The sequence below is a fragment of the Psychrobacter sp. AOP7-B1-25 genome, assembly GCF_052376195.1.
Lineage (GTDB): Bacteria > Pseudomonadota > Gammaproteobacteria > Pseudomonadales > Moraxellaceae > Psychrobacter.
Genome location: NZ_JBQSVK010000013.1, coordinates 1 through 57,671, shown reverse-complemented (window position 1 = coordinate 57,671; position 57,671 = coordinate 1). Strand labels below are relative to the sequence as shown.

The window sequence follows — 57,671 nt, the reverse complement described above, 5'->3', positions numbered from 1 at the left end:
AGTTATTATCTGCCCTACTGGCGAGCGCTGGCATCAGTTTAAAGAACACGACTGATTTAACAAGCGCTACGCCTCTCACAACACCTCAGTTAAGTAAGCAAAGTCGCAGTGCCTTATGGCTAGTTGGCTGTCAGGGTTAAAAATCTACAACGACATATAAATAAAAGTGCCAAGGAAAATAAATGTTAAATGAGCAACACAGTACGACCATCACCCTACCCCGTGGTACGCTAGATCTGACTTATCAAACTAACTCAGCTATCAATACAAATGGCGCTGAAAAACGCGACAGTTATCAATTAGAAGATTTACTCGGATTTGCCCAACGTATTAATCCAAAACGTGCGTTTTTATTTGTATCAAAAGTGCTAGGTCGACATATTCCAGTAGTGCCTAATATCATGCGTAGTGCTTTCACCGACTTGGCAAACTTAGTACCTAGCGATTTACCTCAACCTATTCTAGTCATTGGTATGGCAGAGACTGCTGTGGGTCTATCTGCTGGTGTTCATCAAGCGCTACAAACGCGCTATCCTCAAGCGCTACTATTGAACTCTACTCGTCATGCACAGCACGGCGAAAGTAGTGATCCGAACGGTACCGACTCCTTGCTAACGACATTTTGTGAAGACCATAGTCATGCTAGCCAGCATTTGATTTACCAAAGCAAAGATAGCGTTACTCAATCGCAGCTACTGGCCAGTAAAACGCTGATCATGGTCGATGATGAAGCATCAACGGGTAATACCTGCGTTAATGTCGTCACTGCGCTGCGTAACGCAGGACTGACCCAGTTAGAGCAAGTGCACCTAACAACATTGGTCGATTGGTCATTAGATCAAGAAAAACCCAATTCACAGTCGAATGCTAAGCCTGCACGTATGGCGGATCGTCTCGCTGGTATTGAGTTTCATCGCCATCATTTGCTGTCTGGCGCATGGCAATGGACAGATGCACCCAATCCTGAACCTATTACCATGCCATCGGTTGATACCACTGCTGCTGGCAGTCAAGCGCTTGGTCATACTGGTAATTGGGGCAGACTTCCAACACTAGATAGTACAGAGGGGTTTAGCAACTATCTTTCAAGCTTCCAAACTGCTTTTACGCACTTCAAGGGTCGAGAAAACTTCGATGTTACTCAGCTACCAAAAAAAATCTTAGTATTGGGTAGCAATGAATTTGTTTGGTTGCCTTTTTTGTTGGCTGAATGGATTGAGACAGAGTCTAAACAGCTCAACTCTGACATAAATCCTATCGTTAACTTTAGCGCATTAACCCGCTCTCCAATTGCCCTTGGTGGCGCAATAAGCACGATGCTTAGATTTAGCGATAATTACGGACTTGGTATGACCAATTTTGTTTACAACGTTGAGCCTATCAATTGGGATTTGATTGTATTGTGCGTGGAGACATCAACTGATAGTGTGGATGCTATGTGGCAAGGTTTGGATAACGTGCTGGTGGTGAGTCCTAGTCATTAAACTGCTCTATCACCTTCAAACCTATTATTTATGGACAATGTCATGACTACCCCATTTTTCACAGCCAACCCAGATATTATCAAGCCTTATGCCTTAATGGATTTGGACGATACGCTATTCCAAACCCAGCGAAAAATTGACGCATGGGACTTGCCCACTACTGAACCTGAAAGCTTGGTATGTGCGACGGTCAATAAGCAAGACGAGCCGCTAAGCTTTATGAGTCAGCGCCAAGTAACCTTTTTTAACTGGCTACTTGCTAGCACTGAATTAATTGTAGTGACTGCACGGGATCGTAGTGAGATCAAACGTGTCAAGTTGCCTTTTGATAGCTGGCAAGTATTGACCCATGGGGCGATTATTTTAGCGTCTGACGGAAGTCTTCTGAGCAGTTGGCAGCAGTATATGTATAATAAGCTTGCGCCATTGCAGGATAAATTGAATCAACTCAGCCAATTGTTTGCCAGTCATAGTAAAAACGATCAAAGTCATCTGGTATTCACACCGCATATCGATAGCTTTGACAATGGTATTGTTGATGAAGAGTTAACGATTTATCTGGCTATTAAACATGCGCAAAAAGACCATCAAGCGCTTATAGATTTGGCTGAGAAACTACCAAATTTGATACGTGATTTTGATCAAGATTTCTATGTGCATGTGAATGCTAATAACCTAGCGATATTGCCCCATGCGGTACATAAACGCTATGCAGTGGAATTTCTATTAGAGCATCATTTAGACCATCAGCGTCCGAGTTTTGGTTTTGGTGATAGCTTAGCTGATCTGCCTTTCTTACAGTTATTGGACTGGTACGGCATGCCTAACCATGGCCAATTACATGATCAGTACTAGCCTAAATCGTCAGGCTAAACCAGCAGTTTCAACCGCAGCCACGCAAATCCACTGTTATTATCACGAGTGCTATTATTTATACTATGACTTTACCTAATATGCAGACAAAAAGAGCCGATTTAAAAAACTATGGCTCAGGCAGCTATTTTGCAAGCGACGTGACTGTCCTACTCGATATGGTGGATAAGAACGCAGTTGCCGATGTGCCAGTCAGTCAAAAAGAAGCGCTTATCCAAAGCGGGCAACGCCATTACTCTGACATGCTGACTTTAGAGCAAGCACCTACTACAATACATGAGCAGCTATACATACAAGCATTAGAGCAAGGCTCAACAAGAACCGCGACCGATATCGCTCATTTATCTCATACGCTACATCATGTTTTTCAGAAAAACGTGAGTGATGAGCATCCACTGGTTTTGGTCAGTTTGGTACGAGCTGGTCTACCAATCGGCGTATTATTACAACGTGCACTGTCAGATACAGATAGTAGCTATCACCTGCCAAGTACACATTATGGCATCAGTATCATTCGAGACCGTGGTCTTGATCCTGTGGCCCTGCAAATGCTATTGGAAGCCTATCCAAACAGTCCAATTGTATTCGTTGACGGCTGGACAGGTAAAGGCGCTATTTATCAAGAGTTAGCTCGTAGTCTAGAAACGTTTAGCGATTCTACTCATGTTAATTTTGCCAACATCTTCCATCAAGGCGCTGACGTCATTCCGTTACTTACTCTTGCTGATCCTGCTGGCGTTGCTTGGTTGGCAGCAAGTGAAGAAGACTGGCTAATCCCGTCGGGTTTATTAAATAGCACCGTATCGGGGTTGATTTCGCGGAGCTTATATACAGAGCCGTCATCAGGCCTGCATCGTAGTGTTTTCTATGATGACTTAATTGAGGTAGACCACAGCTTGGCATTCATCGACCATATTGATACAGCAAGACGCTCATTAGCTACAAATCCAATATGTTTATCGACCTATCAGAAACCACGCTACCAGACTGCTGCGTTAATAGAAACACTGGCAGTAGACTATGATATCAGCAATCGCAACCGTATTAAGCCGACTATTGCCGAGGCAACACGTGCCATATTGCGCCGTGATCCCGAACGTATATTACTCGCCACGGCTGAGCATCCTGATACCGTACTGCTACGCCATTTATGTGCACAACGAAACATTACTATCAGTGTATTAGGTGATAAAATACTGCCTTATCAAGCCATCACTCTTATCAAACAACGCTCCAAAGATAATTAGTATGCTTAGCAATATTAAATACTTTCTTTTTTATTCTCTTACTACCCTCTACTTATGATGCCAACTATGTCAGATATTCAAAACCGCAAGTCGGACTTTTACAGTGATACCCAATCTTACGCACATCTGATTACTGAGCGTCATGCGATGATCAAACCGTGTACGCACCACCCATACCAGCTAGGGGCAAGCCTATACATGCCTGCAACTCGGCAAGATATCTGGCAAGTAATCAAGCGTGACAAGTTACCAACGATTAATAGTATTATTATTTGTTTAGAGGATGCAGTCAGTCAGCAGGACGTCGAGTTGGCGCTTGAGCGTTTGCGAACCCTGCTCGAGACATGGGCAGAGCATGTGAATAGCATCAATGCGCCATCTAAATCAGCAAAGGTTCATGCTCAGCACCCTACCCGTCCACTAGTCTTTATACGTCCACGTAGCCCAATGATGCTACAGCAATTGGCTGATTATACTCATATCGATCTAATCGATGGTTTTGTTATGCCAAAAGTTGATATGTATAGCCTCTCTAACTGGCGTATGGCTTGTCAGAACCTAAAAGTAGATCAGTTACTTATGCCGACGCTTGAAACTGCAGCACTGTTTAATCCGCATCATAATCAGGAGCTTGCCATCGCTTTTAAAGAAGCATTTAGCCAGCCAGTTTTTGCATTGCGTATCGGTGGTAATGACTTATTTGCAGCATTGCGCTTACGTCGCCCGAAAAACAGCATTGTTTATGATTCACCTATCGGCACGTTAGCATATCAAATGCTGGGCTGTTTTGTGCCGCATGGTTTTTACCTTACCGCGCCAGTATTTGAATACTTGGATCAGCCGACACTGTTTATGCAGGAATTGAACCGAGATGTCAGCTTAGGTATGGTGGGCAAAACTGTCATTCACCCAAGCCAAATCGCCCTAGTACAACAGGCTTACTGTGTGCCATTGAGTACACTTGATGAAGCGCAAGCGATCCTTCACTCTGAGGCCAAGGCGGTGTTTAAATACAATAATACGATGTTAGAACCTGCAACACACCGCGCTTGGGCAACTGAAATTGTCAATCGTGCAGAAGCTTTTGGAACTATTAATGACGGGCATAGCCAGTACAGCTCACGAATGTAACTGTCATCATTGATTATAATCTCTGTCTATCGTCTAACAACTTGCACCATGCAAAAAGCCGCTATCAAATAACAGGTAGCGGCTTTTTTATATAGATATTTGCTTAGGAGTTTTTATAGATATGAGCTTTAAAGCGCTCGAGCGATACCTATATTAAGCACAACTTTCCAAAAACTGACGAAGTACTTGATTCACTTGATCAGGCTCTTCTACTGTCGATGTATGACCCGCACCTTTGATGATAGCGAGCTTGGACCCAGCAATAGCAAAATGCATGCGTTCAGATTTGGCATAAGGCGTGGCGGCATCTTCATCACCAACCACGATCAATGTTGGTGTTTCAATATCACCCAATTGCTCATAAGTACCTGTACGCTCAATAACGCCCATTGTTGCTTTGACCACGCCGCCCTTGCGATTACTTTGTAGCATTGTCAGCCACTGCTTACGGTCAGATTTTCGTAGTTTGTCTGCCAAAAACGTACTACCAAACATGATTGGCATCACTTTATTACTCACACGCTTCATACCTAGCCAACGAATGGCTTTGACCAGTTTACGGTACTGCGGTACGTTCTTTGGATCTTCGGGGTCAGCAGAGGTCTCTAACAGCGTTAATGACAATAACAACTCAGGATGTTTCAGCGCGATACGTTGCGCCACGAACCCACCCATAGATAGACCAACAAAGTGACATTTATCAATACCAAGTGCTGCAAGTAAGCCAAGCGTATCATCAGTCAGCGTCTCCATATCATAGCCAGACTTGGTAATCTGCGACTGACCTTGCCCGCGAAAGTCAAAAGCAATACAACGATAGTCTGCTTGAAAATGCTCTACTTGCTTGTCATACATCTGTGAGCTCCACAGTAGACCGTGAGCAAATACGATAACGGGCTTTTGTGTGTCGTTCGGTGCACTGTCCTCGTAATAGATATCAACATTATTTACAGTAATAGTTGGCATAACCACATCCTTGTTTGATCAATGAAAAGTTCGAGCATACCCTTGTGTCTTTTACGACTCTTTGACGCTCAGTCTGGCATATTAGCATAATCTATTGGCCCTTTAGGTCATAGCCTTTTTACGAGCCAGTCGTTTTGTCTCATTAGCTAGCATCAGCTTTTACGATAGAATAGTAAAGTTTACCAGCATGTAGATATGTCTTAAGCGCCCACAAAACAGGCTTTTATAATCTTAACAAACTGCTATAGTAATCAGCATTAAATCATTTTTATACCATTAACATTGATACAAAACATTAAAACCGTCATTTAAAATAAGGAAATATCGAATGTCACAGTCTCTCGTCGATTATCAAGTTGAAGGTCATATTGCTACTATTACTTTTAATGATCCAAAAAGCTTAAACGCTTTTGGCACACCCCTAAAAAACAACGTACTAACGGCGCTGGATAAAGCAGCTACAGATGATCAAGTACGGGTGATTGTTTTGCAAGGAGCTGGTGGTAACTTCTCAAGCGGTGGTGATATCAAAGAGATGTTGTCTGAAGGATTAGATAAAGATGTTATCTCAAATAAATTAAAAGGTATGGTAGAAGGCGCAGGCGAAGTCAGCTTAAAATTACGTCATATCCGTAAACCGATTATTGCCAAACTAGAAGGCGCTGTGGCTGGTGCGGGTATGAACTTAGCCCTTACTTGTGACTTTCGTATTGCCGCAGACAATGCAAAGTTCGTACAAGCGTTTGTTAATATCGGCCTAGTTCCAGATGCGGGTGGAATTTACTTATTAAACCAATTGGTCGGTGCAGCAAAAGCTACTGAACTTGTGATGCTGGGTGATAAACTCAAAGCAGAAGATATGGCGCGTTTAAATCTAGTGAACAGCGTGGTAAGTATTAACGAGCTAGAAGCCACTGTACAAGCATTGGCGCTACGATTGAGTCAGCTACCAGGTAAAGCCTTAGCATCTATGAAAGAGAGCTTCAATGTGCATGCTTTTGCTGGTTTAAGCAATGCGCTAGATATGGAAGTTGAACAACAGACGACGATGGCAAAAACTGATGACTTTATCGAAGGGGTTAGCGCCTTTATCGAAAAGCGTAAGCCTGTTTATCAAGGTAAATAACACGTCAGTAAGCTATTCAATCGGACAACTGAACTTGTTTCGATTAGACAGTTTATAGTGATACCATAAAAAAGGGCTGCCAATATGGTAGCCCTTTTTTAGTCAATATCTTTAATTAAGAAGCGGTCGCAGGTTTAGAATGATTAGGCAAAGTAAAGACCTTGTCAAAAATCAGAGTAAACGTAAAAGTATAAACTAAGAAAAACAGCAATAGCGCGACTTCCATCATAAAGGCTTTTACTAGACCAACATCGTACCAAATCATATACAGTGGTAAGCAGATCAATACTAGCCCGCCTTCAAACCCGAGAGCATGAGCACTGCGTATCCATAACGTACGACGTACAATACGCCTGCGACGTTCCCACGCTTCAAAAGCAGTATTATATATAAAGTTCCAAACGACGGCTGCCACCGACATCAACACAGCCACAGGTAGGGACTCTGATGCGTCGCTATGACTGAGTTTCATCAATATTAGAGTAGATAAGATAATCGCGATGATTTCAAAAGCTGTCACATAAACTAAGCGACGTTTAAGTGGTGATAAGGTCATCAACCAAGACTCCAAAGCACATAAGTGCGTATCAAAGTATCGGTCCGTCCCGAGTTAGAAAAGAGAGGTCAAGTGCATAGCCACGGTTTCTGCCTGCCCATACATTATACAGAAAATAGGTCAAAAAATCATTGAGCACATTTGTAAACAGACGTAAGCAGCTTTATTAATGTTTAGCACCTGTTTGAGTCCAGACTATTTTGCTGGCAGACCCCATTTATTGGTTTCAGGTTTGGTATCACTTACTAAAAATACCAATAATATAATAGAACCTATCAGTGGCACTATCCCTATCAAGAACCACCATCCTGAGCGGCTAGTATCATGTAAGCGGCGGATAGTCACGGCAAGACCAGGTAAAAACAAACCAAGCACGACCACTATATAAAACAAACCTGTTTCTGAGCTAAATACTATTGCGTCTAGCAGCATTGCCGTAATCATCACACCCACTTGTACTAGGAAAAAATACCAATACTCTTTACGGCGAGCGCGGCCAGAAAAATTTGTATAATTTCTCATACCCTTTTTAAACCAGTCAATGATGCCATAGTTCGCTTCAGCGCTATGGTTGTTAGCCATCGTAGATCTAGGCAATGGCGGCGGTGTCGCTTTGTCAAGCTTGATATTATTTTCCATAGGGCTTTTTATCTCTGTCGTGAAAGGTAGAAATCGTCAATTAGTATGATCAACAATTGGCTTTGATTATAGGTACTCAATAAAAGTTTGTAAATAAATACTATCGTCAATCCTCTATAAAAGAGTGACAGCGTCAACCTCGCTTGAAGTAACACATATACATCTGTACTCGGTTGCCTTGTCTCTCTTTTAAATCGAATCAACTATATTTATCTTAGGTTTTTTAACAAGAAACCCCGCATCATGACGATACGGGGTTCTTTTATTTTTAAGTATAAACTTTTACGTATTCAGCTTCTAATCTTGAAAGCTTATATACTCAAGATTAGGTCAACTGAGCAACGTTGATTTTGTCTGCTTCTTCAGTATAGTCTTCCATACGGTCGAAGTTCATGTATTGATAGACTTCATCACCCATGCTGTTTAGCATGCCAGCATACTGCTGATACTCATCGTTAGTCGGCAGTTTACCAAGTACCGCTGCGACTGCTGCAAGCTCTGCAGAAGCTAGGTATACGTTAGCGCCTTGACCTAGACGGTTCGGGAAGTTACGGGTTGAAGTCGATACCGCAGTAGATTTCGGTGCGATACGTGCTTGGTTACCCATACATAGTGAACAACCTGGCATTTCAGTACGAGCGCCAGCTTGAGCGTAAACGTTGTAGTAACCTTCTTCCATCAACTGGCGTGCATCCATCTTGGTAGGTGGTGCAATCCATAGACGAGTTTTCAGGCTACCTGCTGGTACGTCTTGTAACAATTTACCAGCGGCACGGAAATGACCGATGTTAGTCATACATGAACCAATGAATACTTCATCAATGGTATCGCCAGCGACGTCGGCTAGTGTCTTAGCATCATCTGGATCGTTCGGGCAGCATAGAATAGGCTCTTTAATCTCGCTCATATCGATAGTGATGTCGATAGCATATTCAGCATCGTCGTCAGCACGCATGAGGCTTGGGTTAGCCAACCACTCTTGCATTTGCTCAACGCGGCGGCTAATAGTACGTGCATCGCCATAGCCCTCTGAAATCATCCACTTAAGCAGCGTGATGTTCGAGTTTAGATACTCAGTTACTGAGTCTTCAGACAATGTGATAGTACAGCCAGCAGCACTGCGCTCAGCTGATGCATCAGATAGTTCGAACGCTTGCTCAGCGGTCAAGTCTTCTAGACCTTCGATCTCAAGAATACGGCCGTTGAACTCGTTGATTTTACCTTTCTTATCAACCGTCAAGTAACCTTCTTTGATCGCTTGATAAGGAATCGCATGTACTAGGTCACGTAGAGTGATACCAGCTTGACGCTCACCAACAAAACGAACACGGACAGATTCAGGCATATCAAGTGGCATTACACCAGTTGCAGCTGCGAAAGCAACTAGACCAGAACCCGCTGGGAACGAGATACCCATTGGGAAACGAGTATGTGAATCACCACCAGTACCCACTGTATCTGGAAGTAGCATACGGTTCAACCATGAGTGAATGATACCATCACCTGGACGCAAGCTTACGCCGCCACGGTTCATGATAAAGTCAGGTAGTGTGTGCTGAGTCTCAACGTCAACTGGCTTTGGATAAGCAGCGGTGTGACAGAACGACTGCATCACGAGATCCGCTTGGAAACCCAAACATGCCAAATCTTTTAGCTCATCACGCGTCATCGGACCAGTCGTATCCTGAGAGCCGACAGTTGTCATTTTAGGCTCACAATACATACCAGGACGTACGCCTTCTAGACCACAAGCTTTACCAACCATTTTCTGTGCTAGCGTGAAGCCCTTACCAGTATCGGCTGGTTCTTCTGGCTTAGCAAATACGTCTGAATGACCAAGACCCATGTATTCACGAGCACGATTGGTCAAACCACGACCAACGATCAATGGAATACGGCCACCAGCACGAACTTCATCAAGCAACGTTGGTGAGTTCAATTCAAACGTTGACAAGACTTCGTCAGAATCATGCTTAGTGATTTTGCCTTCGTATGGATAGATGTCAAACACATCACCCATGTTTAGGTTATCGACAGCAACTTTTTCGATTGGTAATGCGCCAGAATCTTCCATCGTGTTAAAGAAGATAGGTGCGATATTGTTACCAAGTACTAGACCGCCACCACGTTTGTTTGGCACGTTAGGGATGTCTTCACCCATCAACCACAATACTGAGTTGGTTGCAGACTTACGGCTAGAACCCGTACCAACGACATCACCAACATACGCCAACTGATGGCCTTTTTGCTTCAGCTCTTCAATTTGCTTCATTGGGCCAACAACGCCCTCTTCGTCAGCATTGATGCCGTCGCGAGAGTTTTTGTGCATGGCTAGTGAATGCAATGGGATATCAGGACGGCTCCATGCATCTTGCGCAGGTGACAAGTCATCCGTATTGGTCTCGCCAGTGACTTTAAACGTCGTGTAAGTGGTTTTTGCTGGTACTTCAGCGCGGTTCAAGAACCATTCTGCGTCAGCCCAAGACTGGATCACTTCTTTAGCAATAGCGTTGCCAGCTTCTGCTTTTTCAGTCACATCGTTGAACGCATCAAATACGAGCAAAGTCTTTTTCAATGCTTCAGCAGCGTCTTGAGCAACTTCGCTATCATCTAGTGCAGCAACTAGTGGCTGTACGTTGTAACCACCTTGCATCGTACCTAGAATTTCGACCGCTTTTTTCTTGCTGATAAGAGGCGATGATGTTTCACCTTTCAAGATCGCAGCCAAAAACGCTGCCTTAACGTATGCCGCTTGGTCAACACCAGCAGGAATACGGTTTTCTAGCAGGTTCATCAAGAACGCATCTTCGCCTGCAGGTGGGGTTTTTAGCAATTCAACCAACTCTACCACTTGTTTCTCGTTCAATGGTAGGGGTACAGTTCCTAGCTCAGCACGTTCTTCGACATGTTTACGATAAGCTTCTAACACAATAGTCGTCCTCGTCAGTTGGGTTTAGCACATTACGTGGGTAGTCAGCATGACAGCCTTCGTCTATATACTATAGGGAATAATTATCCGTGCAATCATATCTTAAAACGCTTTAAATGTTAATGGCTCAGCTCTGAAAAGGCGCATAGTAAGGCCATATCGAACATTTATTATAAAAATAGTGCCATCAATAATATGATTGTAGCGCTTATTATAACTGGTATTTGCCTGTTTACGCTTATCAATAAGCACTTGCTTTATGACTAAAAGTCACCATATGACTGTTATACGCTTTTGTAAAGACTAACTTCAACAACATCTGGCGTAAAAAACGTCGCAATATCGATTCATTAGCAGTCGAGTTGACACAATATTAAGGAGACGGTATGAGTGATAGCAATACGGACAATAGTACTAATTATGACAATGGTCTCAAGGTCCGTACCGAGGTCATGGGTGCGCAACATGTGAAACGCTCACTTGATGCTGCCACAGGGTTTACCCAGCCGCTACAAGACTGGATTATCAAACATGCTTGGGGCAGTACTTGGCAAGATAATTCGGTATTACCGCGCAAGTATCGCTCATTAATCACCATTGCCTTTTTAATCGCCCAAAAAAGCCCAAACGAATTGAAAGGTCATATACGCGGCGCCATTAATAATGGCGCTAGTGTCGCCGAGATTAGAGAGGTGCTGATGCACAGCTTGCCGTATTGCGGTGCACCCGCCACTCAAGAAGCATTTCGCGCCGCCATAGATGTACTGAATGAGATGGAAATTGATATAGATATTTAAAACTATGGTCGTCAAAGCAATCGTAGTAACCTTAACGAAATCGTAATCTTAACAATATTGTTTAAAAGTTGACGACCAAATTTCTGCTATAATATCTGCACTCATAAAACATTCTGACAATTCCATAAACCCTTATAATATAAAGGGTTAAGAGATAACTCTATTATGACAACTGCCGTACAAACACATGTACCTACTGCTAGGGCCAAACCAAAAAAAGCCATTCAAGGTGAAAAGCTGCGTGGCTATGACAAAGTTGCACGTATCCCAATTAAGGTCATCCCGACTGTTGAGGCAAAGAAAAAGCCTGATTGGATTCGGGTAAAAATGTCCTCACCTGCTGAAGTTGCTCGTATCAAAGCAACCTTACGTGAACAAAAGCTCTATACTGTCTGTGAGGAAGCCGCCTGCCCTAACCTGCCGCAGTGCTTCGCTGATGGTACAGCAACCTTTATGATCATGGGTGATATCTGTACTCGTCGCTGCCCATTCTGTGATGTCGGCCATGGTCGTCCAAATAAGCTAGACAAAGATGAGCCGCGCCATACCGCTGAGACTATCGAAGGCCTACAGCTTAAGTATGCAGTAATTACCTCCGTCGATCGTGATGATCTCAAAGATGGCGGTGCTGGACATTTTGTAGAAGTGCTAAATGAATCAAGAGCGCTTAGCCCAAACTGCTTGATTGAAATCCTAGTACCAGATTTCCGTGGACGTATGGATATTGCATTGGATTTACTGACAGAGACAGCGCCAGATGTATTCAACCATAATATTGAAACTGTACCACGTTTATATAAAGCGTTCCGTCCAGGCTCTGACTATCAGCATTCACTAGATCTGCTTAAGATTTATAAGGAACGCCGTCCTGATATCGCAACTAAGTGCGGCTTTATGGTTGGCTTGGGTGAAACCGAAGAAGAGGTTTATGCACTACTCGATGATCTAAAAGCACATGATGTAGACATGATTACGATTGGTCAGTATCTACAGCCTAGTAAAAACCACGCACCTGTCGATCGTTATGTCCATCCAGACGAGTTCCAACGCTATATGGACTACGGCAAAAAGATTGGCTTCTTTAGCATTTGGGCAGGTCCAATGGTACGCTCAAGCTACTTTGCAGATCGTCAATATTATGGCGAAGATTGCCCAGCACCTATCCGTAGTAAAAAAGCGCTAGAAGCTGAAGGCAAACTTGGCTGCTAATCGTAGAGGCTAATTTGGCAGTACAGTGATGTGAAAGTACTTGTGAATAACTGTCGCTAAAACATCTACTAAGATAATTGCTAACCATATAAAAAGGGTGAATAACAAATTTGTTATTCACCCTTTTTTAGCTTTAATAGTTCTATAAAAGGTTTAAACCCAATACTTTACACGGTTAAAGTTGGCGTCGGCTTTCCAGCTGTTTTTATATTAAATACAGCAATACCAAGAACAATCACCCCACCGATAATACCTGTGATCATCTCAGGATAGATCAATAGTAAAGCACCGATAGTCAAGATGACACGAGTTACCGTATTCATACCGCCTCTGAAGTACCCTTCAAGTGCTGAGCTTAACGCGAGCACCCCAGTTATCGACGTCACTACTACCGTAATGATTTCCACAATTGGCGGCAATGGGAAGTCTTTTGCTGTCACTGCCAAACCTGTTGGATCTATCATCAACATCGTTGGATTATAGATAAACATAAACGGCACGATAAAGCCAGCCAATGCAAGTTTGAGAGACAAGAATCCTGTCTTCATCGGATCACCACCAGATATACCTGCACCCGCAAAGGCAGCTAGACAGACAGGCGGTGTGATATTGGCAAAGATACCAAAATAGAAAACAAACATGTGTGCTGATAAGATTGGAATATCAAAACCTGCCAATGCTGGAGCAGCCATCGTTGCCGTAATAATATAGGCAGGAATAGAAGGCAACCCCATGCCCAATACCATTGACGCTAGCATCGTTAAAACAAGCGTGAAGAATAGTGATCCTGCGCCTAGCGTCACAATAGATGAGGTCATTACTGTACCAAAGCTGGTCAGGCTCACAACCCCAATAATAATACCAACAACCGCACAAGCAGCCATTACCGCTAGCGACTGACGCGCCCCATCTTCTAATGCGCCTAAAATATCAGACAATCCCATGCGAGTCTCAGCACGTAGCATACTGATTAGCACAGTAAAGCCAATGGTATAAGCCGCTGCGTAACCCACAGGCACGTTTCTGATTAATAAGAAAATCAAGAAAACAATCGGTAATAGCATGTGACCGCGTGCTTTTAACACTTCTTTTACTGCTGGTAAGCTGTCTTTGGCAATGCCTTTTAGATCGCGACGTCCAGCGCGGAAATGTACCTGAGCTATCACGCCTACATAATACAACACAGCTGGCAACAGTGCCGCTAAGGCAATCGTACTATACGGCAAGCCTGTTGTCTCAGCCATAATAAACGCACTAGCACCCATAATCGGTGGCAAGATCTGCCCACCAACCGAAGCACTAGCCTCCACCGCACCTGCAAAATCTTTGTGATAGCCGACTTTTTTCATCAGCGGAATGGTAAAGGCACCCGTGCTAACGACATTTGATAAAGCTGAGCCATTGATACTGCCCATAAAGCCACTAGAAATCACCGCTACTTTTGCAGGACCACCTTTTTTATGACCGGCAATTGCCAATGCCAAATCATTAAATAACTGACCCATTCCCGAACGTGCTAAAAACGCGCCGAAAAGGATGAACAAGAAAATAAAGGTGACCGATGCACCAATCGCAACAGAATACAAACCTTCCGTCTTTAGAAATAACTGGCCGAAGATATCACCCATATCATAAGGGCGAGTCAAAAGCCTGTCTGGCATAAAATCCATATGACTGACAAATGGATAGGCCAAAAATATGCCTGCTAAGATTGGTAAAATCCAACCTGTGATACGGCGACTGCCTTCTAATACGCAGACCACAGTGATCAGTGAAAATATCACATCCATCTGATTTGCCATTCCGCCGCGTGAGGTCACAATATCTTGATACTCATAAATGAGGTAACCCATACCAGACAAAGATAGAGCAAACCATATCCAGTCATACCATGCGACTCGCTTACGGCTGCTTTTCTTGCTAGCTGGAAAAATTAGGAATATCAATGCAAAACCAACAGCCACGTGTACAGAGCGCTGAAGTAAAGCTGGCATCGGATTAAAGGTGATATATAAGTGAAAGAGTGAGTAAAGGATACAAATACCAGCAATAAAATATTTTACTGGTCCTTGAGTGATATGGCGCGTGATTGACTCTCGGTCATATTTTTCCAATACCGCTCGGTTAACAGCATCAGCATCTTTATCAATGTCAGCATCTGGCGTAGTATTCACACTACCTTGATCCGTCACTTGGGAGTTCATGACAAAAGTCCTTTTTAAATCTATCAATTAAATCATACGTCTTGGGCATGATTACTACTTCAGAATAGTCTGGTACCCACTGGTGAATCAAGAAACGATGGCCACCATAATCTATTTCACCCTTGGTCAGTCTAGATATAACCCAATTAAGGCGAGGTAGCTTTTCGTTGATTTGATAACCCAGATAGCCAGGCTTTTGTATAGGAGCAAGCATTTCGGTGGAGGGTGTCCCCGCACCGAATGCTTCGAAATAAGTAGTAGTTAGTAACAGCTCAGCATTCTCTGGACTACTGCCGTCTATGCGTTGATACTGCTCTTCCCACCACTGTTTTTCTACTGAATGTATCCAACGTAGCTGAAACTCAGGCTCGACAAAGTAACAAATTTTATCGTCAGCACCATCTACGCCTGCGACTCGCACTTCAACGACAGACTGAAGCGTAAAGCCTGTCCATAGCGTAAAAAAAACCAGCGCGGCAATAAATGCCGCGCCAGTTGATAGCCATAGCGAATTATTTGGCTGCTTGTTCGTCATAGTACTTTTTAGCGCCAGGATGAATTGGAGCGACCATACCGTTATTAGCAGTTTCTAAACTGATATCATTGGCCGCTTGGTGAGCTGTCTTTAGACCGTCCAAGTTTTCAAACAATGCTTTGGTTAATTTATAACCATCATCTTCAGATAAATCAGAGCTAACCAATAGTGCATTCATGATTGCTGCAGTTGGAATCGCTACTTCGTTACCATAAGTATCGGCTGGAATCTCAAAAGTTTTGAAGTAAGGCTTGGTCGCAATAATTTCTTTTAACGTGTCTTGGTTGATAGTGACAATCTGTAAGTCCAAGCCCTGCTCTAGCTCCATCAAAGATGAATTTGGTAGACCACTACTAAAGAATGCCGCTTCAATTTTACCTGCTTTCATGCCATCAGCGGCTTCAGCAAAGCCCAGATAATCAACAGTAACATCATCATATGTGATACCAAACCCTTCAAGCAAAGTACGAGCATTTACTTCGGTACCAGAACCTTGATCACCTACAGCAATACGCTTGCCTCGTAGATCTTCAATGTTTTTGATGCCAGAGTCTTTTGAGGTCACGATTTGTACGACGTTAGGGTATAGAACAGCAATCTGTTGAATGTTAGTAATTGGCTGCTCAAAGTTGTTTTTGCCTTCGACAGCATCCGTAACCACGTCACTTAGTGCCAAGACCATGTCGACCTTGCCTTGGGTCAATAGATTGACGTTTTCAACTGATGCGCCAGTAGTTTGAGTTTTTGAGTTTACCCCAAAAGTTTTGACATAGACTTCAGATAATGAAGTGCCAATGATGTTGTAAGGACCAGATGCACCACCAGTAGCGATGGTAAGGAATTTTGTATCTAGCTTATCGGTTGCAGTAGCAGCGCTATCGGTTGCAGTACTTTCTGTGGCAGTACTCTCACTGCTTTCTGAACATGCTGCCAGACCTAGCGTGGCACTTAGCATAGCTGACAATAGCAATGGAGACTTTAAAGAGTTAAGCATGGAATTCATCCTTGAAATAATCGATTTTATACGTTTGGCAATATTCGTATTTATACATAAATACGTTACAGACGAGTAATAATATAGTAATTCTATCAATAAATAAACCTTGGCTTACTTTCTCTTTTTCTTTCAATATCTTATATTTAAAGCTGTCTGAGAAAATTCTCGTTATTCACTGATTCAACTAACGCTCGTTTGTTTTGCTATGCAGAACATTGTTCCAATAATTTAACATTATTACAAGGATTCGCGCTATTGTAAACCTTTATCGATATCTAACAAGTACCGCTATGGTGCAGTATTTTTGAGGATATTTTACCTAGGTCAACTCAATAAGCGCTTTCAATTTATAACCACAGGGACAAAAGTTCTGCTATATTTTATCTAACCTATTTTTGGTTCATAGGTATTACATGGCGCTAGTTTGTGCCTCTCTTTTATCAACCCATTTGGATAGTCCTTATGACAATACCTAACACGGAAGTACTGGCACCATTATCTGCTGATATTGCTATCATCGGTGGTAGTGGTCTCTATCAAATGTCGTCACTGACCAACAAACGCGGTGTGACGATACAGACGCCTTACGGCAGCCCATCTGATGATATTGTCTTAGGTGAGCTTGAGGGAGTGACCGTTGCTTTTTTGACGAGGCATGGTCAGGGCCATAGACTGACCCCGTCTGAAGTGCCTTATCGTGCCAATATCTATGCGCTAAAAACTCTAGGGGTGCGTTATATCGTTTCTGTATCAGCTGTTGGCTCGTTGCAAGCGCATCTTAAGCCATTAGATATGGTCGTGCCTGATCAAATGATTGATATGACCAAGCAGCGAGTGAGTACCTTTTTTGGTGAAGGTGCCGTCGCCCATGTGTCGATGGCAGACTCACTATGCCCTGCCCTAGCAGAACTCTTGACGCGCGCTTATGACCAAGCAGATATTGTAGAAGGCACCATCCATTCTAAAGCAACTTATATCTGTATCGAAGGCCCTCAGTTCTCAACTCGGGCAGAGTCAGAATGGTATCGTCAGATGCAGGCAGATATCATTGGTATGACAAATATGCCAGAAGCCAAATTGGCTCGTGAGGCCAGTATTGCTTATGCTACATTAGCTCTGGTGACAGACTTTGACTGTTGGCATCCGACTGAAGAAGCCGTCAGTGCTGACTATGCCATAAAGAACCTAATGAAAAATGCGGATAATGCACAAAAAGTGATACAGGAAGCAGTGGCTTTGATTGCCGCTGAACTGCCTGATTCAATTGCTCACAATGCCCTCGCACAGGCATTAGTCACACCTATAGATACGATGGACGAGCATACCAAGATCAGATTAGCCGCTTTGCTGACATAATCTGGATGCGTATTCTCTACTTTGAATAACTGCTGCTAATCGGTTTAATTTTAATAAGCTGTCTTTAATCGTATCAAAAAAAGACCATTATCTGAAATAATGGCCTTTTTTGTAGTTTATCATATATGTTTGAAATATATACTCAGTTCACAACTTTGATATTAGCAACAACCGCCCAAGCCAGCTGCCGATATCATAGGTTGATTAAACGGCATTAGCTCACCGCAACCTGCAAAAATCCCGTAGTGACGACTGTCATCACCGATAAACTCAAAATGCGGCGCAAAGCGCGATTCTTGTAGCATTCGGAACGTATTACCACATACTGGAAACACGCGCCCAACTTCGATAGCATGATGTTTATCGAGATCAAACCGATGCGGAGATTGCTCGATAGTTCCTTTATATATCACCGCTTGTCCATGATCTTCGCAAGCATCCTCAAGCGAGTCAATTTTAAATAAGCGGTAAGTCGCAGAGTAAAACTGAATATCACCAATTTTAGCCGCCAACACAGGATCTGTAATCTCAAGTGGGCGATCTTCAACTAGGCGAGGATCCAAGAATCCTGCATCTCGTGACAAACGGTTAAAATCCTTCCAATACAATGCGCCACTTAAACACTCTCCATATAAAACTGGATCTTCGATTAGGTGTTGCGGGATGCGGCGATCGGCATAAACGTCAGAAAAATAAAACTCACCGCCAGGCTTAAGCAGACGCTGCACACTAGCCATGACTGCCGCTTTATCTGGTGATAGATTAATAACGCAGTTTGAGACGATGATATCAAAGCTACCAGCCGCCAGATCTAATTCATCTAGCTTCTCGATATAACCATGCAAAAATGTCACATTATCATAACCGAACTTATCGACATGATAAGCTTGATGCTGTTTGGCAACGGCCAACTGCTCATCAGTCATATCAACACCAACTACATGCCCACTCTCACCAACCAGTTGTGCTAATGCATAGACATCTCGACCTGTACCACTGCCCAAGTCTAAAATTCGGCAGCCTTCCAGCAATGCTGGACATACTAGACCACAGCCATAGTAGCGACTCAATACCTCATCGTGGATATTTGCCAGTAGTGGTTTGAGCCATTCAGGCATATTGCTAATATCACAACAAGCTGAAGTCTTTAAATCATCGGTACTCTGTAACTCTTTACCATAGTAATCCTGTACGACGTCATGCATAACAATATCCTTATTGAATGTGCCATCCGGTTAAAAGACTTACCAAACGATCTTAGAATATACAACTACCTTAGTGAATTTATTAACCTAATTGTCAATTATCTATTATCAACTGCCACCGACTTTGATATGAGAATCTAGCCAGCCTGACGGTAAATGTTTTAGATCTTTCGGCTCATCAATATCATGCAAAGGATCAAATAACGCCAGTGTCCAACCTAATGCTGCTATACGCTGCTTAGTGACAGCGGCTACACTAGCAGTGCTCCAGATAATATCCGAAAACAGGCTTTCATCAACTTGCTTGAACCCCAACAACACATAACCACCATCAGTCGCTGGAACCATGACCGTATCATGTTGATCTAATTGCCTTACCACTGTTTGAATACACGATACCGTGAGGCTAGGACAGTCCGTACCAACTAACACAACCTTTTTAAAATGTTGCAGTGCGCGCTGACTGGCCACCAACATACGCAAACCCAAGTCACCATCAGTCTGAGCAGACCAGCGCAGCGAGTTGGGTAAATCAAATACTTGCCAGCATGAATCTGTTGGTGCTGGACTCACGCATAACTCAACGGAAAAACCAGTATCAATAGCCTGATCAATACTATGTAGCAGCAACTGCCTCGCCATACGTGCAGCACCTTCTACCCCTAACGCTGGCTGCAAACGGGTTTTTGCCTTATTGGGCGCTGGATACTTCGCAAAAATAATGATGCAAGTATCCTGATGTCCTGCAAATGAATCAGTTGTCACTATAACTGTCTCTCAATCGGTCGAATGCATCAGTATGAACGCTTTCTTATCTTACCTATCATATTAATAAAACAAATAACTTTACGACTTGTAGTAGCGTTGCTTTAAAACGTCAGGCGATACGCCGCGCCAATAATCAAAGCGCAGCTGCCACATCAAAAAAATCGTCCGCCACGTGCCATGCTGCTGCCAACGCCTCGCTGAAGTCTTAACTTTACTTTTTAGACAAGCTGGTCGAGCAATCTTTTTTAGCCGTTTACACAGCTCGATATCTTCCATTAATGACTGATTAGGATAGCCACCAATCTGCTCAAATACAGATTTTTTGATAAATATTGCTTGATCGCCAGTGGCTATCCTCATTAGGCGTGAGCGCTGGTTTATCATTAGTCCCACGATTTTCAACAATGGACTATGGCTATCTAAACGCACATCAAAGCGTCCCCAGTCGTACTGAGCCATTGCCTGTTGAACATTATCTATCGCGTCGGCTGGCAGCTCGGTATCAGCATGTAAAAATAGCAACACATCACCCGTGGCTAACATAGCGCCCACATTCATTTGCTGTGCGCGCCCAACTGTAGAATCGATAACATGCCAGTCAATGACTGATTGAGCAGCCTCTGTACGTTTGAGCAAGCGGTTGGCGACCGTAACTGAGTCATCTACCGAACCTCCATCGACCAATATTACTTGCTGCGGTGCTGGATCAAGGCTGACAATGTGAGCCACAAGCTTAGGTAAGTTATCCGCTTCATTTAATAAAGGAACGATGATGGAGAGATTCAATAGATATACCGTCACGTTAATCAACTAATTAAGGATTAGAAACTGATTTATTTTTTGTTCAAATTCCAGTTGTAATCGGTATAGCTTATTTTTATCTTGCCTTGTTTGAGATCTGCTGTCTGAGCTTTACTCAACCCTAATGACGAGCTATAACGACCCAAAAACCCTGCTAAATTTTTTGTGCCACGCCAGTTGGTTGCAAAATCTTCTTTATACCATTTAAAAATTGGCGACACTCTTAGCGTATTGCCTTTAAGACTGTTGCGGCTACTGTCTGCTAAAAACTTAGACGTTGCCTGCTCTAATTGACTGTCTAAGCGCTTGCCGGTAAAGGCATCATCTTGCAGGGCTGGACAACCAATACTGGCACAATTGACCGCAAAGTGAATACGCGGATCGTTGTAACGTTTAGAACCACGAATCAGATTGTGCTCGATATCATCAAGTGAGCGCGTCTTGCCGAGTACCGAAACAAAATCTTGCTTCCATGGCGACCCTAATAATCCGCCAATGTCTTTAATAGATTTGACGTTTGGATATTTCGTCAATACCAAATCAACCGTACCAGCGTTATAAACATTGATTAAAAATGCCAACTGCTCGTTTTTACTCCAACGATTGAACTCTGATTTAGATACCTTGCTTGTTGCCTCCAGATAGCTTGTCAGCTTACTTTTATCTGCCTTCATGCCAGCATAATTGACCACTGAAGCTTTGCCACCATTGGTCATGGTCACGTGCTTATTTAATAAGCTATCCCAGCTCTGATGATTAAAGTCAGCATGAGCGGCCACGCTTGCTAATAAAATAGTCGTGGCAATCACTGGTTGTGCGAACAACGTCTTCGCTGAAAAATTAAATACTGACATAAGGCTTACTCCGTTTACACTGATTGTTTTTGTCTAGGTTGTTTTTTGTCTACTTTAAAAGTACTTATATTAAAACTGCTAAAGCGTGTCTATTAGCGCAGGCTCTACCGCTTCTTCTAATGCACCACCACAGCTACTTCCCTGTCCTGCTGTACAGCCATAGCAATGATCCGCAATGGCAATGTCATCACCAGAAGGATTTTGCGTTAACAAATCACTTAGATGTCGCCGTGACTTGTTTGGTACAGGAATTTCTAACTGCTGATTGAAATCACAATCAAATAGCTCACCCAACCAATTAACACTAATGGTCGAGCGACACATAACCTCGGCCAAATTAGCAGCCATATAGTTGGCTTTGAGCAAATCCATATACGGATGGAATTGTTTCTTTGCCAATAGCACCGCGCCAAAACGCTGAATAGGCATATTGGTTAGGGCAAATAGATGATTAAACTCAATAGCAAAGTGCGCTTTTAGCTCATGCTTATAATCCGCTTCAAGCTGCTCTTGATTGGGTGGCAATGTCGCACCTTGTGGGTTGTAGACTAAGTTTAACGTTAAATCCGAATCAGGCTTGCCATAGCCCAACTGATTGAGCTTTTGTAATCCCAATATACTGTCGTCAAATGCGCCTTTACCGCGCTGCTTATCCACGTTTTCTAAGGAATAACAAGGCAAAGATGCCACCACTTCAACGTGGTTATCTGCTAAAAACTGTGCCATATCCTCATAACCTTCTTCCATGAGGATTGTCAGATTACAGCGGTCTATCACTTTGACACCTAAGGCTCGAGCAGCCTTAACCAAATACTTAAAATCCTCGTGCATCTCAGGTGCACCGCCCGTCAAATCAAGCGTATCGATGTTTTGTGCTTGCAATACCTCTGGTATCAACTCAACCAACTCACGTGACATCATCTCGGTACGATAAGGGCTGGCGGCTACATGACAATGTACGCAGGACATATTACATAAGTAGCCCATATTGACTTGCAATATCGTTAGTTGACGGCGTTTTATCGCTGGAAAATCAGTATGCTCAAGTAAATCGATAGTTGATTTCATAGTGGTCTAAAATCCTGTTAGCAGTACAACTAAAAAAGGATAGCAATATAAATTGAATTTTATGAATAAAGAAGGTAGCGCATTGCTTTTACTGTTTATTTTGAAAATTTACAGCTTAAAAATTATTTACCTACTTTACGGTTTATCTAATCAATCATACCTGATTATCAATAACTATTGACAACTAAACATATGGATTTTATCTTTTATTCCAAATAAGCATTAACCTTCTTTAGTCCTTATCAGCTTCGATAAAACGCTTATCAATATACTTCTTAAGATGCCATACCCAGCGACCTTGTAGGTTGACGTTACCCCAACTACCAATAGCGTATTTATCACCGCAAGATAGCAGGTATAGCGTGCGAGTCTTTGGCTGATAGCCTTTCATCACGCTATCTTTTAGATAGGCCAATAAGTTATCGGCTTCGATGGCGCCACCATGTACTGAGTGTACCCCTGAATGCGCCACGTATTTATCGACTCGTGTCGCCACATCCCCGACAGCAAACACATTAGAATGAGAGATGCTCTGCTGTTTATGGTTTACCGCGATAAACCCATGTCCCTTGATTTCCAAATCCGTAGAGTCAGTCCATGCCGACCCTATGACGCCAGTCGCAGCAATGACAGCATTGATAGGCAATGATTTATGAGTGGTCGACAGCTTGCCATCACAATAATCAGTTGCTCGTTCTCGAATTATCGTAATGCCATGGCGATATAACTGCTTGACCACCCGCTGACGAAAGCCCGAGTTAAACCCTGATAAAAGATTCTCACCGCATACTAATGTCACTTGATGATTACGATTGATTTTCTGTAGCGCGACTTGGGCAGCCATGACCAACTCTATTGCCGCCGCGCCCGCTCCGATAATAGCCAATTGATACTTTTCAGATTGCTGAGCATCCTTTAGAACTTGCTGCCATTGCGTGATAAATGTCGATAAGGGTCGTATAGCAATCACGTCAGTATTAGCATCGCTACCTACAGTACCAGCATCAACCTCTCTATCGACACTATTGTTACCATTGTTTCTGTGATCATTTTGATCATACAGCCAACGCATGTCCGTATCTGCGCCCGTATTTAGAGACAACACATCATAGGAAAAATCCGTTTGTTCATCGCCAGTCGTCACTACTTTATTAGAGGCTGCGTTTACTTGAACAAGCGACTGCTGAACGAAGCGCACACCTGCTCGCATACAAAGCGATTTGATATCGATACTGATATCATGCAACTGATAATGCCCTGCCATCCAACCAGGTAACATGCCAGAATAGATTGTTTGTGGTTGCTCACTAATCAAATGAATATCTGCATCTGTAGTATCGGTTTGCTTTAAGCGCTCTGCGCTAAGGCGGCGCAACATGCCAATATGAGCATGACCTGCCCCTGCTAATAGTAGTATTTTTTTCGATGAAAATTTTGTCATAGATGATTTTATCAAAGCGGTTGGTTAGTGTTTAATAGAACGATTATTAATATAAATGACTTTAAAAACTCATTTAAAAGTATCATATAAATAAGACAAATCTATTGCGGGTACACAGCAAGAGCGTAAATGACTTATATGGTTTATACGGATTCAGCAATAGTCACTGCGTTGTTCGTTATTGCGAGAACGATATTTTGTATCACTGAATTAAAATCATAAAATAATGTGAAATTATTTATCATCGCCCAGTACAATAGGACACTATAAGAGCCGCATGATAAATTGCGCTACTTGACCCATTATTTGAGAAACATTGTCAAAACCATTAATGAAAATTATAAGTAATCAAGGAACCTTACATGAGTACCAACACCGATACCAGTAACGATCATATTTTGTCTTCTGATAATATTCACTACTTGCATCATGATTTTTTTGAACCAAGTAACAAAGACGTCGACATTAGCGCGACTTTACTGATTGTGCATGGCATGGCAGAGCACAGCGGTCGCTATAGAGATTTTGCACAGTTTTTGGCAGACAATGGTATTGCTGTGGCAACTTACGATCATTTAGGTCATGGACAGACTATCAAGACCGAGGCCGATCTCGGTTTTTTTGGTGAAGAACATCCGGTACAGTCGTTATTAAAGGATGTGATTGTGATGGCAGATAGCCTAAAAGACCGTCATCCAGATGTGCCGCATTTTGTAATGGGTCACTCGATGGGGTCTTTTATCGTGCGCAATGTACTCAAACATCATGCGCATAATTTTACAGGCGCCATCCTAATGGGTTCAGCAAATGCTAACCCACTGGCCAAGGTTTTATTACCCATTAATAAACTACTGGCCAAAGTCGCACCAAGACAGCCGAATACAATTTTTGCTAAGGTAATGAACAAAGTCCTCAACAGCCAACTACCTGATCGCAACTCGTCCTCACAGTTTGCGTGGCTCAGTGAAAATACTGCAAACATTGAAGCCTATGAAGCCGATCCTCAGACTGGTTTTGACTTTACCAATAATGGTTTTATGACGTTGTTTACGCTCATGGATACTGGGTTGAATAAAAACTGGGCCATCACCATTGCCAAAAACTTCCCGATGCTGTTTATTAGCGGTGAAGATGATCCAATCGGTGAAATGGGTCGCGGTATACGCAGGGTTGTCACGCGTTTGGACAAGCTTAATTTCAGTCATGTCGATATCCAGCTATACCCTAATATGCGCCATGAAGTGTTGCACGAAAAAGATAAGCAGACTGTCTATCAAGATATTTTAGAATGGATAGAGACCAATACGACTGGCGATTAAATCATGATAAATTAGTTGTCTTAAGAAGACATCTAAAAACAACTCATTCAATATTGTCACAATAAGGTCTTCAACGTGTTTGCTAAAAGCGGCCAAATTGGCGACAATACAGCGAGCAAGTTTTTGGACCGAGCCATACCTTGAGTTTTACTTCAGGCTGGGTCATATAAGTCAGTAACCATAACATTAAGATTAATATCCCTTTCATTCATTTTAGGATTTTTTATGTCACTACAACAAACCATCGAACAAGCCTTTGAAAATCGTAACGAGTATAGCCCAAGCACTATGCCACAAGACGTTCGTGATGCGGTTGAACAAGTACTTGAGCAACTAGATAATGGCAGCCTACGCGTTGCAGAAAAGAGAGATGGCGAATGGGTTGTCAACCAATGGGCGAAAAAAGCGGTATTACTGTCTTTCCGTCTAAACGACAACTACGTTCAAGCTGCTGGCGAGCATGTGCAGTTCTATGACAAAGTGCCGACTAAGTTTGCTGATTGGACAGAGGCACAGTTCAAAGAAGCTGGCGTACGTGTTGTGCCACCAGCAATCGCTCGTAAAGGATCTTTCATCGCAGCTGGTGCGGTATTAATGCCATCGTATGTCAATATCGGTGCTTATGTTGACCAAGGCGCCATGGTAGATACGTGGGCGACTGTTGGTTCATGTGCTCAAATCGGTAAAAACGTCCATCTATCAGGCGGCGTTGGCATTGGTGGCGTATTAGAGCCATTGCAAGCAAACCCTACTATCATCGAAGACAACTGCTTCATCGGTGCACGCTCTGAAATCGTTGAAGGCGTAATCGTAGAAGAAGGCGCTGTCATCTCTATGGGTGTATACATCGGTCAATCGACGCGCATCTATGATCGTGAAACTGGTGAGATCCATCGTGGCCGTGTACCAGCAGGTTCTGTTGTCGTACCAGGTAGCTTACCGTCAGAAGATGGCACGCACAGCTTATACGCTGCAATTATCGTGAAAAAAGTTGATGCGCAAACTCGTGAAAAAACATCAGTAAATGAGCTATTACGCTTAGCCTAAATATTTAGCACGTACCGTTGTTTATTGAATAATATTGTTTTATATGAAGATGCTGGAGAATGACTCCAGCATCTTTTTTGCAGCTTAATATAACGTGTTACGTTATAATCCTCTTTTAGTTTTGCTTTATGCAAACACAAAACCATCCGTACAATCCCCTGCCTTTTTTATTACGATTGATAAATGCTTTATCGCCTTATCGACCTTTAACTGTATTTGAAATATTATGAGTGAATCATTATTACGCACCGCCGCTATCCCTGTCACTGACCCTGAAGCAGGATTGCGTCTGACTGAGATTTTTTATTCCTTACAAGGTGAAGCAATCACCTCAGGCTTGCCGACGATATTTGTGCGTCTAACGGGCTGTCCGCTGCGCTGCGTCTATTGTGATACTGAATATGCTTTTACTGGCGGCGAACGCCAATCATTAGAAACCATCATAGAAACCATCAAAGGCTATCCTTGCAAGCGCATCTGTCTAACTGGTGGTGAGCCGTTAGCACAGCCAAATGCTATTGAGCTGATGACACGTTTGCTGAGTGATGGCTACGAGATATCTCTTGAGACAGCAGGCGCACTCACAGTAGAACATGTGCCGCCAGCAGTCAGCAAGGTGATGGATCTCAAAACGCCAAGCTCAGGCGAAGTCGATAAAAACTTATGGTCAAATCTTAACTATCTCACCGAGCATGACCAAATCAAGTTCGTCATTATGAATCGTAAGGATTATGACTGGGCAAAAGCTAAATTGACCGAGCACAAGCTAAACGAATTGGTCGGTACGGTGTGGTTCTCTCCGATGTTCAACGTCGCAGACGATGTCGACGAACAGCTCAGCCCTGAAGTACCTGTACTAGCGCGAGAACTGGCGGAATGGATGTTGGCTGATGTCTTGCCAGTACGTTTTCAGCTGCAACTGCACAAAATCATTTGGGCAGACGCCAAAGGCAAGTAAAAATACGAAGTGTAAACACCTAGAGTGCCCTAGATTAGCTACCCTATTGGCAATCAGTTGGTCTGCTATCAGGCGTGGCTGCGACCAACCTGTTCTTATATGCACGAGAGCACGCAGTAACCTCAAGCAAGTGAGATCATCTTTACTTTAGTCGGTGGTATGATTCTGCTGGGTAATCCACTTCCCTTAGGTTTAGTCGGTATCGTGCTGATTATTATCGGACTAATACTGTTTGCAAAAGATGGCTAAAACAACAACACCTATCATTTTGATAATTACGATTTGGCAATATAACCATGGTTAATGCTTTGATTTTTCCTGATATTCTATTATATTTATTGGATATGGTTGGCGTTATTGCGTGCGCCATTGCAGGAACGTTGCTGGCGCAGCATAAAGGTTTTGATATCGCTGGTTGTATTTTGGTGGCGATGGTTAATGCTATCGGCGGTGGCACATTACGTGATATGGCTCTAGATCGTCACCCTCTATTTTGGATGACCGACCTTAATTACGTGATCGTTATCACGGTGACATCTCTTGTCTTACAAATCTTCTTCCATCTTTATCATAAGATTGACAATGCATTAAAACTTTTCGATGCCATTGGACTGGCAGCTTTTAGTGTGATTGGTTTTAAGGTGGCCCTAACCCTAGACATGTCACCTCTCATTGCTATTATGATGGGGGTCTGGACCGCCATTATTGGTGGCCTACTGCGTGATATCATCTGTAATGAGATACCTCTAGTGCTACAGCGTGAGATTTATATTACTGCCAGTATCGCAGGGTCCGTGACTTATTTGTGCTTACAGTATTTTGGGGTAAGTGCCAGTATCAACGAATTTATTATGTTATTTGTCATATTTGCGGTACGTATGCTAGCGCTTAGGTTCGACTGGCATCTGCCCTCTATACGACTTGTAGATTGATTAATTGAGCAAAGCTCTGCTTAGGTAGCTTTTGTTTGACTAACGATAATTGAAAATAGTGAGAACTGCCCATGTTGGCTATCGTATTGGATCCTACCGTACTGATCACTACTTTTGACCCAGGCTCTTTGATATATTTATTTGATATGATCGGTATTATCGCCTGTAGTATCTCAGGCACGATACTTGCCAAACACAAAAACTTCGATGTCTTCGGCTGTCTGCTCGTGTCTATTGTCACCGCTATCGGTGGCGGCACAGTACGCGATGTGATTCTAGATCGCCATCCATTATTTTGGATGGTAGATATGAGCTACCTGGCCCTTATTACGATCTCTTCACTAGCGATGCAGATATTTTTTCATCCAAACTCAAGACGCGTGGATAAATTTCTCAAACTCTCCGATACCATTGGTTTGTCAGCCTTTACGCTAATAGGTATCAAGATTGCTGATGACATGGGCGCCAATGTGCCTGTGGCTCTATTATTGGGTGTGATTACCATCGTGGTTGGTGGCATCATTCGCGATATGATTTGCAATGAGATTCCATTGGTACTACAGCAAGAGATTTACATCACTGCGGCGTTAACGGGTGGTGTTTTGTACTTTGCTCTAAGGCACTTAGGCGTTACAAATTGGGTAGCTGACATTTCTACGATGAGTACGATTTTTACCTTGCGTATGCTGGCTATTCGCTACGATTGGCAGTTTCCAACAATAGAATGGAAATACTGACACTAGCATAAATAGGTGTGAAGAATGCCAGCGCGCCCATATGTGAGCGCGTCTATTATTGGCGTTTTAGCATTGTTGACTTAGCCTTGCTCTACCACAGCCAAGTCTTTTACCATCAGCTGTAAGCTTTGCTTGCCATTCCACTCATTGATATCTAGCTGAAATAACAAATGGACTTGCTTAGCACGGTAATCCCAAGCTTCATTGTCAAAGTTAAAGCAAATTGCCTCTATCGGATATTGAACTTCTGGATAGCGCAGTGATAGCTTAAGATGTTTGTCTTTCAAAATCTTAAAGCTCAGAACTTCAAACACACCGTCAAATACAGGTGGCGCAAATCCATGACCCCAGATACTGGCATCAGCTAAATGCTCAGCAAACCATAAGCTAAAGTCGCTCGCTTGCAAAGGTCCATCGGTGAATTTTTGCTCTGCAAAGACTTCATCATCCATTTTGGCCATTACTTCGTTAAAGGCTGTGACAAATGCCTCAAAGTTACGGCGCTTGAGGGTCAGACCTGCTGCCATCGCGTGCCCACCGAAATGACTGATTAAGTCAGAGTGGCGCTCAGCAACTTGTTCAATCGCATCACGAATATGTATACCTGGGATAGACCGTGCTGAACCTTTAATGGCGCTGTCTTCATCCGTTTGTTCAGTATCTGCTGGCGCAAATACGATACTCGGTAGATAGTGACTCTCTTTCAATCGACCAGCGACAATGCCAATGACTCCTTGATGCCAGTCATCTTGATATAGAATAATACTACGCGCGCCTCTATTGCTCGCTTTAGCAGTAGAGACAGCTGGAGTGATTGACTCATCGTTACTGGTATTATCATTGCTATCACTACTCGTACTATCGTCTTTAGTAGCCAGTGCTTGTACGATACTATCAGCTTGCGCACGCATCTCGCCCTCTACATGACGACGCGTGCGGTTTAACTGTTCAAGCTCTTGTGCCAAACGTTGTGCCGTACTCCAGTCTTCTGTTAATAAGCACTCGATACCAATACGCATATTATCCATACGCCCAGCGGCATTGATACGTGGGCCCAACACAAAACCAAAATCCTGTGCATGAAGTTGCTTGGGATCACGGCCAGCTTGCTCAAGCAATGCCAATATCCCCATACAGCAGCGGCCTTGACGAATGGCTGATAACCCGTGATGAACCAAGATACGATTGTTTTTATCCAATACTCCAACATCTGCAATCGTTCCAAGTGCGACCAAATCCAGATATTGGCTAACCTGTACCGTAGACTTGTCAGCTTCGCGGCGTAGCTTTGCTAATCGTCCAAGCACATAAAATGCGACTCCAACTCCGACCAGTGCCTTACTAGCAAAGTTACAATCTAACTGATTGGGATTGACCACCGCTTCCGCAGGTGGCGTCTCTTTGGTCGTAAGATGATGATCAGTGATAATTACCGTGATACCATCAGCTTGGGCACGCGCTACCCCTTCATGACTTGAGATGCCATTATCAACTGTTACTATCATGTCTGGCTGGAAAGTCTCAATACCTAACTCGACAATCTCTGGCGTCAGACCATAACCGTATTTAAAGCGATCTGGCACTAGGAAATCAACGACTGCACCCATCTTCGTGAGCGCGCGCATCATTAGTGCTGTACTGGTTGCACCATCACAGTCAAAATCACCAACGATTAGAATACGCTGACGCTCATCAATCGCCAAGTCTAATAAACGCACGGCCTCAGTGACACCGTGCAGGGCCTCAGCAGGCAATAGACCAGCTAAACTGGTCGTCAGCTCATCAGGCATTGTGATACCTCGCCCTGCATACAGACGGGCAAGCGTGAATGATTCAGCGGCAAGTGGTTGCAGCGCGGCGGGCAACTCGTCGATGCGAGTGCTGGTATAGCGGGGGGTTAAATTTAGCATGAACGTATTCTACTGGCTTTGGTGGAGGGTCACAATGACAATTTATACTACCTTTGTATATCATTAAGCATTGTACAATCTGTTAAGTAATGCCCGTAAGTTGGCGATGATTGATACGGCCATTTCTATAGCTTGTACAAACCAACTTCACTTCATTACTTACAAAAAAGGTGCACAGTGTGAGTAATTTCATTCATTTTGCTACAAAGCAATGATTGTAAGCCACGCATAAATCCATAGAATAGTAAGCAACTGAAGAATTTGTTATTTACTGAACTTTTTATCATCTATATTTTAATTATTTATAAGGACGCTTTATGAAAACCACACCAGTTGCCGAAAAACTTCCAAACACTATCGACCCTAACCTAGATCTTGATAAAATTAAAAAAGAATGTCAGGGAATGGTAAAAAAACGCGCTAGAGTTTCTGCTGGTGTAGCTGTTGTTCCAGTACCATTTTTTGATGTTGCAGTCGATGCGGGCATGTTGACCCAATTAATTCCAGAGATTAGTGAGCGTTTTGGTCTCATTGAAGACCGTCAGTCAGCCATTAATCTAGAGTCACGCGAAGTGCATTGGAGCGCAGTAAAAGACCGTACCGTAGATTTCGCTGGTCTAATGGCGACACGCGGTATCGTCAAAAAAACCATTCAAGGTTTCGGTGGTCGTATCGCCGCTAAACAAGTGACCAAATTTATCCCACTTGGTGGTCAATTGGTCGCTGCGACTATGGGCTATACGATTTTTAAGAAAATCGCTAATGACCATATCAACGAATGCTATAAGTTGGCAAAAGATATTCAGCAAAAGGAACACGGTAAAAACGTATAAAAGAGATAGATAGCTTACTTATTCCCTATTAAACCAGTTAAGTAATTACTTAGCTGGTTTTTTTTGATTCTACGATTAGAAAATGGTATGAGCCATGAGTTAATAATGTCATTAATAGGTTTTACTGATAAGATGGATGTCCAAAACTATCAACTACTCTAAGGAGTTAACCCATGAAAAAACTTTTGGCTTCAACCGCTATGCTTGCCACTCTTGCTCTAGCTGGCTGTACATCAACGGGTACTGGTACGACTACAGGTGGCAGCACTAGTGCTAACACAGCCATAACAACTGCAAGTAGCATTGGTATGAATGTATTAACATCAGCGATTGATACGCAATGTCGTAGCGAAATTGAAAACCAAAACGCATGGCGTGTAGCAAGTGCTGCGATGACTGAAGCACAGCAAGAAACGGTTAAAACCAATGTTTGTGGGTGTGTGAGTGAGCAAGCGCCTCAGCAAGTCACTATCGTTGAATTGGGCAATGCCGCTATTGACTCAAGCTATCGCACCCAGTTAGTATCAGAAGTGGTCGCAAAATCTATCCAAAGTTGCTATGCAAGCTTTGTGCAATAGAAGGTAAATTGCGTTATTCATAAAAATAAAAAGTAATAAAAAGGGTGCGTTATACATAGCGCACCCTTTTTATTGCTAATGTTTTAATTCTACTGATTAGCCTAAAACTTGTTTGTCTCAGGTGGTTGAGACGTTATAGAAGCAGTGAGAGGCAATGATTGGCTGCGGCGGAAGTATTTTGAAGAGCTCTCGATAATTTTGTCTACTTCCTTAATTAAATCATTGATAACATCATCGTAAATACCGTGATATAGCTCTTTTTCAAATGCAGTAAATGGATGCTTACGCGAAGCTGAACCAACCTCAGTGACGCCGTCTTTACTATAAAAAATATCTACACGTCCATCACTGTTCAACACACAATTTAATAGTCCGCCTTCGATTTCCATCTCTACACGTTCTGGCATAAAAATGTAATCATCTACATCAATGAGTTTTTTTTCTACTTCTCGTTTAAAAAATGACTTGATATCAAACATAGGTACATCCCTAACTTTATAATTATAAGATACGTGAGCATGTCGAGCACTGTGGCTGCTACCCAATATTCATCTGTGTGATTAACGGGTCATGCTTTACTCAGTTATCCTATAAGATAGCGTCAGGTTATTTAAGGGGCGATATGTAAAACTGCGTTTGATGTTGGTAAAAATGTGTGGTTAGTCTTAGCTTCAATATATAACCAGCAAAATAGGTCTATAAAAATACACCTAAAAAAAGGGCACTGCCAGCTAGCAACTCCCCTTTCATATTATCGAACTACATTGACTGACTGAATTAGACCCAGTCTTTTTCACGAAATGACTTGAGTACTTCTACAAATACTGCCATCTCATCAGGTCTACCAAGCGTTAAACGATTAAAATCAGTAATAGGCGCAAACTCACGTCCAACCGCAATCCCATGTTCGCGCATTCTATCGATATAGGTTTGTACATCGCCTTTTATCTCATGAAATACAAAACTCGCCTGCGAGGGCAAGTAACGTAAACCAAGCTCATCTAATATCTGCTCAACCATCTGCCGCGATTGATTGGTCGTCCGCAAGCTCAATGCTAGAAACTCGTCATCATCCAAAGTCGCTAACGCAGCGACAGCGCCTGACAAATTGGTATTATCAATCGAGATAAAAGCCTCGAGTCTGGCTACCATTTTCGAGCTAGCAACTGCATAGCCGACACGCATGCCAGCAAGTGCACATAATTTTGAAAAAGTACGCACGATAATAAGATTCTCTGAACGCTGTTGTCTTACCCACTCAATACCACTTTCAAAACTTGGATCAGTCACATACTCTGAATAAGCCTCGTCTAGTAAAAAATAATGGTTGTCTGGCGCACTTTCTACCCATTCTTTGAGCTTTACTGTATCAGTAATAGTCGAAGTTGGATTATTTGGATTGCACAGATAAAACAAGCTAATCCCATCAAAGTCATCAGCGACTTTTTGCATGCTGTGTAAGTCAAAGTCATAATTTTCAGTAGTCAGTGGTATTTTTACCACAGGCACATCAATAGATATCGCATATAACTCAGCATAGGCAAAAGTTGGATGCGGCACGATAACTTGAAATTTTTTACCTTCTACCAATGCTTGATGTTGTAGCATTTGGACGACGGTACGGATATTTTCACTAGAGCCACTGCCTAGTGAGATTTGGCTCTCCGACACACCATTTATCTCAGCGACCTTAGTAATCAATGCCGCACGCTGGTCATCAGGATAACGAAAGCCAATGTCTAAAGAGTCGATAACGGCTTGTTTGGCCGCGTCTGACATGCCGAGTGAATTTTCGTTAGAGTTTAATTCTATTAAGTTGTTGGTAAGCACAGTAAATAATACGCCTAGATTATGTCCATTCCAAAAATTTAGTCTGTGCTGACAATGTGATCTATGAGAAAAACAAGCATCACTAGCGCCTTACTCGCGCTCAGATTTTTCGCTTGCAACTTAAATTTTCGGAATATTGTATGGATGGTGAGTTTTATGCGGATATGGTAAGTGGCAATGCGCTGTATTACAAGTATTCTATGATAAGCAAAAACCATTCACTAATCTGTATAAATGAAGCAAGTATCTAATTTATATTATAAAACATAAAGTTACTTTTTATATGGAAGCTTATATATTATTGAAGTTATAAATCGAAGTATAGATTAACAATAGCATAGCCAATGCAAATCGATATTGACGATAATAAAGTAGCTATAATCTATGATTTCCACATGAATTTTCTGAAATATATAAGTATGAAAGGAGTACATTAAATGATGGACGAAGAAGAGTATTACTTGCAAGAAATACGTATAGAATACGAAAGAAAGTCTTTTTTCTTACATCACAATTTAGGCGCTGAAGTTCACTGGTTATTTACTCAAGCACTTTCGGCATTGGATTCTGAACTTTATTTGCCAGCTTGCACGAGCTTTATAAATGGTATTGAAGCTTCTCTCAGAGTAACTATGTCTCAAATTACAAAGCCATGTATAGTGACTGAACTTGATAACATACCTACTTTAAGCAATAGTTTGTTGCTAGCAGCTCAAAATAATGGATTACCTATAGAAGCTCTAGCTTTTCCAAAAGAAAAAATGTTTTTGAACAATTTAAACTCTAAAAAACCAAATAAAACTGATGTAGAAATCGTTCGAATAAGAAATAATCTTTGTCACGGAAACTTTCTAGAGTATACAAACACTAACCTCGGTGAAGGTAATCACTTTTTTACCCCGGAATGTTGTCGTCCATTAGCACACCAGCTTCATGAGTTATCTCGTGAATGGACAGTGCATCTAGGTAAATTTAGAAAAGAACTAATTGAAAAATCGTATCGGATCTAATATATCTATTGAAGAAAAAAAGTGAGGCACTTCCTAAGTGCCTCACTTTTTCTGTATCTATCCTAACCTATCAGATTAAATGTGCTTTTAACTCAAGCACTTTATCACGTGTCTTTGCTGCCTCTTCAAACTTCAAATCGCGCGACATTTGCTGCATCTGTTTCTCTAGGCGTTTAATTTCTTTCGCAAGCAAATCAGGACTACGTAAGATATTGATGTCGACATCTGGCAAGTTACTCTTAACTGGGATAGCTTGATTGTCGTTGGCATCCACGCTCTCCCCCGTATCAATCTTATCCGTAATACTACGGCGAGCACCTTTCGGCGTGATGTTATGCTCAAGGTTAAAGGCAATCTGCTTGTCACGGCGACGATTGGTCTCATCTATCGCCTTTTGCATACTTGGCGTAATACGATCAGCGTAAAGAATAGCCTTACCATTCAAATGACGTGCGGCACGACCAATGGTCTGAATAAGCGAACGCTCAGAACGTAAGAAGCCTTCTTTGTCGGCATCAAATATCGCTACCAGTGATACTTCAGGCATATCCAAGCCTTCGCGCAGTAAGTTAATGCCGACCAATACATCATGCACGCCTGTACGGAGCTCATGAATAATCTGCATACGCTCAACAGTGTCGATGTCCGAATGTAGATACGCCACTTTTACATCATATTCTTTCAGATAGCTAGTCAAATCCTCTGACATGCGCTTAGTCAACGTCGTAATCAGTACACGCTCGTCTTTTTCACGGCGTTTGGTAATCTCTGATAGCACATCATCGACTTGCGTCAAGACAGGACGTATCTCAATCTCAGGGTCAATCAAACCAGTCGGACGGACGACCTGTTCAACCACTTGCTCGCTATTCTCAAGCTCGTATAGGGCTGGCGTAGCACTGACATAAATGGTTTTGGGTTTAATACGTTCCCACTCTTCAAACTTCATTGGGCGGTTATTCATCGCACTTGGTAATCTAAAACCATAATTGACCAAGTTTTCTTTGCGTGATCTATCGCCTTTATACATCGCGCCAATCTGGGAAACAGTCACGTGTGACTCGTCAAGGAACAGCAAGGCATCTTCTGGAATATAATCAAACAACGTCGGCGGCGCTTCTCCCGATGGACGACCAGAGAGATGCTGTGAATAGTTTTCGATTCCGTTACAGTAACCAAGCTGCTGAATCATCTCAAGATCATACTGGGTGCGCTCTTTAAGGCGCTGCGCTTCAATTAGCTTATTATTGTCGCGAAAGTACTCCAAACGCGGTTCTAGCTCTTCACGAATCGTATGACTGGCAGCTTCTAATTTATTGCGCGGCGTCACATAATGCGATTTCGGGTAAATAGTAATACGCGGCACACTGCGTACCGTCTTACCCGTTAATGGATCAAACCACGTAATTTTTTCAACTTCATTATCAAATAAATGCACGCGCACCGCTAACTGCTCAGACTCAGCAGGATAGATATCTAATAGCTCTCCACGCAAGCGATACGTACCACGGCCGAAGTCTAGCTCATTACGTGTGTATTGCATCTCAACCAAACGCTTGATAGTCGCCGTACGGTCTATATTGTCGCCCACAACGACATGCAGCAGCATCTTTAAGTAACTCTCTGGATCACCCAAACCATAGATACACGATACCGAAGCGACAATAATCGCATCACGACGCTCTAACAAAGCACGCGTGGCGGACAGACGCATCTGGTCAATATGATCGTTAATAGCGCTGTCTTTTTCGATAAAGGTGTCACTGGCAGCGACATAAGCTTCTGGCTGATAATAATCATAGTAGCTGACGAAGTATTCAACCGCATTATTAGGGAAGAACGATTTGAACTCACCATATAGCTGCGCGGCAAGTGTTTTGTTATGTGCCATGATAATAGTCGGACGCTGAGTTTCAGCGATGACTTTCGCCATAGTATAGGTCTTACCAGAACCAGTGACACCCAATAGTAACTGCTCGTCCATGTCCGAATTGACACCGTTGACCAGTTTTTTAATGGCTTGCGGCTGATCGCCTGCTGGCTCAAAGTCAGTAACCATCTCAAAGGCACGACTCGATATTTGCGTCCCTGACGCATTAACACCACTAATTTCAGCTTCGCCTTGGAGCTGAGTGGCCAATTGATTTAACTGACGCGATGAGCGTGGTTCAGGCATTCGCATAATGGCTTTCTTCTTATTAAGGTTTATAACAATATGGGGCCTGAGCAGCGGTTTTTAAAGGAGAATAAAGGGTCTCATCTTATGTTTACAACGCTGTCTTGCTACCCAAAATATGAGTGTATATATGTACTATTTATCAAAAGATAAAGCTTAATATTAGCGGATAAAACTTACGTCGTTGTAAAAAACGCACATAGTATTCGATAAATTTACAAAGATTTTCATGGTTAACAAACTCGTTACACGACCACCTAACAAAGCCTAACACTCAAGGGTTCCAACATTGATTTAAGCTGCTATTATCGTTCTTGAATTAACAAGTTGATGACTTTTCAATACAAGTGAATTAATAGTTATATAGCAATTCATATGATTAGTTTTACACTGACTGTCATCAAATAGAAGACCAATAAAAACACATTGAACTTTTATTCAATATAACAATTTTAAATAAATGATGGAGTAAATTATGAGAGAACGTTACGCAAGTGGTATTTCAGACGAAACTGCAAAAAAAATGATTGATTTGTTAAACGCTAACCTAGCAAACGTTATCGATTTAACGCTAGATGGCAAGCAGTGCCATTGGAACCTGCAAGGTAAAGGTTTCATTGGTGTGCATCAACTGTTAGACGAAACATCAGAGCGTATTCTTGAAGTATCGGATACTATTGCAGAACGCATCGTGATCTTGGGTGGTCAGCCTAACGGTTTGGCGAGTCGAGTAGTAAAAGAGTCTATCTTAAACGACTACCCAACTGACATCACTGAAGTAGATCAGCATGTTCGTGAGCTAACTAGCCGCTACAAGAAAGTCGCAGAAACTTTGCGTGAAGCAATTGCTACTGCTGGCGATGCAGGTGATGAAGACACCGCTGACTTATTTACAGAAGCAAGTCGTATTATCGACAAAGATGCATGGTTCATTGGGGCAAACTCACCAAAGAACTAATAACACTTGAACTGAATACTTATTAAAGTTATAAAAAAGCCGTCATAGTTGACGGCTTTTTCGTGCTTATAATTTTTGTGAATCACGAAATTTTAGACAGATAAAATTCCTTATTAACAAGTCTAAGCTACTCGTCAAGTTTAAGAGCTTTAATATCTGCAGCCATTTTTGGCATAATATCTCGTACCTTTTTCATAGTAGATTCCATAACAATAGGCATTACTTGTGCCATATAGTCTTTCATCATATCTGGCTGTTTATCAATAATATTTTGGCCCGTTTTACTACTATAAAAATCTATCTGCGCATCAACTTCTTCTTGATTAAAATGCTGCTTAGCAGTTTGGACATATAGGTCGACGATTTGTTGATTCATAGAGGCTCTATTACTACCATCTATCATTTCCTGACTATATTTACTAACTATAGCTTCTAAACTTTGATGCTGCTCCATACTCAAATTGTCAGTAGGCAGTGAAGACAATATAGATTGCGTCACTTGATCTGTGATCCCACTGTCACTAGACATGTCATTCATCATCTCAACGACTTTAGTCACCTCAATGAGCTTTAATAGAGAAGCATCCGTTGGTACTGCCGCTTGTACCGATATCGTTGGCACCGCCATTAAACTGACAGCACTAATACTTAACGATATAGCGAATACAGTGTTCTTCAGTGTAGCGCTCTTAAATAAAGTTCTCATATCATTATTGCCTTATGGTTTATTAGCTGTTTTTTAGTAGACTATAGTCGATTAAATTTAAAGGTAGTATAAGGTAACCGAGGGTAGATGTACATTGAATATTTTAAGCGAGGTTAACATTACCATACTTCTATAGTGGAGTGACTATATCAGGTAAAGTCAAAGTATCTGCGTTAGGTTCTGACAGTGTCAAGATAGCCTCTTGAAACACTGGATTACTTCTAAATAGGTTTTCAATTTCTTCAAACTTCTGAGCAATATGCTCTTCTTTTTGATTACCTGCTATGTCTACTGCCGCCACCATAAATATCTTTTTTGGACCGACCCACTCTAAGTGCAGGTAGGACACACTATCGATATCTGGATGATTGAGCAGCTCACTTAAAACGTATTCATGCATACGGTCAGTGACTCTATGTCCAACTAAAAAATCACGGTTACGACTGATCAAAAATATGGCGACGATGCCCAGTAGTAGACCGACAATGATAGACCCTAACGCATCCCAATATGGCTCACCTGTATACGCATGCATACCCATGGCAGCAGCGGCAATCACCAAACCGATAACCGCTGCTAAATCTTCAAAGAACACACCGCGCAATGTTGGGTTAGATGTATCTACAACATAGCCAAGTGCACTGATATCAAGTGCCTCGCCATGCTTTTTGCTTTGTCTGTACGCCTGAACCAATGAGATTCCTTCGAGCACAAACGCCACTGCCAATACAATAAAGCCAATCGTATAGTTAGTCTCAGACTCAGTAGCATTCCATTCCTTGATACCTGTATAAATAGAGACAATTGAGCCTGCCGTAAATACACCAAAGGCTGCAATCATCGACCAAACATAAGACTCTTTGCCGTAGCCTAACGGATGACTTTTATCAGCAGGTTTGATGGACTTTTTTTCTGCGACGATGAGCAATGTACCATTACCAGCATCCGCCCATGAGTGAGCTGCTTCTGCAATCATAGAAGCTGAGCCAGTCATAAAGGCAGCAACTGTTTTTGCAATTGCAATCACAAGATTGGCCCCAACCGCAATCAACACAGTAATGAGTGAGCCTGAATGCTCATCATTGGTTTCAGGGCTTTGATTGAGCGTATTTTTTAGTTCAAGGTCATTTGGGACTTTATGATTGTCTGCCCCACGCGAGCGAGGTGCTTGCGCTTTAGAAGAAGCTGGCAAATGGCGCTGGGGATTAGCAATAGATGGCTTTAAACTCATGCTAGACTCACTGAAGTAACGTATTGATGGTAGCGTTTTTGCCATAGATGAATGGCTTAAAACATACATTAGCTTAAGATAGCTGCTTTACAATATCAGTGTCTTTTTAGTGAGTCGTTGTATAAGTTATTAGTTCAGTAAGGCTGGATAGCGTTAAATAATTTCAGATAAGTTAGGCTACTTTTTTACTTCATCATGCTCTTCATGTTCATCAACCTGCTCATTAACTTCTTCGAAATCGCAACTTGGTCGATTTGAGCTTTGCATACGCAAATTCTTACGCTCCAACGCAGCATCAGCACGGCATTGCTGCAAGTTGTTTTTAATCTCAAGTGGTGGCACTGCGGTTGGCTTACCTTTATCATCGATAGCCACCATCGTAAAGTAACAGCTGTTGGTATGACGGACGGTACGACCACGTACATCTTCTGCTTCGACGCGGATACCTACTTCCATTGAAGTCTTGCCCACATAATTAACGCTAGCTGCAAAAGTGACCAACTCACCCACATATATCGGCTCACGGAACATCACCTGATCGACGGACAGTGTCACCACATAGTTACCACTGTAGCGACTGGCACAAGCATAAGCGACCTGATCAAGCATCTTGAGTAAATCCCCACCATGTACATTACCAATAAAATTCGCCATATCAGGCGTCATCAGTACTGACATGTATAGCTCATGGTTTAAAGGCGCTTTTTTGGCAGTTGAGCTGGTATTGTATTGCGGCATAATATTCCTTAATGGTTTGAGATTTATTATGTCTACCATTTATACAGCAGGTCGCCCTATAGCACAAATAGCCATCTGTCATCAGACAGTCTAGATCGTGTAAATTACGGCTATTTAAATAGCTTTAGATAAGCCAAAATAATAAGCTTTAACTTAGCCAGTGAAAGCGATATGCAAGCCATGCCACTATGGCGCTAACCGAACCAGTCAAAATACCACCCCATACAAAGTCAACCAATGCCGTATCTAGTGTAAAACCCTTATACAGCGCCAAATTGGTAAAATCGTATGTACCATAAGCCATCAATCCAATAAGCCCGCCGAGCAAGAAGATATGACCAACAGATGCGCCTGCTTTGATTTGCGGATACAGAACCAAAATACAAAGCGCCAATATATAAAACATATAAAACACGCCAGCGGCCATCATGTTTGGCTCATCCGCCAATAGATGCCCGATGCGTGACTCGTAAAAGGCCCCTTTCATCGTCGTCAGCCAGACAGCATCGACACCCAAAAAGATAACCACAGCAGCGAGATAAATAAAAACGTAACCCATGATATTACCTCTTATAAAATGAATAAAAACGGATAAAATTTATAGTGTTAGTCTTGGTTGAATAAAGTCTAAAAATGCCAGAATACGCGAAGATACGGCACTGTTTTTGTAATATACCGCCTGTATGGCTTCACGGTTGTTTGGTCTGACTATCGCCTCAGGCAATACCTCAACCAATCGTCCAGATTCTAAATCTTTACCAATCATAAAATGTGACAATAAAGCGATACCCTGATGATTTAAACATAGCTGACGCAAGGTCTCACCACTACTGCCAGTCATATGAAAATTTAGCTTAATTGGTGTCCTTAACGGCCAACTATTTAGCTTGGAGGCATCGTTAAAGCCAATCAACTTATGAGTGCTCAAATCATCAATATGAGCTACTTCATTATGCTGATGCAAATATTCAGGACTGGCTACCAGTCGTAGCTTACTTTTACCTAGTAGGCGTGCATGCAGATTTGAGTCTTTTAAATCACCAATTCTGATAGCCAGATCCGTCTTGTACTCAAGCAAATCAATAATATTGTCATGCGAGGTGAGGTCGAGAGTGATATGTGGATACTGCGCCACAAAATCACCAACCAAAGGCGTTAATTGATGAAAGACAAACGGGCTAGCAGCGTCAATTCGTAGATGCCCACTCGGCGCTTGTTTTAACAGCTTAATAGCCTCTTCACCGGTATATAACGTATTTAAACTCTCACGCGCATATCTTATAAAGACATGTCCTTCCTCAGTCAGCTCCAAGCGCCGTGTCGTTCTGTTTAGCAGCGTGCATTGCAGCGTATCTTCGAGTCTGGACACAGCACGAGATACTTTGGCAACTTGCTGATTCAGCAAATTGGCAGCGCCAGTAAAGCTGCCCGTATCTACTACCGTCAAAAATATCTCTATGTCTTCCGTTTTAGCATGTCCCATCATCATGATTACCTTTACAAAATTGACAAAGGTATTTTGTCATTTATGCTGTTTTTTGCAAACTATAAATCCGTCAAACTACGCGCATCATTTAGTTATTAGGATGTCGTTATGCCACTCGCTTTATGGGCGCTTACTCTAAGCGCATTTGCAATTGGGACAACCGAATTTGTCATCGTTGGATTGGTACCAACTATTGCCGCCGATCTGGGCGTAAGCTTACCTTCAGCAGGGTTGCTCGTTAGCCTATATGCTGTCGGTGTCGCTATCGGTGCCCCTATACTTACCGCACTCACTGGCCGCTGGAATCGCAAAATAGTACTGATGAGCCTAATGGGTCTGTTTGTCATCGGCAACTTGCTGGCTTGGCAAGCACCCAGTTATGAAACCTTAATACTTGCCCGTATCCTGACCGGTCTGGCGCATGGTGTGTTTTTCTCTATTGGTTCCATGATTGCTACTAGCCTTGTCAGTAAAGAAAAAGAAGCCAGCGCAATTGCCATTATGTTTACTGGGCTTACGGTAGCGCTCGTCACTGGCGTACCCCTTGGCACATGGATTGGACAGCATTTTGGCTGGCGCGATACGTTTTTGGTCGTCTCAGTACTGGGTTTAATCGCTTTAATTGGTAGCGCCATATTGGTACCAAAAAACCTAAAGAAATCTATCCCTGCAACGTTCAAAGAGCAATTACAAGTCATTGTAAAACCACAATTACTACTGGTTTATCTCATGACGATCCTTGGCTATGGCGGTACGTTTACGGCATTTACCTACCTAGCACCTATCTTAGAGCAGCAAACCAAATTTGCGCCATCAGCCATTGGTCTTATCATGCTCGTATATGGCGTGTCCGTTGCTATCGGTAATATCTGGGGCGGAAAACTTGCAGATAAACGTGGCCCTATTAGTGCGCTTAGCATTATATTTAGTGCCCTAAGTGTCATTCTTTTACTGTTCACCTTTACTATGCAGTCCAAGATTGCCGCAGTGCTAACTATTCTGGTATGGGGTGCTTTCGCCTTTGGTAATGTACCGGGCCTACAAATCTACGTGGTCAAGCAAGCTGAAAAATATACGCCGAACGCCGTCGATGTTGCTTCTGGATTGAATATTGCTGCATTCAATATCGGTATCGCACTGGGCTCAATCATCGGTGGTAGCGTGGTTGAAAATATGTCGTTGCAAGACACGGCTTGGATCGGCGCTGTCATCTCTTTAATGGCATTGACGGTAACACGCTATTCAGGTCTACGTGATAAGCGTACTCTGCAAGCATCGTCGAACCTTTCGATGTAAATCTTTTCAATATACAACCTTGCAACACATGGGTCTCAAACTATTTATACAGTATGAGACCATATGAATGCTATGAACAAACCATATTTACGTCACCATACTTATACCGATGCTATGGCTGACGTATCTGCATCGTTGAAGACAGTCTCATCGTTCAAAACCGTTTCGTGATTTAAGACGGCAGATGGTAAGTCAGAAAAATGCAGCGTATCGATGTTGTTAGGCTTCACCGCAGTGACTTGTACCACACCGATCGTGCGCTCCAAAAAGCCACCTTCGCAATAGCAAAAGTAAAACTCCCATAGGCGGATAAAGGCATCGTCATAGCCAAGCGCTTGAATCTCTGTACGCTGCGCCATAAATGCAGCACGCCAATCACGCAGCGTATACGCATAGTCAAAGCCATAATCATGCAATTGTTTGACGACCATGTCGGTCTGCTCAGTAAATTGGGTAGTTAGCTCTTGGTTTGAAAGCAGACAGCCACCTGGGAAGATATGCGTTTGGATAAAATCAACTGAATCGATATACTCTTGATAATTTTGATCATTAAAAGTGATGGCCTGCAATACCATAAGACCCGTCGGCTTGAGTAAACTATTACACTTGGCAAAGAAAGTTGGTAAATACTCATGCCCCACTGCTTCAATCATCTCGATACTGACTAGCTTGTCATATTGTCCTGTCAGCTCACGGTAGTCTTGTTTGAGCAGTGTAATCTTGTCTGATAGACCTGCCGCCTTGACTCGTCGCTGTGCTTCATCATACTGAGCATCAGAGATAGTCGTGGTGGTCACATGACAGCCGTAATGCTTGGCCGCAAAGATAGCAAAACCGCCCCACCCTGTACCAATTTCAATCACATTATCATCAGCGCTAAGCTGTAAACGTTGGCAAATAAGCGACAGTTTATGTTGTTGAGCATCGCTAAGCGTTACGTCAGGCATAGGATAGACTGCTGATGAATACATCATCGTATCGTCCAAAAACCGCTCATACATATCGTTGCCCAAATCATAATGCGCTAAGATATTAGATTTGGAGCCAGATTTGTCATTACTACGCAGTTGATGCTTCGCTTTTTCAAATGCTTTACTAATACCAGCAAAACGATTCTCTAATTTATTGAGCACTGCTAAGTTACGAGCTGCCAAGCGAATTAAACCTGTTAGATCATCCGTATCCCACTCACCATCGATATAGCTGTCCGCTAGTGCGATAGAGCCGCCAAGTAATAGCTGGCGATAGACAGCAGAATCATGAATATGTAATGTTACATGTAGCGAATGGCGACCAACCGCCGAGCTACTAGCGTCATTAGTAGCGACTCTACCAAAACTACTGGTCTTATGTTCCTGCTCATCGAATGTTTCAATCAGCGTGAGGCTACCAAACTGAACATGCTGTAACGCACGAAAAATGAGCTTTCTAGCTAAGTGATTCACACTATTGCTGACTGGCTGTAGTACAGCACTTTCATTAACTACTTTACTTACACGAGCAGTTAATTTCTCTAGTTTTGTGACTGGTGCTCGGTCGGTCGTGCTGGCATCGTGTGTTTATCCTTGTTTAAATGCTTTATTTTTTAATGGTTCATTTTTAGTATTACATTGATGAGATTTTTGGATTGTTGAAATTTAAAACTGCTAGAACTATAAGATATCTTTTTAACTATTGCCTCTCTTCTAGCTACTTTTCTGTTGGCTGTCAGCTAATTTCTCATCGTAGTTGATATACGGCACCTTTTTAATCGCATAGAGCTTGAAAGCATTCCAATAGATACGCGTTAAAGACGTCATATTCATCAATGGGTTTTTCCGCAAACTATGACGAACAGCATCTTCCGTCATTGACACGCCTGATATTTTTATACCAGTTTTTAGAACTTCACCGCGCTCATCTCTGATATTGATAGCAATACGAACTTGCAAGCCAGTATTAGGTTGCTCGTCCGTCTTTGTACGCTTTACCGTAACCTGCCAACGGTACAGCTGATCGATAGGGTTAAAAGGTGATACATGAAAGTTCTTATCATGACAGAGCTCAGTATCCTCTCCTTCTAACAAAAACCCGTAGTAATGGCGCTTGTCCCATGGCGTATTAGACACTTCAGCTAATAGATGAGTGGGCGTTTGCTGTGCATCAAACCCTAAGTAAAAATTAACGGGGCTAAAGTACATGCCCGCATTACGGCAGACGAGTAATCCCAACATATCGCCTTCAGGTACGCTACCTGCATATTTTTCAAATGCTTGGCTTAAACGTTTTTCTAGTGCTTGAACAGACTGTACATTACTATCAAGATTTTTATCATCGCTTAGGCTATTAGCACTCTGTATATCAGTATGCTGTAAATAATCATCAGGACAGAAACGTTGCAGCGCCTTTTTCTTTGCTGAAAATAGAGGCAGACTTCGCGCTAGTAGCTTTTTTGGTAATATTGTCCGTAGAGGTAGTTTTCCTAGAAACTTACTCTCATCAAATGCTGATGTGCTAATTTCAGGAAGCTCCTGTCCTGCTATCAGCGCACTGATATTGACCCCCCAGTAGCGATAAGGGTAAACAAATTTATTCACACTAGGTAGCAACCGACTGTGCCATGTCGTGCCCTCAAACAGTTGATGTGGCAATGCTTTTGTATCATAAGAGGACTCATGATTTGGCGTAGCATTGGTATTTTGAGCGGACGTGGTCATAAATAATCTCTTGTGTACGGCGTACTTTTTATATAGTGAATATTTCGAAATACTTAGAATATATAACGACATTAGACGTCATATTATTTGGCTTTACGGCGACCGAATAAACCACGTTTCTTATGTTGGCTCGTATCAGCAGTAGCATTCTGCAAACGATCAACATACTCAACCAACTCCTGATTGGTTGTCGCTATGGTGACTTCGCGCTTATTCAGCCTACGTAACTTGGTATCCGCTTTTACAGGTAAGTCTTTATAACGGAACGGCGTATGTGCGCTATCAGCGTCAGGTAAATGGGCTGGATCAACCTCGTCTTTTATATCAATATCAAAACCAAGCGCCTGACAGACGCGTAATCCACTGCGTACGCCATCTTCATGAAAGCCATTAAACCAATAAGCTCCGCAGAAATGCGTGTGTGAGCCGTTACCAGAGATATCCGACCATTTGGTCTGCGCATCAATCATCGCAAGATCAAATACTGGATGACTATAATCGATGCTCTTAACTATCTGTTTATCATCAACGCTTTTATTGTCTACAGCTGGATTTAGGGTAACCAAATAATTGTGCTTTTTGGTCAAGCGTTGCAGGATATTCATGTGATAAGTCAGCACTGGCTTTGTAGGTATCTGTGCGTTTCCAGCCGCTTGCTCATCCTTAGCATCGCCTGAGACCGATTCATCTATTAAGTAATTCCAGCTTGCCCATGCCAATGGCTTCTTGGGCAAGACACTGGTATCGGTATGTAATACCGCTGTGTTCTTAGTAAAGCGAAAGTGACCTAACACTTCAGATTCTTCAGTGCTAGCATCTTTTAAGATCTTTAATGCAGTATCGGCATGACAGGCAAAGATGACTTCGTCAAATACAAGGTTTTCGACTTGGCTGTCAGTGTTATTTTTATCCTGCACTGTTAAAGTTACTTGCCCGCCATTACGAACCACAGACTGTACTGGGCTATTGACTCGTATTTTACCGCCTGCTTTTATAAAGCGTGGAATCAGTTTATTGACGTACTGTTTTGAGCCGCCTTTTATCGTAAACCACTGCGGACGATTGACCACGTCGAGCAACCCATGGTTATCGAAGAACTGTGCAAAAAACACCAACGGAAACTCTTGTACTTCATCTAAACTGGTTGACCAAATGGCCGAAACCATTGGCAGTAGATAATTATCGGTAAATAGCTGACCATATTTCTTTTGTGCTAGATAACCGCCAAGCGTTTGTTCTGCATAGCTACTGACATCTTGTTCTTGAGCGCGCGCTCTATCATAGTCTTGGCGTAGCTGTTTGATATGCTTATTGAACTGTAAGATATCTTTGATGAACTGCCAAAATTTTGGATTAAGTACGTTTTTACGCTGTGATAATAAAGTGTTGAGCGTATGACCGTTGTATTCAAAATGACGGGCGGTATTTTTGACAGAAAAGCTCATATCCGTCGCTTGAAACGGCACTTGCAACTCATGAAGCAAACGAAAGAAGTTAGGGTATGTGCGCTCATTAAAAACAATAAACCCTGTATCTATCGCACTACTCTCTACGTTACTGCTCTTTGCTTTTTTACCGTCTTGTAGTGCTACATCAATCGTATTTACATGCCCGCCGATATAATCATTGGCTTCAAATACCGTTACATCATGTTGCGTACCTAGATAATGAGCGCATGTCAGCCCTGATACACCTGAGCCGATGATAGCGATACGTTTTTGAGCGGTCTGATGGTCAGAAGCTGTTGCAGCATTGGTAGCAATTTTTTGGTTACTTGCACGCTTGAAACGAGTAAACGGCATAAAAGCATTCCCTTCTGTATTTTTCTGTCATTATGTGACTAAGAGTTGTATTGATAGTAGATTATTTTTTATTAAGCTTTTCACTAACTTGCTGCCAGACCAGATCAGGCAACGTACCTAATGCTTTTAATGGCATGGTCAGTTTTTTAGGGAATTCGATCACCTCATGTCCATCCTCAATACCATCGCGTATGGCTTGACTTGCCTGCGCTGGCGTCTGGATAAATGGCATTGGAAAATCATTCTGTTTGGTCATAGGCGTTTCGACAAAACCAGGTACAACTAAGCTGACTGACACATCATGTGGAGCAAGACTAATCTGTAGGGTCTTCATTAAATAATGGATAGCCGCTTTTGAACTACCATAAGCTTCAGCTCGCGCAAAAGGCACATAAGCAGATGCTGAACCGATACCGACCAAGCGACCTTTCGAAGCGATTAGCTTTGGTAATACCCCTTCTATCGCATGAGACAATGTACCCATATTTACCGACATGACTTTCATAAAGGCACTACTATCAAAGTTCGGCATATCTAGGTACTCACACATACCAGCGCCACAAATCGCTAGATCAACATTGTCAATTTTTTCAAAAGCTTCGATGACCTTTTCTCGATTCATAAGATCCAAATCAATCGTGTCTGCGCCTAACGCCTTGAGCTCCGCCAACGCTTCGTCGTCACGGCCGACGGCATATACATGATGATCTTCTAGCAAGTAGTCTTTTGCTAACTGCTTACCAATGCCCGACGTTGCCCCAGTAATGAGAATATGTAATTTTTCAGCAGAACCTGTCATTGTAGATATCCTTTTTGAGTATTCTTATAATATATAATTGATAGTCTTTATCATTAGTTGTATTTTGTTAAGCTATCAGCCATTTTATTTAACAAATCTAAATAATTATAGTGGTCGGCTACAGGTTTATTGTTGTGTCTTCGCAATCGTCTGAGTTTAAATTTAACATAAGCGTATATTTTGTCATCTTCATAAAAATGCTTTATCACAAGCAACGACACAATATTATGTTACTAGCGTCATACGACAGCTCAATATCAGCATGCTACAATGCAAAAACTAGCAATTGCGTTGTTTGCCGAGGCATCGCCAATAATTGAGTGATTGCCGTCGTACGGTAAGGTGACGCCATCTTTTTTCAAACTATCTGACATCTTGCCCTGATAGTAAGAAAAACGTTAGATAATTAATATCAGATTTCCACCAACCCCACCCTCATATAAAAAAGGATCTCTCATGAGCGAGTTGCAACTGTCTGACCGCGTCAACAACATCCAACCATCACCTACACTAGCCATTACAAATAAAGCAAAAGAGCTAAAAGCAGTTGGTAAAGATATTATTGGTTTGGGCGCTGGTGAGCCTGATTTTGATACCCCTGAACACATCAAAAAAGCAGCAATCGATGCCATCAATGATGGATTCACTAAATATACGGCTGTCGATGGTACGCCAGAGCTAAAAACAGCCATCATCGAAAAGTTTAAGCGCGACAACGACATCAGCTATGAGCCAAACGAAATCCTAGTATCGGTCGGTGGTAAACAGTCATTCTTTAACCTTGCCCAAGCATTTATCAATCCTGGCGACGAAGTCATCATCCCAGCACCATATTGGGTCAGCTATCCTGATATGGTTATCATCGCAGAAGGCGTGCCAGTCATCGTCAAATGCCCAGCTGAGCAAAACTTCAAAATCACCCCTGAGCAGTTGGAAGAAGCCATCACTGACAAGACTAAATTGTTGGTATTGAATAGCCCATCCAACCCAACGGGTATGATTTATACATTAGATGAGCTAAAGGCCATCGCTGAAGTATTGAAAAAGCATCCGCAAGTCTATGTAGCTTCAGACGATATGTACGAGCACATCCGCTGGACAGGCGATAAGTTCTACAATATCTTAAACGCCGCACCTGAGCTAAAAGATCGTGCCATCATCTTGAACGGTGTATCTAAAGCGTATGCAATGACAGGCTGGCGTATTGGCTATGCGGGTGGCCCTACTAAGCTAATCGGCGCCATGAAAAAGGTACAGTCACAGTCTACTTCATGTCCAACGTCAATCAGTCAAGTGGCTGCCGAAGTCGCTATCAGTGGTGATCAAAGTGTCCTAGAGCCGATGGTAGCCGCCTTTGAGAAGCGCTGTGACCTAGTCGTAGATGGTTTAAATGCCATCAAAGGCATTACATGCTTGCGTCCCGATGGCGCATTCTATGTGTATCCAAATATCGTACCGCTCATCAAAGCGGCTGGCCTATCATCATGTACTGAATTCTCAGCATGGTTATTGGACAAAGTAGGCGTGGCAGTTGTACCTGGCGATGCATTCGGTCTTGGCGGCTATATGCGTATCTCGTACGCTACTGATGAAGCAACATTGAAAGATGCCCTATCGCGTATCGAAAAAGCAGTGGCTGATTTAGACGTTGCTGAATAAATCATAAAGAGAACTAGGCTTATCGCTGTTCATAAAAAAGACGCCCTATATACTCTATAGGGCGTCTTTTTTTACGAGAGTCTTAGGCATAACTAGGAAAAACACGCTATCTCATCATTAAAATGACAATTTTTACTAATTATGCAAAAAAAGGCTTGACGTATTTTTTAACTTTGCTAGAATACGCCCCACTTAGCAAGAACTCGTTAGAGACTTCTAAGGCTCGTTGTAAGCGATTAAACACTTACAGCCTATTCTCCAATAGCTCAGTTGGTAGAGCAACGGACTGTTAATCCGTGTGTCCCTGGTTCGAGCCCAGGTTGGAGAGCCACATTTTAGTAGTAAATTTTTTGAGTCAACTTTGATTCAATTATGGCATTTGCCAAAACCCTCATCAATTTGATGAGGGTTTTTTTATGCGTATCATTTAGGGTCTGTTGAACATTCAAATATTAGGACTGCTGATCGCTAAAATCGCATCAAACTAGGCGTAAACCGACGATAATGTCGAGGCCTTAGCTAGGTTTATAACAACGTTTGAGGTGATTTTAGTATCAGCCTTTCAGGGCAGGCCTATTTTTTGTCAATACATGGCGAAATTGTCTAACCTAGAACAACTAGGCGTCAAAAATTTCACTGCGTATTGTCTAAAAAATAGTCACTGCCAGTACCACATTTGAATGTTCAACAGACCCTAATATTGGTTATCTATTTTGCCATTTTGATAAACGCTAATGACTACTTTATCTCATACTTGATTATGACAATGATATTCAAAAGTAGATATCATTGTCACGATAGGATATTACTGTAGCAAGTTTTCTATTGACTAGCTTAGCTTGGCAACAGTGGTAACCAGAATACCAATGCTAACAATGTGACTAACAACACAGGCGGCGTGATTAGTAAACCAATCTTTATGTACTGTCCCCAGCTAATTTTGTAGTCCTTCTCTGCCAACACATGTAACCATAGTAAAGTTGCCAGACTACCAATCGGCGTAAACTTAGGGCCCAAATCATTGCCGATGACATTGGCATAAATCATTAGCTCTCGTGTTGCTGCAGGCACTTGTGCTTGGTCAATCGCAAGCGCGCCGACTAAGGTGGCTGGCATATTATTCATAACAGAAGCGACTATAGCAGACAAGAACCCAGTTCCAACGGTAGCAATGACTGCGCCTTGTTGTCCCAACCAGTTAAGTACTCGCGCCCCATAGGCAGTAAGCCCCGCATTGCCCAGACCATATACCACCAAATACATACCGATTGAGAATAGTACGATTTGCCAAGGCGCTTTGCGTACTACATCGCTCACCGAGACCACCGCACCACGCCCGCCTTGCCATAAACGGCCAGCGATTGCCATTAGTGCAACAGCAGCGATGCCCGTGACCAGTGAAATAGGTAGCCCCAACGGCTCAGTCGCAAAATAGGCGACCAGTAGCAAACCTAATAGTGGAAAAGCAGCTCGAAATACCAATGGATCGGTAATAGCAGACTTTGGTGCGCTTAGCTCGCTAGTCGAGTAGGTTTTTGGAATATGACGTGCGTAGACAACCCACAATACCAGTAGCGTCGCTAATACAGACACGATATTGACTGGTACCATCACCGCCGCATAACGACCAAAGCCAATATCGAAATAATTGGCACTGACAATGTTGACTAAGTTTGAGGTGACCAGTGGCAAGCTTGCCGTATCAGCGATAAAACCAGTCGCTATGATAAACGCCAGAGCTGATGGTGGCGAAAAATTCAGACGTAACAAGATAGCAATGACAATCGGGGTTAGTAATAGAGCAGCACCATCATTGGCAAAAAATGCAGAAATACAGGCGCCTAGTATGACAATCATCGGAAACAATAAGCGCCCTTGCCCATTGCCAAGGCGTGCCACGTGCAATGCTGCCCAGCCGAAAAACCCTGCTCGATCTAAGATAAGCGAGATGATAATCAGCGCCACAAAAGTAAAGGTCGCATCCCAGACAATATCCCAGACAATACCCACATCTGATAGCTGCACGACGCCAAGCGCTAACGCGACTAAGGCACCACCCATGGCGCTCCAACCGATACCCAATCCTTTAGGTTGCCAGATAACTAAGACTAAAGTGACCACAAAAATAGCGAATGCAAGCATTGTACAACCTTACTTAAGCTGGCTTTATTCAGCCGATTTCATATAGGAAATTAGATCGATTGGGAGGTTAGATCGATTTTTGATTGACGCGGCTCGATACTTCTTCAGCACTCTCAACGCGTTCTGAATAGCGATCAGTGAGATAATCTGAACGTCCACGTGTGAGCCAAGTAAACTTCACTAGCTCCTCACAGACATCCACAAGGCGCAGATATAATGGAGACATATCCATGCGATTGTCGTAGTTAAACTCTAAGAACGCTTTGGGTATCGAAGATTGATTAGGGATAGTAATCATCCGCATCCAGCGCCCGAGAATACGCATTTGATTGACCGTATTAAAGCTCTGACTACCGCCGCTAACTTGCATCAGTGCTAGGGTTTTACCTTGAGTTGGACGCACACCACCTAGAGAAAGCGGTATCCAGTCGATTTGCGCTTTCATGATACTGGTGATACTGCCGTGACGCTCTGGACTCACCCATAGCATGCCTTCTGACCACTGCGCCAGTTCTCGCAATTCTTGTACTTTGGGATGGTCTGAATCTACGTCATCAGGTAATGGTAAGCCTGAGGGATCAAACATTTTTACTTCACAACCATACCACCGTAGCAACCGGCTCGACTCTTCAGCAGCCAACCTAGAAAACGAGCGCGCACGGACAGAACCGTATAGCACTAGTATTCTTGGTGGATGACGTGAGTCATTTGACGCAACCAAAGACTCAATGTCGATAGGCTGAAGATTATCTATATCAATATTGGGTAGATCATCGAAGTCAGTTTTCGGCGAAGCCGTAGACTCGACTGCCAATGCTTGGTCAACCTTAGTGTTTGTCATGAGTAATAACCTCACCGTCTTCTTTTGTAAAGCTACTTACTGGATTGGCTAGCAATTCAAACACACGTTCTGACGGACGACATAGAGCAGCGCCTTTATCAGTCACCACGATAGGACGATTGATTAAAATAGGATGCGCAATCATGGCATCGATAATTTGATCGTCAGACAACTCAGGATTATCTAGACCAAGCTCATCATTAATAGCTTCTTTGCTTCTTAATAGCTCTCTAGGCGAAATCTGCATTTGTACCAATAGCTCAACTAAACGGTCGCGCGTTGGTGTATCTTTTAGGTATTCCACCACCTCTGGCTCTTCACCTGATGCTTTAATAATGGCAAGTGTGTTACGAGATGTACCGCATTTAGGATTATGAAAGATTAATGGCTTCATATTGTTGACACCTATTTCATGTATTTATTGAGTTGATAATTGGTTTGATCATTACTTTGCTCAGCAGACTCATTTACTTTACAGCCGCTCAGGCTATCCATGAGTGACGCACACAATTCTGGATGTCCCGCACAGCAATCTTGCAACAGGAACTGAATGACGTTATCCATATGTGATAGCGAAGCACGATAGATAATCTGTCGGCTATGACGCTGTGAAACTACCCACCCTGCCCGTGCCAGCACCGATAGATGAGCTGACATTGTGTTATGAGGAACAGAGAGCTGACGGGCTATTTCGCCCGCAGGTAGGCCTTCAGGCTCATGGCTGACTAGCAGTTTGAAAGCCTTTAAACGAGTATCTTGAGAGAGCGCAGCAAAGCTTGCGATAGCATTAGTTATTTCCATATGTCCAATAATACAGACATATGGAAATAATTCAATGTTTTTTGAACGATTTTGTCGCTTATTTTAAGTGTCAAAACTTAGTAGAAATGCGACGATAAATACATTTTCTAAGTAATTAATGCTAATACTTACCAACATAAGATTAATTACTACGTATGCTCAAGTAGCTATATTACATGTTTGCGTGAAGACAACGCTTAACAATTTCGAACCTGATATTTTCTGACGGTTTAAGCTTACCATTTATCCAAAAATCATTATCTAATTTATCTGTGTGCTTTTGAGATCCTCCCCAGCGTGCTTCTTTAGAACCAAAATCCTTTAATTCAATTAACATAAAGCCTTGCTTTTCCTCTTTGCTGAGTAGTGTTTCAGGAACCCAACCGTTAACCATAGTTGTATGACCTTGCTCAAAATCGATATCGAAATTTAACCAATATTGAGTTTCGTCGCCTGAATCTGATAATTTTTTTAATATAAAATCATGCTTGCACAAAGAAACAAAGCTATCTGTCGATTTTAAAAAATACCAAGTCAAATCCAGCAACTCCTGACAACGCTCAATGTTAGGCGGTGGAGCATCATTATGTTCAATGTCATTTCTGATAAGCATTAACTGCTTTAACATATAAGGTCGAACTAAGCCCAAAGACTCTAAGTATTCTAGATATCCTTTTGGTGAATCAGATAAAGCAATTTTTTTGAGCGAATATACGTGCTCTATAAACTTTAGTCTTTGATTGAGACAGCGCTTTAAATTAGAAACAACATCTACTCGATCAAACTCATTTGCATTCCCTGTCAAAATTAAGTCAGCATGACTCCAAAGATCGTACGCTCTCAGATGATCCGCTTCGTTCGTATAACTATAGCTCTCTATTGTTGCAGACCAATCTAATACTGAATCGCATAGCCAAATATATTCTTTCTTCATATTTTATTACTCAATTTTTCTAACTGATTAACATCATTATATAGAAACTTAGAACAGACCAACCTTAAAAAACAATCTTTGTAAAGTTGCCTCACCTAGCCTTTCAATTAAATGCGTAAAGATAAAAAAACCAAAAAATCTAATGGTAAAAGTGAGCATTTCTTAACCTTCTCAACCTAAAGCCTTCTACGTTTGACCTTATGTAAACAACAAGTTTAATATATGTTATTGTATATTGATGATACTTAGAAGTTCATGCTAGATTGAATACAAGCTTATGCAAAAGTAAAACTGGATTTGGCTGGTAGCTCTCGCTCTGTACTGCCAATAAACCTGATTAAAATAACTATTATGATTAAAACAACAATAAGGAAATGACCATGCTACTAGAGAAAATTAAGACACCTGGGCTTTCGCACCTATCCTATTTGTTAGGCTCTGGCGGTCAAGCAGCAGTGATTGATCCGCGTCGTGACTGCGCGATATATGTAGAAAAAGCGCGCGCAGCAGGACTTGAGATTACTCATATTTTTGAAACACATCGTAATGAAGATTTGGTTTCTGGTGCACCTATCTTGGCCGCAATGACGAGGGCAACAGTTTTGCATGGTCCTAACCCAGAACAACCTGTTGTCTATGCTGAGACAGTACATAATGATGACTGCTTTTCAATTGGCCAATTAGAAATCCGTGTCTTAGAAACGCCTGGTCATACTGATGATCATCTTGCTTATGCGTTGTTTGATACGGCATACCCAGAGAAGGCTGTTGGTGTCTTTACTGGGGACGCGTTGTTCGTTGGTGATGTCGGTCGTACTGACTTCTATCCTGATCGTCGTAGAGAAGTTGCAGGTCTACTTTATGACTCCTTACAAGACATTTTAGCGCTCGGTGATCAGGCGATTATTTATCCCGCTCATGGTGCTGGATCAGTCTGTGGATCAGGTATGGCGGAGCGAGAGTTTTCTACCGTCGGTCATGAAAGAATGAACAACCCACGTTTACAGATTACTGATCGTGAGGCATTTATTGACTTTAAGACTAGCGAAAATCATTATCAGCCGCCCTACTTTAGATTAATGGAGCGCCTTAATATGGAAGGTGGTGAAGCGCCTCCAGTTGTTATTCGTCCGCGTAACCTTTCGCTCAAACAGCTGCATGACTGCGATGCTGATCATCTCATCGATATTCGTGAACCCATGGCATATGCGTCAGGACACCTGCCCGGTTCTATGAGCTTACCTGTCAATATGCTACCTGCGTTTGCCGGATGGTTTATCGAGGAAGGACAAAGCTTGGCACTGATTGCCTCTGACGAAGATCAACTTGCGACTGCGATGGAGCATTTGGTACGTATTGCTTTTGATAATGTCATAGGTGGTTATGTGGGTGTCGTCCCTGCCGCTACTAAAGGGGAACAGATGCAGCAAACCCCTATGATTGATACAACTGAGGTAGAGAGTCGTCTTAATAATGCTCAAAATTGGACATTGCTCGATGTACGCGATATCGATGAGAGGAATGCCAATGCTATTGAAGGCTCACAGCATATCTATGTCGGTCACTTGAACGAGCGTTGGCGTGAGCTTGACCAAAGTCGCCACTATACCTTGATGTGCGCCAGTGGTGCTCGGGCAACGATAGCAGCAGGGTGGCTCGCTAGTCGAGGTTTTGATCACATTGATATCTATTTAGGGTCAATGGGTGCATGGCAAGCAACACATGACTAACCTGTTATCCGTAGCTAGAATCTATAATGAGCTAAAAAGCATCTAAATTTTTAGATAGTTAGTTTTAAGCAAAGCCACTTTAAAGTGCCGTATCTGAGATAAATGCGACGACCCTTCTTTTATTCAATATAAGGCTGATATAAAAGAAGGGTTGTCCTTTTAGCTGTTCTTGGAGTGATATGACTTAAGTGAATGTAGGTCATAATTCTAGGTTCTAACTCTTATTGCACTTTATTATTTGACTGATAACTCATAAAACATAGATATATATAAAAACAGACACAAAAAAACCTCAAACAATCTAATTGTTTGAGGCGAAACTTGATTAAACTCGTA

52 protein-coding genes, 1 tRNA gene and 1 pseudogene (1 of these 54 running past the window's edge) are annotated in these 57,671 nt (G+C 42.5%); 23 read left to right on the top strand and 31 right to left on the bottom strand.

Features of this window, described 5'->3' with window-relative positions; genetic code table 11:
* The 5 genes from ACT3QR_RS10650 to ACT3QR_RS10630 all read left to right on the top strand — a co-directional run.
* On the top strand, positions 1–140 hold the end of the coding sequence (locus ACT3QR_RS10650) for a S1 family peptidase (protein ID WP_444521325.1). It extends 1,084 nt beyond the left edge of the window; the window shows 140 of its 1,224 coding nt (coding positions 1,085–1,224); its start codon lies off the left edge, out of view; its stop codon occupies positions 138–140.
* 42 nt (positions 141–182) lie between these two features.
* Positions 183–1,484, top strand: a complete 1,302-nt coding sequence (locus ACT3QR_RS10645) for a phosphoribosyltransferase domain-containing protein (protein WP_444521324.1) — start codon at positions 183–185, stop codon at positions 1,482–1,484.
* Between the two features lie 42 nt (positions 1,485–1,526).
* The gene (locus ACT3QR_RS10640) at positions 1,527–2,339 is read left to right on the top strand and encodes an HAD hydrolase family protein (protein WP_444521323.1); all 813 of its coding nucleotides are present in this window, start codon (positions 1,527–1,529) and stop codon (positions 2,337–2,339) included.
* Between the two features lie 98 nt (positions 2,340–2,437).
* Positions 2,438–3,604 (top strand): cysteine protease StiP domain-containing protein, encoded by a 1,167-nt coding sequence (locus ACT3QR_RS10635; RefSeq protein WP_444521322.1) that lies wholly within the window; start codon positions 2,438–2,440, stop codon positions 3,602–3,604.
* 66 nt (positions 3,605–3,670) lie between these two features.
* Complete coding sequence (locus ACT3QR_RS10630; RefSeq protein WP_444521321.1) at positions 3,671–4,735, top strand: HpcH/HpaI aldolase/citrate lyase family protein; 1,065 nt, start codon at positions 3,671–3,673, stop codon at positions 4,733–4,735.
* A 153-nt stretch (positions 4,736–4,888) separates the two neighbouring features.
* Here the strand turns inward: ACT3QR_RS10630 and ACT3QR_RS10625 are convergent, their stop codons facing one another.
* Complete coding sequence (locus ACT3QR_RS10625) at positions 4,889–5,701, bottom strand: alpha/beta fold hydrolase (RefSeq protein ID WP_444521320.1); 813 nt, start codon at positions 5,699–5,701, stop codon at positions 4,889–4,891.
* A gap of 328 nt (positions 5,702–6,029) precedes the next feature.
* On the opposite strand from ACT3QR_RS10625, the gene ACT3QR_RS10620 reads away from it, so the two are divergent.
* A complete protein-coding gene (locus ACT3QR_RS10620; protein WP_444521319.1) occupies positions 6,030–6,827 on the top strand; it encodes an enoyl-CoA hydratase/isomerase family protein in 798 nt (265 codons plus the stop codon).
* Positions 6,828–6,942: 115 nt separating this feature from the next.
* On the opposite strand, the gene ACT3QR_RS10615 is transcribed toward ACT3QR_RS10620, so the two are convergent.
* From ACT3QR_RS10615 to acnB, 3 genes are all read right to left on the bottom strand, one after another.
* Entirely contained in the window at positions 6,943–7,383 is a 441-nt protein-coding gene (locus ACT3QR_RS10615; RefSeq protein ID WP_444521318.1) for a PACE efflux transporter, read from the bottom strand.
* A gap of 195 nt (positions 7,384–7,578) precedes the next feature.
* Positions 7,579–8,022: a DUF805 domain-containing protein gene (locus tag ACT3QR_RS10610; protein WP_444521317.1), complete on the bottom strand. Its 444-nt coding sequence runs from the start codon at positions 8,020–8,022 to the stop codon at positions 7,579–7,581.
* Positions 8,023–8,347: 325 nt separating this feature from the next.
* Positions 8,348–10,951 (bottom strand): bifunctional aconitate hydratase 2/2-methylisocitrate dehydratase, encoded by a 2,604-nt coding sequence (gene acnB / locus ACT3QR_RS10605; protein WP_444521316.1) that lies wholly within the window; start codon positions 10,949–10,951, stop codon positions 8,348–8,350.
* Positions 10,952–11,337: 386 nt separating this feature from the next.
* Here acnB and ACT3QR_RS10600 point away from each other — a divergent pair, with 386 nt between their 5' ends.
* Complete coding sequence (locus ACT3QR_RS10600) at positions 11,338–11,748, top strand: carboxymuconolactone decarboxylase family protein (protein WP_444521315.1); 411 nt, start codon at positions 11,338–11,340, stop codon at positions 11,746–11,748.
* A 165-nt stretch (positions 11,749–11,913) separates the two neighbouring features.
* On the top strand, positions 11,914–12,957 hold the full coding sequence (lipA, locus tag ACT3QR_RS10595; RefSeq protein ID WP_444521314.1) for a lipoyl synthase: 1,044 nt from the start codon (positions 11,914–11,916) through the stop codon (positions 12,955–12,957).
* Between the two features lie 167 nt (positions 12,958–13,124).
* Here the strand turns inward: lipA and ACT3QR_RS10590 are convergent, their stop codons facing one another.
* The 3 genes from ACT3QR_RS10590 to ACT3QR_RS10580 are packed head-to-tail and all read right to left on the bottom strand — an operon-like array spanning position 13,125 to position 16,690.
* Positions 13,125–15,161 carry a TRAP transporter permease gene (locus ACT3QR_RS10590; protein WP_444521313.1) on the bottom strand — a complete coding sequence of 679 codons (2,037 nt, stop codon included), beginning with the start codon at positions 15,159–15,161 and terminating at the stop codon, positions 13,125–13,127.
* Positions 15,133–15,696: a DUF1850 domain-containing protein gene (locus ACT3QR_RS10585; RefSeq protein ID WP_444521312.1), complete on the bottom strand. Its 564-nt coding sequence runs from the start codon at positions 15,694–15,696 to the stop codon at positions 15,133–15,135. Before ACT3QR_RS10585 ends, ACT3QR_RS10590 begins: the two co-directional genes overlap by 29 nt.
* A complete protein-coding gene (locus tag ACT3QR_RS10580) occupies positions 15,674–16,690 on the bottom strand; it encodes a TAXI family TRAP transporter solute-binding subunit (RefSeq protein WP_444521311.1) in 1,017 nt (338 codons plus the stop codon). Before ACT3QR_RS10580 ends, ACT3QR_RS10585 begins: the two co-directional genes overlap by 23 nt.
* 465 nt (positions 16,691–17,155) lie before the next feature.
* Between ACT3QR_RS10580 and mtnP the strand changes: the two genes are divergently transcribed.
* Positions 17,156–18,049 carry an S-methyl-5'-thioadenosine phosphorylase gene (gene mtnP, locus ACT3QR_RS10575; RefSeq protein WP_444521310.1) on the top strand — a complete coding sequence of 298 codons (894 nt, stop codon included), beginning with the start codon at positions 17,156–17,158 and terminating at the stop codon, positions 18,047–18,049.
* A 161-nt stretch (positions 18,050–18,210) separates the two neighbouring features.
* On the opposite strand, the gene ACT3QR_RS10570 is transcribed toward mtnP, so the two are convergent.
* The 6 genes from ACT3QR_RS10570 to ACT3QR_RS10545 form a co-directional block, all read right to left on the bottom strand.
* Positions 18,211–19,254 (bottom strand): methyltransferase domain-containing protein, encoded by a 1,044-nt coding sequence (locus ACT3QR_RS10570; RefSeq protein WP_444521309.1) that lies wholly within the window; start codon positions 19,252–19,254, stop codon positions 18,211–18,213.
* Positions 19,255–19,362: 108 nt separating this feature from the next.
* Entirely contained in the window at positions 19,363–20,019 is a 657-nt protein-coding gene (locus tag ACT3QR_RS10565; protein WP_444521308.1) for a TIGR04282 family arsenosugar biosynthesis glycosyltransferase, read from the bottom strand.
* Positions 20,020–20,100: 81 nt separating this feature from the next.
* A complete protein-coding gene (locus tag ACT3QR_RS10560; protein WP_444521307.1) occupies positions 20,101–20,808 on the bottom strand; it encodes a TIGR04283 family arsenosugar biosynthesis glycosyltransferase in 708 nt (235 codons plus the stop codon).
* A 47-nt stretch (positions 20,809–20,855) separates the two neighbouring features.
* Positions 20,856–21,677: a DUF547 domain-containing protein gene (locus ACT3QR_RS10555; RefSeq protein WP_444521306.1), complete on the bottom strand. Its 822-nt coding sequence runs from the start codon at positions 21,675–21,677 to the stop codon at positions 20,856–20,858.
* Between the two features lie 78 nt (positions 21,678–21,755).
* Positions 21,756–22,745, bottom strand: coding sequence for an arsenosugar biosynthesis radical SAM (seleno)protein ArsS (arsS, locus tag ACT3QR_RS10550; RefSeq protein WP_444521305.1), 990 nt, complete (start codon positions 22,743–22,745; stop codon positions 21,756–21,758).
* 232 nt (positions 22,746–22,977) lie between these two features.
* Complete coding sequence (locus ACT3QR_RS10545) at positions 22,978–24,186, bottom strand: FAD-dependent oxidoreductase (protein ID WP_444521304.1); 1,209 nt, start codon at positions 24,184–24,186, stop codon at positions 22,978–22,980.
* Positions 24,187–24,548: 362 nt separating this feature from the next.
* Here ACT3QR_RS10545 and ACT3QR_RS10540 point away from each other — a divergent pair, with 362 nt between their 5' ends.
* The 6 genes and pseudogenes from ACT3QR_RS10540 to ACT3QR_RS10515 all read left to right on the top strand — a co-directional run bounded on the left by ACT3QR_RS10540 (position 24,549) and on the right by ACT3QR_RS10515 (position 29,179).
* Positions 24,549–25,505 carry an alpha/beta fold hydrolase gene (locus ACT3QR_RS10540; protein WP_444521303.1) on the top strand — a complete coding sequence of 319 codons (957 nt, stop codon included), beginning with the start codon at positions 24,549–24,551 and terminating at the stop codon, positions 25,503–25,505.
* Between the two features lie 225 nt (positions 25,506–25,730).
* Positions 25,731–26,552: a 2,3,4,5-tetrahydropyridine-2,6-dicarboxylate N-succinyltransferase gene (dapD, locus tag ACT3QR_RS10535; RefSeq protein ID WP_444521302.1), complete on the top strand. Its 822-nt coding sequence runs from the start codon at positions 25,731–25,733 to the stop codon at positions 26,550–26,552.
* 226 nt (positions 26,553–26,778) lie between these two features.
* Positions 26,779–27,510, top strand: a complete 732-nt coding sequence (gene queE / locus ACT3QR_RS10530; RefSeq protein ID WP_444521301.1) for a 7-carboxy-7-deazaguanine synthase QueE — start codon at positions 26,779–26,781, stop codon at positions 27,508–27,510.
* Positions 27,511–27,566: 56 nt separating this feature from the next.
* Positions 27,567–27,759 (top strand): annotated as a pseudogene (locus tag ACT3QR_RS10525) (multidrug resistance efflux transporter family protein); the annotation flags it as partial.
* A gap of 47 nt (positions 27,760–27,806) precedes the next feature.
* Positions 27,807–28,442, top strand: a complete 636-nt coding sequence (locus ACT3QR_RS10520) for a trimeric intracellular cation channel family protein (protein ID WP_444521300.1) — start codon at positions 27,807–27,809, stop codon at positions 28,440–28,442.
* Between the two features lie 71 nt (positions 28,443–28,513).
* Positions 28,514–29,179, top strand: coding sequence for a trimeric intracellular cation channel family protein (locus tag ACT3QR_RS10515; RefSeq protein ID WP_444521299.1), 666 nt, complete (start codon positions 28,514–28,516; stop codon positions 29,177–29,179).
* An 80-nt stretch (positions 29,180–29,259) separates the two neighbouring features.
* On the opposite strand, the gene recJ is transcribed toward ACT3QR_RS10515, so the two are convergent.
* Positions 29,260–31,089: a single-stranded-DNA-specific exonuclease RecJ gene (recJ, locus tag ACT3QR_RS10510; RefSeq protein ID WP_444521298.1), complete on the bottom strand. Its 1,830-nt coding sequence runs from the start codon at positions 31,087–31,089 to the stop codon at positions 29,260–29,262.
* Between the two features lie 317 nt (positions 31,090–31,406).
* Here recJ and ACT3QR_RS10505 point away from each other — a divergent pair, with 317 nt between their 5' ends.
* Both ACT3QR_RS10505 and ACT3QR_RS10500 read left to right on the top strand, forming a co-directional pair.
* Positions 31,407–31,922: a hypothetical protein gene (locus ACT3QR_RS10505; protein ID WP_444521297.1), complete on the top strand. Its 516-nt coding sequence runs from the start codon at positions 31,407–31,409 to the stop codon at positions 31,920–31,922.
* A 173-nt stretch (positions 31,923–32,095) separates the two neighbouring features.
* Entirely contained in the window at positions 32,096–32,500 is a 405-nt protein-coding gene (locus tag ACT3QR_RS10500) for a hypothetical protein (protein ID WP_444521296.1), read from the top strand.
* A gap of 101 nt (positions 32,501–32,601) precedes the next feature.
* On the opposite strand, the gene ACT3QR_RS10495 is transcribed toward ACT3QR_RS10500, so the two are convergent.
* Both ACT3QR_RS10495 and ACT3QR_RS10490 read right to left on the bottom strand, forming a co-directional pair.
* Positions 32,602–32,979: a hypothetical protein gene (locus ACT3QR_RS10495; RefSeq protein ID WP_444521295.1), complete on the bottom strand. Its 378-nt coding sequence runs from the start codon at positions 32,977–32,979 to the stop codon at positions 32,602–32,604.
* A 298-nt stretch (positions 32,980–33,277) separates the two neighbouring features.
* Complete coding sequence (locus tag ACT3QR_RS10490) at positions 33,278–34,330, bottom strand: pyridoxal phosphate-dependent aminotransferase (protein WP_444521294.1); 1,053 nt, start codon at positions 34,328–34,330, stop codon at positions 33,278–33,280.
* A gap of 437 nt (positions 34,331–34,767) precedes the next feature.
* Between ACT3QR_RS10490 and ACT3QR_RS10485 the strand changes: the two genes are divergently transcribed.
* On the top strand, positions 34,768–35,340 hold the full coding sequence (locus tag ACT3QR_RS10485) for a hypothetical protein (protein ID WP_444521293.1): 573 nt from the start codon (positions 34,768–34,770) through the stop codon (positions 35,338–35,340).
* 70 nt (positions 35,341–35,410) lie between these two features.
* Here ACT3QR_RS10485 and uvrB read toward each other — a convergent pair whose 3' ends face one another.
* Positions 35,411–37,522, bottom strand: a complete 2,112-nt coding sequence (gene uvrB / locus ACT3QR_RS10480; RefSeq protein WP_444521292.1) for an excinuclease ABC subunit UvrB — start codon at positions 37,520–37,522, stop codon at positions 35,411–35,413.
* A 469-nt stretch (positions 37,523–37,991) separates the two neighbouring features.
* Between uvrB and dps the strand changes: the two genes are divergently transcribed.
* Positions 37,992–38,474: a DNA starvation/stationary phase protection protein Dps gene (gene dps, locus ACT3QR_RS10475; protein ID WP_444521291.1), complete on the top strand. Its 483-nt coding sequence runs from the start codon at positions 37,992–37,994 to the stop codon at positions 38,472–38,474.
* A gap of 127 nt (positions 38,475–38,601) precedes the next feature.
* Here dps and ACT3QR_RS10470 read toward each other — a convergent pair whose 3' ends face one another.
* From ACT3QR_RS10470 to ACT3QR_RS10450, 5 genes are all read right to left on the bottom strand, one after another.
* The gene (locus ACT3QR_RS10470; protein ID WP_444521290.1) at positions 38,602–39,180 is read right to left on the bottom strand and encodes a DUF2059 domain-containing protein; all 579 of its coding nucleotides are present in this window, start codon (positions 39,178–39,180) and stop codon (positions 38,602–38,604) included.
* Positions 39,181–39,310: 130 nt separating this feature from the next.
* Positions 39,311–40,411 (bottom strand): cation diffusion facilitator family transporter, encoded by a 1,101-nt coding sequence (locus ACT3QR_RS10465; protein ID WP_444521289.1) that lies wholly within the window; start codon positions 40,409–40,411, stop codon positions 39,311–39,313.
* 177 nt (positions 40,412–40,588) lie between these two features.
* Positions 40,589–41,149, bottom strand: a complete 561-nt coding sequence (locus ACT3QR_RS10460) for an acyl-CoA thioesterase (protein WP_444521288.1) — start codon at positions 41,147–41,149, stop codon at positions 40,589–40,591.
* 148 nt (positions 41,150–41,297) lie between these two features.
* Positions 41,298–41,708 (bottom strand): DUF2177 family protein, encoded by a 411-nt coding sequence (locus ACT3QR_RS10455; protein WP_057760908.1) that lies wholly within the window; start codon positions 41,706–41,708, stop codon positions 41,298–41,300.
* Positions 41,709–41,747: 39 nt separating this feature from the next.
* Positions 41,748–42,638: a LysR family transcriptional regulator gene (locus ACT3QR_RS10450; protein WP_444521287.1), complete on the bottom strand. Its 891-nt coding sequence runs from the start codon at positions 42,636–42,638 to the stop codon at positions 41,748–41,750.
* A 105-nt stretch (positions 42,639–42,743) separates the two neighbouring features.
* Here ACT3QR_RS10450 and ACT3QR_RS10445 point away from each other — a divergent pair, with 105 nt between their 5' ends.
* A complete protein-coding gene (locus ACT3QR_RS10445) occupies positions 42,744–43,931 on the top strand; it encodes an MFS transporter (RefSeq protein ID WP_444521286.1) in 1,188 nt (395 codons plus the stop codon).
* Positions 43,932–44,032: 101 nt separating this feature from the next.
* Here the strand turns inward: ACT3QR_RS10445 and ACT3QR_RS10440 are convergent, their stop codons facing one another.
* The 4 genes from ACT3QR_RS10440 to ACT3QR_RS10425 all read right to left on the bottom strand — a co-directional run bounded on the left by ACT3QR_RS10440 (position 44,033) and on the right by ACT3QR_RS10425 (position 49,228).
* The gene (locus ACT3QR_RS10440) at positions 44,033–45,376 is read right to left on the bottom strand and encodes a class I SAM-dependent methyltransferase (RefSeq protein WP_444521285.1); all 1,344 of its coding nucleotides are present in this window, start codon (positions 45,374–45,376) and stop codon (positions 44,033–44,035) included.
* A gap of 240 nt (positions 45,377–45,616) precedes the next feature.
* Positions 45,617–46,627 (bottom strand): DUF1365 domain-containing protein, encoded by a 1,011-nt coding sequence (locus ACT3QR_RS10435; RefSeq protein WP_444521284.1) that lies wholly within the window; start codon positions 46,625–46,627, stop codon positions 45,617–45,619.
* Between the two features lie 83 nt (positions 46,628–46,710).
* On the bottom strand, positions 46,711–48,429 hold the full coding sequence (locus ACT3QR_RS10430; protein WP_444521283.1) for an NAD(P)/FAD-dependent oxidoreductase: 1,719 nt from the start codon (positions 48,427–48,429) through the stop codon (positions 46,711–46,713).
* 61 nt (positions 48,430–48,490) lie between these two features.
* Positions 48,491–49,228 carry an SDR family NAD(P)-dependent oxidoreductase gene (locus tag ACT3QR_RS10425; protein WP_444521282.1) on the bottom strand — a complete coding sequence of 246 codons (738 nt, stop codon included), beginning with the start codon at positions 49,226–49,228 and terminating at the stop codon, positions 48,491–48,493.
* Positions 49,229–49,684: 456 nt separating this feature from the next.
* On the opposite strand from ACT3QR_RS10425, the gene ACT3QR_RS10420 reads away from it, so the two are divergent.
* Positions 49,685–50,887, top strand: coding sequence for a pyridoxal phosphate-dependent aminotransferase (locus ACT3QR_RS10420; protein ID WP_444521281.1), 1,203 nt, complete (start codon positions 49,685–49,687; stop codon positions 50,885–50,887).
* A 255-nt stretch (positions 50,888–51,142) separates the two neighbouring features.
* Positions 51,143–51,218 (top strand) — tRNA-Asn (locus tag ACT3QR_RS10415).
* Positions 51,219–51,721: 503 nt separating this feature from the next.
* Here ACT3QR_RS10415 and ACT3QR_RS10410 read toward each other — a convergent pair.
* From ACT3QR_RS10410 to ACT3QR_RS10390, 5 genes are all read right to left on the bottom strand, one after another.
* Positions 51,722–53,029, bottom strand: a complete 1,308-nt coding sequence (locus ACT3QR_RS10410; RefSeq protein WP_444521280.1) for an arsenic transporter — start codon at positions 53,027–53,029, stop codon at positions 51,722–51,724.
* A gap of 67 nt (positions 53,030–53,096) precedes the next feature.
* Positions 53,097–53,870 (bottom strand): arsenical resistance protein ArsH, encoded by a 774-nt coding sequence (gene arsH / locus ACT3QR_RS10405; RefSeq protein WP_444521279.1) that lies wholly within the window; start codon positions 53,868–53,870, stop codon positions 53,097–53,099.
* Entirely contained in the window at positions 53,857–54,264 is a 408-nt protein-coding gene (arsC, locus tag ACT3QR_RS10400) for an arsenate reductase (glutaredoxin) (protein WP_444521278.1), read from the bottom strand. Before arsC ends, arsH begins: the two co-directional genes overlap by 14 nt.
* An 11-nt stretch (positions 54,265–54,275) precedes the next feature.
* Positions 54,276–54,671: an ArsR/SmtB family transcription factor gene (locus tag ACT3QR_RS10395; RefSeq protein ID WP_444521277.1), complete on the bottom strand. Its 396-nt coding sequence runs from the start codon at positions 54,669–54,671 to the stop codon at positions 54,276–54,278.
* Between the two features lie 172 nt (positions 54,672–54,843).
* The gene (locus ACT3QR_RS10390) at positions 54,844–55,605 is read right to left on the bottom strand and encodes a hypothetical protein (RefSeq protein WP_444521276.1); all 762 of its coding nucleotides are present in this window, start codon (positions 55,603–55,605) and stop codon (positions 54,844–54,846) included.
* 380 nt (positions 55,606–55,985) lie between these two features.
* Here ACT3QR_RS10390 and ACT3QR_RS10385 point away from each other — a divergent pair, with 380 nt between their 5' ends.
* Entirely contained in the window at positions 55,986–57,335 is a 1,350-nt protein-coding gene (locus ACT3QR_RS10385; RefSeq protein WP_444521275.1) for an MBL fold metallo-hydrolase, read from the top strand.
* Positions 57,336–57,671: the final 336 nt, after the last annotated feature.

Excerpts from the sequence above, each read along its gene's own strand:
- ACT3QR_RS10645 (WP_444521324.1), top strand. The coding sequence starts at position 183 with ATGTTAAATGAGCAACACAGTACGACCATCACCCTACCCCGTGGTACG.
- ACT3QR_RS10640 (WP_444521323.1), top strand. The coding sequence starts at position 1,527 with ATGACTACCCCATTTTTCACAGCCAACCCAGATATTATCAAGCCTTAT.
- ACT3QR_RS10635 (WP_444521322.1), top strand. The coding sequence starts at position 2,438 with ATGCAGACAAAAAGAGCCGATTTAAAAAACTATGGCTCAGGCAGCTAT.
- ACT3QR_RS10630 (WP_444521321.1), top strand. The coding sequence starts at position 3,671 with ATGTCAGATATTCAAAACCGCAAGTCGGACTTTTACAGTGATACCCAA.
- ACT3QR_RS10625 (WP_444521320.1), bottom strand. The coding sequence starts at position 5,701 with ATGCCAACTATTACTGTAAATAATGTTGATATCTATTACGAGGACAGT.
- ACT3QR_RS10620 (WP_444521319.1), top strand. The coding sequence starts at position 6,030 with ATGTCACAGTCTCTCGTCGATTATCAAGTTGAAGGTCATATTGCTACT.
- ACT3QR_RS10615 (WP_444521318.1), bottom strand. The coding sequence starts at position 7,383 with ATGACCTTATCACCACTTAAACGTCGCTTAGTTTATGTGACAGCTTTT.
- ACT3QR_RS10610 (WP_444521317.1), bottom strand. The coding sequence starts at position 8,022 with ATGGAAAATAATATCAAGCTTGACAAAGCGACACCGCCGCCATTGCCT.
- ACT3QR_RS10600 (WP_444521315.1), top strand. The coding sequence starts at position 11,338 with ATGAGTGATAGCAATACGGACAATAGTACTAATTATGACAATGGTCTC.
- lipA (WP_444521314.1), top strand. The coding sequence starts at position 11,914 with ATGACAACTGCCGTACAAACACATGTACCTACTGCTAGGGCCAAACCA.
- ACT3QR_RS10590 (WP_444521313.1), bottom strand. The coding sequence starts at position 15,161 with ATGAACTCCCAAGTGACGGATCAAGGTAGTGTGAATACTACGCCAGAT.
- ACT3QR_RS10585 (WP_444521312.1), bottom strand. The coding sequence starts at position 15,696 with ATGACGAACAAGCAGCCAAATAATTCGCTATGGCTATCAACTGGCGCG.
- ACT3QR_RS10580 (WP_444521311.1), bottom strand. The coding sequence starts at position 16,690 with ATGCTTAACTCTTTAAAGTCTCCATTGCTATTGTCAGCTATGCTAAGT.
- mtnP (WP_444521310.1), top strand. The coding sequence starts at position 17,156 with ATGACAATACCTAACACGGAAGTACTGGCACCATTATCTGCTGATATT.
- ACT3QR_RS10570 (WP_444521309.1), bottom strand. The coding sequence starts at position 19,254 with ATGCATGACGTCGTACAGGATTACTATGGTAAAGAGTTACAGAGTACC.
- ACT3QR_RS10555 (WP_444521306.1), bottom strand. The coding sequence starts at position 21,677 with ATGTCAGTATTTAATTTTTCAGCGAAGACGTTGTTCGCACAACCAGTG.
- arsS (WP_444521305.1), bottom strand. The coding sequence starts at position 22,745 with ATGAAATCAACTATCGATTTACTTGAGCATACTGATTTTCCAGCGATA.
- ACT3QR_RS10545 (WP_444521304.1), bottom strand. The coding sequence starts at position 24,186 with ATGACAAAATTTTCATCGAAAAAAATACTACTATTAGCAGGGGCAGGT.
- ACT3QR_RS10540 (WP_444521303.1), top strand. The coding sequence starts at position 24,549 with ATGAGTACCAACACCGATACCAGTAACGATCATATTTTGTCTTCTGAT.
- dapD (WP_444521302.1), top strand. The coding sequence starts at position 25,731 with ATGTCACTACAACAAACCATCGAACAAGCCTTTGAAAATCGTAACGAG.
- queE (WP_444521301.1), top strand. The coding sequence starts at position 26,779 with ATGAGTGAATCATTATTACGCACCGCCGCTATCCCTGTCACTGACCCT.
- ACT3QR_RS10520 (WP_444521300.1), top strand. The coding sequence starts at position 27,807 with ATGGTTAATGCTTTGATTTTTCCTGATATTCTATTATATTTATTGGAT.
- ACT3QR_RS10515 (WP_444521299.1), top strand. The coding sequence starts at position 28,514 with ATGTTGGCTATCGTATTGGATCCTACCGTACTGATCACTACTTTTGAC.
- recJ (WP_444521298.1), bottom strand. The coding sequence starts at position 31,089 with ATGCTAAATTTAACCCCCCGCTATACCAGCACTCGCATCGACGAGTTG.
- ACT3QR_RS10505 (WP_444521297.1), top strand. The coding sequence starts at position 31,407 with ATGAAAACCACACCAGTTGCCGAAAAACTTCCAAACACTATCGACCCT.
- ACT3QR_RS10500 (WP_444521296.1), top strand. The coding sequence starts at position 32,096 with ATGAAAAAACTTTTGGCTTCAACCGCTATGCTTGCCACTCTTGCTCTA.
- ACT3QR_RS10495 (WP_444521295.1), bottom strand. The coding sequence starts at position 32,979 with ATGTTTGATATCAAGTCATTTTTTAAACGAGAAGTAGAAAAAAAACTC.
- ACT3QR_RS10485 (WP_444521293.1), top strand. The coding sequence starts at position 34,768 with ATGATGGACGAAGAAGAGTATTACTTGCAAGAAATACGTATAGAATAC.
- uvrB (WP_444521292.1), bottom strand. The coding sequence starts at position 37,522 with ATGCGAATGCCTGAACCACGCTCATCGCGTCAGTTAAATCAATTGGCC.
- dps (WP_444521291.1), top strand. The coding sequence starts at position 37,992 with ATGAGAGAACGTTACGCAAGTGGTATTTCAGACGAAACTGCAAAAAAA.
- ACT3QR_RS10470 (WP_444521290.1), bottom strand. The coding sequence starts at position 39,180 with ATGAGAACTTTATTTAAGAGCGCTACACTGAAGAACACTGTATTCGCT.
- ACT3QR_RS10465 (WP_444521289.1), bottom strand. The coding sequence starts at position 40,411 with ATGAGTTTAAAGCCATCTATTGCTAATCCCCAGCGCCATTTGCCAGCT.
- ACT3QR_RS10460 (WP_444521288.1), bottom strand. The coding sequence starts at position 41,149 with ATGCCGCAATACAATACCAGCTCAACTGCCAAAAAAGCGCCTTTAAAC.
- ACT3QR_RS10455 (WP_057760908.1), bottom strand. The coding sequence starts at position 41,708 with ATGGGTTACGTTTTTATTTATCTCGCTGCTGTGGTTATCTTTTTGGGT.
- ACT3QR_RS10450 (WP_444521287.1), bottom strand. The coding sequence starts at position 42,638 with ATGATGATGGGACATGCTAAAACGGAAGACATAGAGATATTTTTGACG.
- ACT3QR_RS10445 (WP_444521286.1), top strand. The coding sequence starts at position 42,744 with ATGCCACTCGCTTTATGGGCGCTTACTCTAAGCGCATTTGCAATTGGG.
- ACT3QR_RS10435 (WP_444521284.1), bottom strand. The coding sequence starts at position 46,627 with ATGACCACGTCCGCTCAAAATACCAATGCTACGCCAAATCATGAGTCC.
- ACT3QR_RS10430 (WP_444521283.1), bottom strand. The coding sequence starts at position 48,429 with ATGCCGTTTACTCGTTTCAAGCGTGCAAGTAACCAAAAAATTGCTACC.
- ACT3QR_RS10425 (WP_444521282.1), bottom strand. The coding sequence starts at position 49,228 with ATGACAGGTTCTGCTGAAAAATTACATATTCTCATTACTGGGGCAACG.
- ACT3QR_RS10420 (WP_444521281.1), top strand. The coding sequence starts at position 49,685 with ATGAGCGAGTTGCAACTGTCTGACCGCGTCAACAACATCCAACCATCA.
- ACT3QR_RS10410 (WP_444521280.1), bottom strand. The coding sequence starts at position 53,029 with ATGCTTGCATTCGCTATTTTTGTGGTCACTTTAGTCTTAGTTATCTGG.
- arsH (WP_444521279.1), bottom strand. The coding sequence starts at position 53,870 with ATGACAAACACTAAGGTTGACCAAGCATTGGCAGTCGAGTCTACGGCT.
- arsC (WP_444521278.1), bottom strand. The coding sequence starts at position 54,264 with ATGAAGCCATTAATCTTTCATAATCCTAAATGCGGTACATCTCGTAAC.
- ACT3QR_RS10395 (WP_444521277.1), bottom strand. The coding sequence starts at position 54,671 with ATGGAAATAACTAATGCTATCGCAAGCTTTGCTGCGCTCTCTCAAGAT.
- ACT3QR_RS10390 (WP_444521276.1), bottom strand. The coding sequence starts at position 55,605 with ATGAAGAAAGAATATATTTGGCTATGCGATTCAGTATTAGATTGGTCT.
- ACT3QR_RS10385 (WP_444521275.1), top strand. The coding sequence starts at position 55,986 with ATGCTACTAGAGAAAATTAAGACACCTGGGCTTTCGCACCTATCCTAT.